The organism is Fulvivirga sediminis (assembly GCF_016757215.1).
Classification (GTDB): Bacteria; Bacteroidota; Bacteroidia; order Cytophagales; family Cyclobacteriaceae; genus Fulvivirga; species Fulvivirga sediminis.
The window spans coordinates 57,672-115,342 of sequence record NZ_JAESIY010000005.1; the positions used below are offsets into that span (position 1 = coordinate 57,672).

59 protein-coding genes (2 of these 59 cut by a window edge) are annotated in these 57,671 nt (G+C 36.6%); 34 read left to right on the forward strand and 25 right to left on the reverse strand.

Annotation, left to right across the window (positions count from 1 at the left end; genetic code table 11):
* On the reverse strand, positions 1-788 hold the 5' portion of the coding sequence (gene ahcY / locus JL102_RS09900; protein WP_202244240.1) for an adenosylhomocysteinase. It extends 514 nt beyond the left edge of the window; only the first 788 of its 1,302 coding nucleotides appear in the window; it begins with the start codon at positions 786-788; its stop codon lies off the left edge, out of view.
* Between the two features lie 153 nt (positions 789-941).
* Here ahcY and JL102_RS09905 point away from each other — a divergent pair, with 153 nt between their 5' ends.
* The 5 genes from JL102_RS09905 to rnhA all read left to right on the forward strand — a co-directional run bounded on the left by JL102_RS09905 (position 942) and on the right by rnhA (position 5,890).
* On the forward strand, positions 942-2,360 hold the full coding sequence (locus tag JL102_RS09905; RefSeq protein WP_202244241.1) for a nicotinate phosphoribosyltransferase: 1,419 nt from the start codon (positions 942-944) through the stop codon (positions 2,358-2,360).
* Positions 2,357-2,977: a bifunctional nicotinamidase/pyrazinamidase gene (pncA, locus tag JL102_RS09910; protein ID WP_202244242.1), complete on the forward strand. Its 621-nt coding sequence runs from the start codon at positions 2,357-2,359 to the stop codon at positions 2,975-2,977. The genes JL102_RS09905 and pncA overlap by 4 nt, the downstream gene beginning before the upstream one ends.
* 156 nt (positions 2,978-3,133) lie before the next feature.
* Positions 3,134-4,795 carry a M1 family metallopeptidase gene (locus JL102_RS09915; RefSeq protein WP_237390547.1) on the forward strand — a complete coding sequence of 554 codons (1,662 nt, stop codon included), beginning with the start codon at positions 3,134-3,136 and terminating at the stop codon, positions 4,793-4,795.
* Positions 4,796-4,865: 70 nt separating this feature from the next.
* Positions 4,866-5,429 carry a MarC family protein gene (locus tag JL102_RS09920; RefSeq protein WP_202244244.1) on the forward strand — a complete coding sequence of 188 codons (564 nt, stop codon included), beginning with the start codon at positions 4,866-4,868 and terminating at the stop codon, positions 5,427-5,429.
* A complete protein-coding gene (gene rnhA / locus JL102_RS09925; RefSeq protein WP_202244245.1) occupies positions 5,429-5,890 on the forward strand; it encodes a ribonuclease HI in 462 nt (153 codons plus the stop codon). The genes JL102_RS09920 and rnhA overlap by 1 nt, the downstream gene beginning before the upstream one ends.
* Positions 5,891-5,907: 17 nt before the next feature.
* Here rnhA and JL102_RS09930 read toward each other — a convergent pair whose 3' ends face one another.
* From JL102_RS09930 to JL102_RS09950, 5 genes are all read right to left on the reverse strand, one after another.
* Entirely contained in the window at positions 5,908-6,411 is a 504-nt protein-coding gene (locus tag JL102_RS09930; RefSeq protein ID WP_202244246.1) for a periplasmic heavy metal sensor, read from the reverse strand.
* On the reverse strand, positions 6,380-6,703 hold the full coding sequence (locus tag JL102_RS09935) for a hypothetical protein (protein ID WP_202244247.1): 324 nt from the start codon (positions 6,701-6,703) through the stop codon (positions 6,380-6,382). The genes JL102_RS09930 and JL102_RS09935 overlap by 32 nt, the downstream gene beginning before the upstream one ends.
* A gap of 2 nt (positions 6,704-6,705) precedes the next feature.
* On the reverse strand, positions 6,706-7,365 hold the full coding sequence (locus JL102_RS09940) for an RNA polymerase sigma factor (protein ID WP_237390548.1): 660 nt from the start codon (positions 7,363-7,365) through the stop codon (positions 6,706-6,708).
* A complete protein-coding gene (locus JL102_RS09945) occupies positions 7,313-7,801 on the reverse strand; it encodes a Spy/CpxP family protein refolding chaperone (protein WP_202244248.1) in 489 nt (162 codons plus the stop codon). The genes JL102_RS09940 and JL102_RS09945 overlap by 53 nt, the downstream gene beginning before the upstream one ends.
* A 78-nt stretch (positions 7,802-7,879) precedes the next feature.
* Complete coding sequence (locus JL102_RS09950) at positions 7,880-8,356, reverse strand: DUF456 domain-containing protein (RefSeq protein WP_202244249.1); 477 nt, start codon at positions 8,354-8,356, stop codon at positions 7,880-7,882.
* A 34-nt stretch (positions 8,357-8,390) separates the two neighbouring features.
* Here JL102_RS09950 and JL102_RS09955 point away from each other — a divergent pair, with 34 nt between their 5' ends.
* Entirely contained in the window at positions 8,391-8,906 is a 516-nt protein-coding gene (locus JL102_RS09955) for a hypothetical protein (RefSeq protein WP_202244250.1), read from the forward strand.
* Here JL102_RS09955 and JL102_RS09960 read toward each other — a convergent pair.
* A complete protein-coding gene (locus tag JL102_RS09960) occupies positions 8,884-10,233 on the reverse strand; it encodes a saccharopine dehydrogenase family protein (RefSeq protein ID WP_202244251.1) in 1,350 nt (449 codons plus the stop codon). The two genes, JL102_RS09955 and JL102_RS09960, sit on opposite strands and share 23 nt — an antisense overlap.
* Positions 10,234-10,352: 119 nt before the next feature.
* On the opposite strand from JL102_RS09960, the gene cdd reads away from it, so the two are divergent.
* The 12 genes from cdd to JL102_RS10020 all read left to right on the forward strand — a co-directional run bounded on the left by cdd (position 10,353) and on the right by JL102_RS10020 (position 25,668).
* On the forward strand, positions 10,353-10,835 hold the full coding sequence (gene cdd, locus JL102_RS09965; protein ID WP_202244252.1) for a cytidine deaminase: 483 nt from the start codon (positions 10,353-10,355) through the stop codon (positions 10,833-10,835).
* Positions 10,836-10,969: 134 nt separating this feature from the next.
* Positions 10,970-13,342, forward strand: coding sequence for a PAS domain-containing protein (locus JL102_RS09970; RefSeq protein ID WP_202244253.1), 2,373 nt, complete (start codon positions 10,970-10,972; stop codon positions 13,340-13,342).
* An 85-nt stretch (positions 13,343-13,427) separates the two neighbouring features.
* Positions 13,428-14,246 (forward strand): CheR family methyltransferase, encoded by an 819-nt coding sequence (locus JL102_RS09975; RefSeq protein WP_202244254.1) that lies wholly within the window; start codon positions 13,428-13,430, stop codon positions 14,244-14,246.
* 17 nt (positions 14,247-14,263) lie between these two features.
* Entirely contained in the window at positions 14,264-14,857 is a 594-nt protein-coding gene (locus JL102_RS09980; RefSeq protein WP_202244255.1) for a chemotaxis protein CheB, read from the forward strand.
* Entirely contained in the window at positions 14,858-15,730 is an 873-nt protein-coding gene (locus JL102_RS09985) for a GAF domain-containing protein (RefSeq protein ID WP_202244256.1), read from the forward strand.
* A gap of 11 nt (positions 15,731-15,741) precedes the next feature.
* On the forward strand, positions 15,742-19,371 hold the full coding sequence (locus tag JL102_RS09990) for a SpoIIE family protein phosphatase (protein WP_202244257.1): 3,630 nt from the start codon (positions 15,742-15,744) through the stop codon (positions 19,369-19,371).
* A 102-nt stretch (positions 19,372-19,473) separates the two neighbouring features.
* A complete protein-coding gene (locus JL102_RS09995; protein WP_202244258.1) occupies positions 19,474-20,004 on the forward strand; it encodes a SiaB family protein kinase in 531 nt (176 codons plus the stop codon).
* A gap of 36 nt (positions 20,005-20,040) precedes the next feature.
* Positions 20,041-20,403, forward strand: coding sequence for a DUF1987 domain-containing protein (locus JL102_RS10000; protein WP_202244259.1), 363 nt, complete (start codon positions 20,041-20,043; stop codon positions 20,401-20,403).
* Between the two features lie 49 nt (positions 20,404-20,452).
* Positions 20,453-23,533, forward strand: coding sequence for an ATP-binding cassette domain-containing protein (locus JL102_RS10005; protein ID WP_202244260.1), 3,081 nt, complete (start codon positions 20,453-20,455; stop codon positions 23,531-23,533).
* Between the two features lie 75 nt (positions 23,534-23,608).
* Entirely contained in the window at positions 23,609-24,508 is a 900-nt protein-coding gene (locus JL102_RS10010) for a hypothetical protein (protein ID WP_202244261.1), read from the forward strand.
* Positions 24,509-24,527: 19 nt separating this feature from the next.
* On the forward strand, positions 24,528-24,959 hold the full coding sequence (locus tag JL102_RS10015; RefSeq protein ID WP_202244262.1) for a hypothetical protein: 432 nt from the start codon (positions 24,528-24,530) through the stop codon (positions 24,957-24,959).
* Between the two features lie 64 nt (positions 24,960-25,023).
* The gene (locus tag JL102_RS10020; protein WP_202244263.1) at positions 25,024-25,668 is read left to right on the forward strand and encodes an alpha/beta hydrolase; all 645 of its coding nucleotides are present in this window, start codon (positions 25,024-25,026) and stop codon (positions 25,666-25,668) included.
* Here the strand turns inward: JL102_RS10020 and JL102_RS10025 are convergent.
* The 4 genes from JL102_RS10025 to JL102_RS10040 form a co-directional block, all read right to left on the reverse strand.
* Entirely contained in the window at positions 25,660-26,418 is a 759-nt protein-coding gene (locus JL102_RS10025) for an SDR family NAD(P)-dependent oxidoreductase (protein WP_202244264.1), read from the reverse strand. The two genes, JL102_RS10020 and JL102_RS10025, sit on opposite strands and share 9 nt — an antisense overlap.
* Positions 26,418-27,158, reverse strand: coding sequence for a type IX secretion/gliding motility protein PorT/SprT (gene porT, locus JL102_RS10030; protein WP_202244265.1), 741 nt, complete (start codon positions 27,156-27,158; stop codon positions 26,418-26,420). The genes JL102_RS10025 and porT overlap by 1 nt, the downstream gene beginning before the upstream one ends.
* Positions 27,107-27,832 (reverse strand): bifunctional demethylmenaquinone methyltransferase/2-methoxy-6-polyprenyl-1,4-benzoquinol methylase UbiE, encoded by a 726-nt coding sequence (ubiE, locus tag JL102_RS10035; protein WP_202244266.1) that lies wholly within the window; start codon positions 27,830-27,832, stop codon positions 27,107-27,109. Before ubiE ends, porT begins: the two co-directional genes overlap by 52 nt.
* Positions 27,833-27,945: 113 nt before the next feature.
* Entirely contained in the window at positions 27,946-30,156 is a 2,211-nt protein-coding gene (locus tag JL102_RS10040) for an OmpA family protein (protein ID WP_202244267.1), read from the reverse strand.
* A 189-nt stretch (positions 30,157-30,345) separates the two neighbouring features.
* Here JL102_RS10040 and yihA point away from each other — a divergent pair, with 189 nt between their 5' ends.
* From yihA to JL102_RS10055, 3 genes are read left to right on the forward strand one after another with little or no spacing between them, the layout of a single operon-like run.
* Entirely contained in the window at positions 30,346-30,945 is a 600-nt protein-coding gene (gene yihA, locus JL102_RS10045) for a ribosome biogenesis GTP-binding protein YihA/YsxC (protein WP_202244268.1), read from the forward strand.
* A gap of 54 nt (positions 30,946-30,999) precedes the next feature.
* Positions 31,000-31,434 (forward strand): DUF5606 family protein, encoded by a 435-nt coding sequence (locus JL102_RS10050; protein WP_202244269.1) that lies wholly within the window; start codon positions 31,000-31,002, stop codon positions 31,432-31,434.
* Between the two features lie 9 nt (positions 31,435-31,443).
* Entirely contained in the window at positions 31,444-31,755 is a 312-nt protein-coding gene (locus tag JL102_RS10055; protein ID WP_202244270.1) for a hypothetical protein, read from the forward strand.
* On the opposite strand, the gene fbp is transcribed toward JL102_RS10055, so the two are convergent.
* Entirely contained in the window at positions 31,752-32,741 is a 990-nt protein-coding gene (fbp, locus tag JL102_RS10060) for a class 1 fructose-bisphosphatase (protein WP_202244271.1), read from the reverse strand. The genes JL102_RS10055 and fbp overlap by 4 nt on opposite strands.
* Before the next feature lie 92 nt (positions 32,742-32,833).
* Between fbp and JL102_RS10065 the strand changes: the two genes are divergently transcribed.
* A complete protein-coding gene (locus JL102_RS10065) occupies positions 32,834-34,084 on the forward strand; it encodes an aspartate kinase (protein WP_202244272.1) in 1,251 nt (416 codons plus the stop codon).
* Here JL102_RS10065 and JL102_RS10070 read toward each other — a convergent pair.
* Positions 34,070-34,570, reverse strand: coding sequence for a low molecular weight protein-tyrosine-phosphatase (locus JL102_RS10070; protein ID WP_202244273.1), 501 nt, complete (start codon positions 34,568-34,570; stop codon positions 34,070-34,072). The genes JL102_RS10065 and JL102_RS10070 overlap by 15 nt on opposite strands.
* A 235-nt stretch (positions 34,571-34,805) precedes the next feature.
* Here JL102_RS10070 and JL102_RS10075 point away from each other — a divergent pair, with 235 nt between their 5' ends.
* Positions 34,806-35,579: an enoyl-CoA hydratase-related protein gene (locus JL102_RS10075; protein ID WP_202244274.1), complete on the forward strand. Its 774-nt coding sequence runs from the start codon at positions 34,806-34,808 to the stop codon at positions 35,577-35,579.
* A 55-nt stretch (positions 35,580-35,634) separates the two neighbouring features.
* Here JL102_RS10075 and JL102_RS10080 read toward each other — a convergent pair whose 3' ends face one another.
* Positions 35,635-36,669 (reverse strand): DUF6588 family protein, encoded by a 1,035-nt coding sequence (locus tag JL102_RS10080; RefSeq protein WP_202244275.1) that lies wholly within the window; start codon positions 36,667-36,669, stop codon positions 35,635-35,637.
* A gap of 191 nt (positions 36,670-36,860) precedes the next feature.
* Here JL102_RS10080 and JL102_RS10085 point away from each other — a divergent pair, with 191 nt between their 5' ends.
* The 4 genes from JL102_RS10085 to rsgA all read left to right on the forward strand — a co-directional run bounded on the left by JL102_RS10085 (position 36,861) and on the right by rsgA (position 40,186).
* On the forward strand, positions 36,861-37,304 hold the full coding sequence (locus tag JL102_RS10085) for a Fur family transcriptional regulator (protein WP_237390549.1): 444 nt from the start codon (positions 36,861-36,863) through the stop codon (positions 37,302-37,304).
* Between the two features lie 34 nt (positions 37,305-37,338).
* The gene (locus JL102_RS10090; protein ID WP_202244276.1) at positions 37,339-37,968 is read left to right on the forward strand and encodes a peroxiredoxin; all 630 of its coding nucleotides are present in this window, start codon (positions 37,339-37,341) and stop codon (positions 37,966-37,968) included.
* Between the two features lie 65 nt (positions 37,969-38,033).
* Positions 38,034-39,272: a 3-deoxy-D-manno-octulosonic acid transferase gene (locus JL102_RS10095; protein WP_202244277.1), complete on the forward strand. Its 1,239-nt coding sequence runs from the start codon at positions 38,034-38,036 to the stop codon at positions 39,270-39,272.
* The gene (gene rsgA, locus JL102_RS10100) at positions 39,269-40,186 is read left to right on the forward strand and encodes a ribosome small subunit-dependent GTPase A (RefSeq protein WP_202244278.1); all 918 of its coding nucleotides are present in this window, start codon (positions 39,269-39,271) and stop codon (positions 40,184-40,186) included. The genes JL102_RS10095 and rsgA overlap by 4 nt, the downstream gene beginning before the upstream one ends.
* A gap of 4 nt (positions 40,187-40,190) precedes the next feature.
* On the opposite strand, the gene JL102_RS10105 is transcribed toward rsgA, so the two are convergent.
* Complete coding sequence (locus JL102_RS10105; RefSeq protein WP_202244279.1) at positions 40,191-41,045, reverse strand: glycosyltransferase; 855 nt, start codon at positions 41,043-41,045, stop codon at positions 40,191-40,193.
* A 13-nt stretch (positions 41,046-41,058) separates the two neighbouring features.
* On the opposite strand from JL102_RS10105, the gene JL102_RS10110 reads away from it, so the two are divergent.
* From JL102_RS10110 to JL102_RS10120, 3 genes are all read left to right on the forward strand, one after another.
* A complete protein-coding gene (locus tag JL102_RS10110) occupies positions 41,059-41,982 on the forward strand; it encodes a hypothetical protein (RefSeq protein WP_202244280.1) in 924 nt (307 codons plus the stop codon).
* A gap of 4 nt (positions 41,983-41,986) precedes the next feature.
* Positions 41,987-43,255, forward strand: a complete 1,269-nt coding sequence (locus JL102_RS10115) for an oligosaccharide flippase family protein (protein ID WP_202244281.1) — start codon at positions 41,987-41,989, stop codon at positions 43,253-43,255.
* Positions 43,256-43,349: 94 nt separating this feature from the next.
* Positions 43,350-44,540 (forward strand): glycosyltransferase family 4 protein, encoded by a 1,191-nt coding sequence (locus JL102_RS10120; protein ID WP_202244282.1) that lies wholly within the window; start codon positions 43,350-43,352, stop codon positions 44,538-44,540.
* Here JL102_RS10120 and JL102_RS10125 read toward each other — a convergent pair.
* The 4 genes from JL102_RS10125 to JL102_RS10140 are packed head-to-tail and all read right to left on the reverse strand — an operon-like array spanning position 44,524 to position 46,873.
* A complete protein-coding gene (locus JL102_RS10125) occupies positions 44,524-45,456 on the reverse strand; it encodes a hypothetical protein (protein WP_202244283.1) in 933 nt (310 codons plus the stop codon). The two genes, JL102_RS10120 and JL102_RS10125, sit on opposite strands and share 17 nt — an antisense overlap.
* A complete protein-coding gene (locus JL102_RS10130; RefSeq protein ID WP_202244284.1) occupies positions 45,453-45,839 on the reverse strand; it encodes a sugar 3,4-ketoisomerase in 387 nt (128 codons plus the stop codon). The genes JL102_RS10125 and JL102_RS10130 overlap by 4 nt, the downstream gene beginning before the upstream one ends.
* A 5-nt stretch (positions 45,840-45,844) precedes the next feature.
* A complete protein-coding gene (locus JL102_RS10135; RefSeq protein ID WP_202244285.1) occupies positions 45,845-46,324 on the reverse strand; it encodes an Mpo1 family 2-hydroxy fatty acid dioxygenase in 480 nt (159 codons plus the stop codon).
* Positions 46,325-46,363: 39 nt separating this feature from the next.
* Positions 46,364-46,873 carry a DUF4442 domain-containing protein gene (locus JL102_RS10140; RefSeq protein ID WP_202244286.1) on the reverse strand — a complete coding sequence of 170 codons (510 nt, stop codon included), beginning with the start codon at positions 46,871-46,873 and terminating at the stop codon, positions 46,364-46,366.
* A gap of 21 nt (positions 46,874-46,894) precedes the next feature.
* On the opposite strand from JL102_RS10140, the gene JL102_RS10145 reads away from it, so the two are divergent.
* Genes JL102_RS10145 through JL102_RS10155 form a run of 3 tightly spaced genes read left to right on the forward strand, consistent with a single transcriptional unit; the run spans position 46,895 to position 50,173 of the window.
* Complete coding sequence (locus JL102_RS10145) at positions 46,895-48,088, forward strand: NAD(P)/FAD-dependent oxidoreductase (protein WP_237390550.1); 1,194 nt, start codon at positions 46,895-46,897, stop codon at positions 48,086-48,088.
* 41 nt (positions 48,089-48,129) lie between these two features.
* Complete coding sequence (gene nhaC / locus JL102_RS10150; RefSeq protein ID WP_202244287.1) at positions 48,130-49,587, forward strand: Na+/H+ antiporter NhaC; 1,458 nt, start codon at positions 48,130-48,132, stop codon at positions 49,585-49,587.
* The gene (locus JL102_RS10155; protein ID WP_202244288.1) at positions 49,535-50,173 is read left to right on the forward strand and encodes a 3'-5' exonuclease; all 639 of its coding nucleotides are present in this window, start codon (positions 49,535-49,537) and stop codon (positions 50,171-50,173) included. Before nhaC ends, JL102_RS10155 begins: the two co-directional genes overlap by 53 nt.
* A 20-nt stretch (positions 50,174-50,193) precedes the next feature.
* On the opposite strand, the gene JL102_RS10160 is transcribed toward JL102_RS10155, so the two are convergent.
* Both JL102_RS10160 and JL102_RS10165 read right to left on the reverse strand, forming a co-directional pair.
* Positions 50,194-51,363: an alpha/beta hydrolase fold domain-containing protein gene (locus tag JL102_RS10160; protein ID WP_202244289.1), complete on the reverse strand. Its 1,170-nt coding sequence runs from the start codon at positions 51,361-51,363 to the stop codon at positions 50,194-50,196.
* A gap of 86 nt (positions 51,364-51,449) precedes the next feature.
* Complete coding sequence (locus tag JL102_RS10165) at positions 51,450-52,070, reverse strand: IMPACT family protein (protein ID WP_202244290.1); 621 nt, start codon at positions 52,068-52,070, stop codon at positions 51,450-51,452.
* 141 nt (positions 52,071-52,211) lie between these two features.
* Between JL102_RS10165 and JL102_RS10170 the strand changes: the two genes are divergently transcribed.
* A complete protein-coding gene (locus JL102_RS10170; RefSeq protein ID WP_202244291.1) occupies positions 52,212-52,898 on the forward strand; it encodes a head GIN domain-containing protein in 687 nt (228 codons plus the stop codon).
* Between the two features lie 46 nt (positions 52,899-52,944).
* Here JL102_RS10170 and JL102_RS10175 read toward each other — a convergent pair whose 3' ends face one another.
* The 4 genes from JL102_RS10175 to prfB all read right to left on the reverse strand — a co-directional run.
* Positions 52,945-53,358 (reverse strand): response regulator, encoded by a 414-nt coding sequence (locus JL102_RS10175; protein WP_202244292.1) that lies wholly within the window; start codon positions 53,356-53,358, stop codon positions 52,945-52,947.
* A gap of 8 nt (positions 53,359-53,366) precedes the next feature.
* The gene (locus JL102_RS10180) at positions 53,367-56,066 is read right to left on the reverse strand and encodes a PAS domain-containing protein (RefSeq protein ID WP_202244293.1); all 2,700 of its coding nucleotides are present in this window, start codon (positions 56,064-56,066) and stop codon (positions 53,367-53,369) included.
* A 95-nt stretch (positions 56,067-56,161) separates the two neighbouring features.
* Complete coding sequence (locus JL102_RS10185) at positions 56,162-57,331, reverse strand: MFS transporter (RefSeq protein WP_202244294.1); 1,170 nt, start codon at positions 57,329-57,331, stop codon at positions 56,162-56,164.
* A gap of 9 nt (positions 57,332-57,340) precedes the next feature.
* Positions 57,341-57,671, reverse strand: a protein-coding gene (gene prfB, locus JL102_RS10190; protein WP_202244295.1) for a peptide chain release factor 2 (it continues 768 nt past the right edge of the window). Within the gene, positions 57,341-57,671 belong to an annotated coding region that runs on past the window's edge; the region does not span the whole gene.

Sequence of the window (57,671 nt, forward strand, 5' to 3'; positions counted from 1 at the left end):
TTCTTCACTTCGAAACCATCCATAGCAGCTTGCAGTGCACAGATAGGATCAATTTCGGTTACTATCACTCTAGCACCAGCTCCTCTAAGCGAAGCAGCAGACCCTTTACCAACATCTCCATAACCACCTACTACAGCCACTTTACCAGCCATCATCACATCGGTAGCTCTTCTTATAGCATCTACTAAAGATTCCTTACATCCGTACTTATTATCAAATTTTGACTTAGTTACAGAGTCATTTACGTTAATAGCAGGAATTACAAGTGTTCCTTTTCTTTCTCTTTCAATTAATCTATGAACTCCTGTAGTAGTCTCTTCAGACAGACCTTTTATTCCATCCACATACTGAGGATACCTGTCAAAAACCATGTTAGTAAGGTCTCCACCATCATCAAGGATCATATTTAATGGCTGCCCATCAGGAAATACTAAAGTCTGCTCTATACACCAATCAAATTCTTCTTCATTCATACCCTTCCATGCATATACAGGTATACCGGCAGCAGCTATAGCAGCAGCAGCATGATCTTGAGTAGAGAATATATTACAAGAAGACCAGGTTACGTCAGCTCCTAATTCTACTAGGGTTTCAATCAAAACAGCTGTTTGAATTGTCATGTGCAAGCAGCCTGCTATTCTAGCTCCTTTTAAGGGCTTTTCCTTACCATATTCTTCCCTTAATGCCATTAAACCAGGCATTTCAGCTTCGGCAAGTTCTATTTCTTTTCTTCCCCATGCTGCTAGGGAAATATCTTTTACTTTATATTTTAATTTTTCCTCAATCATGCTATTTGGATATTAAATATTTTTTTACGTTTAAGTATATACAAATATACAATAAAGGTTTAATAAGGGCAATGCCACATACTACCTCGGTATTTCCTAATATTGTAATATTAACAGGCCCATTATCAGGCCATTTACTATATTCGCAGTGTTATGATACTAACCAACCTAACAGCCACCTACACTGATTTATATCAGATCAGCATGGGGCAAGTTTACTTTTTAAAAGGGGCAGTTAACGATAAAGTCGTATTTGATTATTTCTTTAGAAGAATTCCATATAAAGGCGGGTATGCCGTATATGCAGGCCTTCAGGATGTACTGGAGATATTGCAAAACTTAAGCTTTTCTGCTGATGACCTTGAATACTTAAAAAGTCAGGGCTTTAACAAGGAGTATGTGGACGCTTTAAAGGATTTCAAATTCAGAGGCTGTATTTATAGTGCTCCTGAAGGTGATCTTATATTTCCTAATCGCCCAATTTTGAGGGTAGAAGCCACAATGCTAGAGGCTCAATTGATAGAGACAGTTCTGCTAAACATAATCAACTTTCAGTCTTTAATAGCCACCAAAGCGGCAAGAGTAAAGCAAGTTGCAAAAGATAAAATCTTAAGTGATTTCGGGCTAAGAAGATCTCACGCTTTGGGAGGCCTTTCGGCTTCCAGAGCTACCATTATTGGAGGTTTTAACTCTACAAGTAACGTACTAGCAGGTAAAGACTATAATATCCCCGTATCAGGCACCATGGCTCATTCATTTATCCAAAGTTATGAAGATGAGCTTACTGCTTTTAGAGATTTTGCCGAAGCCAGACCCAATGCCTGCATATTATTAGTAGATACCTATGACACTCTAAAAAGTGGAGTGCCTAATGCCATTACAGTAGGAAAAGAAATGGAGGCAAAAGGTAATAAACTTTCTGCTATACGTTTAGACAGTGGAGACTTGGCTTACCTAGCTAAAAAAGCCCGTAAGATGCTTGATGATGCAGGTTTATCATATGTGAAAATAGCAGCTTCTAACCAGCTGGATGAATATGTGATCAAAAGCTTAATGGACCAAAAAGCTCCTATAGACATCTTTGGCGTGGGTACTAACCTGGTAACAGGCCAGCCAGATGCCGCTTTTGACGGAGTTTACAAATTATGCCTTAGCAATGATCAGCCAAGAATAAAGCTATCAGAAAATTTATCTAAAACTACACTGCCTGATAGAAAACAGGTATGGAGACTGTATGATGAAGATGGCTTTTTATTTGGAGCAGATGCCATTGCCCTGCATGATGAAGTTGATATTGATATTATGCACCATGCTTATGAACCTCATAAGCAATTGGACATTAGAAATATCACTAAAAAGCCAATATTAAAAAAGGTTTTTGAAAACGGAGAAATTCTTACCGGTTCACCGTCACTAAGTGATATCAGCAAGTTTTCTCAGGAGCAGCTCAGCCTACTCCCAGATGAGTATAAAAGATTTGAATATCCGCATAACTATAAAATAGGAATTAGCAGTAAGCTAAAAGCATTGAGGAACGATTTACGTGAGAAATACAAAGTTAAAAAAGGATGAGAGCATTAATAATAGTAGACGTACAGAATGATTTCACACCAGGAGGTTCTTTAGAAGTACAGTCTGGAGATAAGATTATACCAACAATAAATAAATTACAAGAACAGTTTGACCTAGTTATAGCCACTCAGGATTGGCACCCGGCTTCTCATAAAAGCTTTGCTTCCAATCATGAAAATGCAAAACCGTTTGATAAAATTAAGCTCAACAAACTAGATCAGACTTTATGGCCAGATCACTGTGTTCAAGGTTCAAAAGGAGCTGAATTCCATCCAGATCTAAATACTGACAAAATAGAGGCCATTTTCCGAAAGGGCATGGATCCGGAAATTGATAGCTACAGTGGCTTTTTTGATAATGGGAGAAGAAAAAGCACAGGTCTAACAGGCTACCTTCAGGAACGTGAGGTTACAGAAACTTTTTTCTGTGGTTTAGCAGGAGACATTTGCGTTTTTTATACCGCTAAAGATGCCATAGAAGAAGGCTTTAAGAGCTTTCTCATACAGGATGCCTGCCAGCCACTTAATCATGGCGATTATTCTGATGCGTTGGAAGAATTTGAAAAGCGAAAAGGCATAGTAATTAATAGTAACCGACTTATACCACAATTTGGTTAACAAAACATATCAGGAGGTCCAAACGGACCTCTTTTTTTTGCCCCTTTAACAACAATGTTCCGAATCCGTTTATAGAATGATTTCACCCAAAAAATAAAACAGCTTATAAGTAATATGGAACTTCCCTATATTCGTGTTTGAATGAATACTATAAATATGAAATACCTAATATATATCATACCTCTAGTCTTAAGCTTATCTACAGTTCAAGCTCAGATAATTAAGCAGGGAGATGCTCCAGTTTTCAATCATCAAGACTCACTTAGAGGATCTATAACACCCGCACGTGCCTGGTGGGATCTTCTTCATTATAAATTAGACATTACCGTAACTCCTAATGATAGCTCTATACGCGGCACCAATACCATTACCTACGAGGTGTTAGAAGCTGCAGAAATTATGCAAATAGATTTGCAACCACCCATGAGTATTACAAAAGCTACTCAAAAAGGGAAAGAACTCTCTTTCACCAGAGATGGCAATGCTTATTTCATCACATTAGATAAAAACCAGAAAAAAGGTAAGACTGAAGAAATAACACTTACTTATGGAGGCCAGCCCAGAGTTGCCAAAAACCCACCATGGGATGGTGGACTTACTTGGTCTGAAGATGAAAACGGCACTCCTTTTATCGCTACCTCCTGCCAAGGTGAGGGCGCCAGTATGTGGTGGCCTTGCAAAGACCACATGTACGATGAACCAGATAATGGAATGGATATCATTGTAACAGTACCAGAAAACCTCTTTGAGGTATCGAATGGAAGGCTTATTAAAATAGATGAGAATAAAGCAGATAAAACCAGAACATTTCACTGGCAAGTTAAAAACCCCATCAATAATTATGGTGTAAACGTAAACATAGGAAACTATGTACATTTTGGTGAAGTTTTCAATGGAGAGAAAGGCAAGCTAGACTGTGACTATTACGTATTAGAACATCACTTGGAAGAAGCAAAAGAGCAATTTAAAGACGCAACCAGAATGCTGGAAGCTTTTGAATATTGGTTCGGTCCCTACCCTTTTTATGAAGACAGCTATAAACTGGTAGAAGTTCCCTATTTAGGTATGGAACATCAGAGTTCTGTAACTTATGGCAATGATTTTCATAATGGCTACAGAGGCCGAGACTTAAGTTTAAGCGGCTGGGGAATGAAATTTGATTTCATCATCATACATGAATCTGGTCATGAGTGGTATGCAAACAACATTACCTATAAAGATATTGCCGATATGTGGATACATGAGTCATTCACAGCTTATTCAGAAAACCTGTTCCTTAATTATTATTATGGAGAAAAAGCTTCTGAAGAATACGTATTAGGTACGCGTTCGTCTATATTAAACGACAGGCCTATGATTGGTTACTATGATGTAAACTATAGTGGATCAGGAGACATGTATTACAAAGGAGCGAACATGCTCCACACCCTTAGACAGATAGTAAATGATGATCTAAAATGGAGAAATACACTCAGAGGCATGAATGAAACCTTCTATCATCAGACAGTAACTACTAAACAGATAGAAGACTTCTTAAGCAAAAAACTGGGCAGAAATCTACAGCCATTCTTCGATCAATACCTTCGTACGGTAGACATCCCTATTTTAGAGTATCGCCTCATAGGCTCTAAGCTTATGTACAGATGGAGCAACACCGTTTCTGACTTTGACATGCCTGTGAAGGTTTACATTAATGGTAAGGAAAATTGGATAGAGCCTGTTACTAGTTGGAGTAGCTTAGAAGAGGTCCCTGAAGGTGCTACAGTAAAAATAGACAAGAATTTCTATATAGCCACCCTCGACATAATGGGTAAGTAGATCATACTACTTTTAAAAAAAAAGGAAATTTAAGAGTGTGGTGCAGAATTAATTCTTATAATTTTGCACCATGTTTAATTTCAAAGACATTTTTTCGGTAACACTAATTCTATTTTCAGTAATAGATATTTTAGGTTCAATTCCAATTGTTATCAACCTCAGAAAGAAAGAAGGAGCCATCCATTCTGGTAGAGCGACTATAATTTCAGGGGTTTTAATGATTGCTTTTTTGTTTCTGGGGCAGTCCATACTTAAATTATTCGGACTGGATATTGGTTCATTTGCCGTAGCAGGGGCTATAGTTATGTGTGTAATTGCTATGGAAATGATACTAGGGGTAACACTATTTAAAGAAGACGGCGGTGGCAGTGGGTCAATAGTACCTTTAGCATTTCCTCTTATTGCGGGTGCGGGAACACTCACTACCATACTTTCATTAAGAGCTGTATACGAGACGCCCAATCTTTTAATTGGAATAGTGATAAACCTTACATTTGTTTATATCGTTTTACGATCAACATCATGGCTGGAAAAGAAATTAGGTCAATCTGGTTTTAATATTCTACGCCGGGTTTTTGGCATTATTTTATTAGCCATAGCAGTTAAAATTTTCAAAGAACATATCCTTATTTAATGATTACAATCTACACAGATGGCTCTTCTCGAGGTAACCCTGGCCCTGGCGGCTATGGCACCGTACTAATGGCAAAAGTAAACGGTGAAAACTATCGAAAAGAGCTCTCTGAGGGCTTTAGAAAAACCACTAATAACAGGATGGAACTCCTTGCTGTAATTAAAGGCCTAGAAGCCATAAGAAAAGATGGAGCTCCGGTAACCATATATTCGGACTCTAAATACGTAGTAGATGCCGTAGAAAAAGGATGGATATGGGGCTGGCAAAAGAAAGGGTTTAAAAACAAAGCAAATCCTGATTTGTGGCAAAAGTTTATACCACTATACAATAAGTTTAAAGTTACTTTCAGGTGGGTTAAAGGTCATGCAGGGATACCCGAAAATGAGCGATGTGATGAACTTGCAGTTCAGGCGGCAGAAAGTTCTGACCTCAAGGTTGACCATGGCTATGAAAACCAGTAGTTAATTCAAGCTTAGTTTCACATACCTTTAGCTTTTCTTCCTTGGCGGTGATTTCTACTTCCTATACGATTGATTATTTTATCAAATTTAGGCTTCTGCTCATCAGTGCATATTTCTCTTAATGTTTTGATGTGCCAGAAGTTTAACCTTTCTAAATTATTGTTCTTCTCATTTATTGATTGTAGCACCGCTTCTATATGTAATGAATCTACACCTTGACCTAACATGGTCACCATTTTACGCTTGTCTGCTTGTATCTCTTTAACTAATGGCAAAGTCGTTTTAAAATGATCTTTGCGCTCTTTTTCAAAAGCCAGCGATTGAGACTCTGTCAAGTTCAGCTTTCTATCAAAAAAACTCTCCACTCTTTTACTCTGATTATTCCATCTTTTATTGGTCTTTTTATCAGACCTACTAAACCACAAAAAAGATAATAGCACTACGTTCATTATCGCCAAAACTATCACCAAGCCCGTTAACAATCTATTTTTATTCATCTTCTTCCAGTTGTTCTTCTTCATAAATATTAAAAGTATTTACACTATATTCCTCAGTAAGAAATTCAATATCATCAGTACCATAATCATCATTACTCCGCAAATCCTCTTTTATCATCACCAGTACATTTAATACTAACAGAACTACCATCGCAGTCAAAGCCCATGTCCATGCTACTCTATCTACTTTTTCTACTCTAGTTTGTAGGCGAGTTTTTACTTTAGTATAAAAAAATGGAGAAAGCCTTGCCCTTTCCACTCCATCAAGACTATGAAGTATTTTTTCTACTTCGTTATCTAAATCATTCCGTTGCATTGTCAAATATTTTTGTAATAAATTCCTAAAGATTTCTGGAGGTTCTTTTTCGCCCTAAAAAGCAATGACTCTACAGAAGATACACTTAGCTCCATTACCTGACTTACCTCCTGATAACTCAGCCCTTCTAACTTATGTAGATTAAAAGCCACTTTCTGTTTATCGGGTAATTTATCTATATGGGCCATCAATATCTGAGAGCGTTCTTTATTTTCGAGGGCCACACCTGGATGTACGAAATCAGCATGTTTTACACCTACCTGATCTTCAATTCCAAAAATAGAGGTTATCCAGCCAAACCGTTTCTTCCGCTTGGTTTTCCTTAACAATTCCAATGATTTATTTACACCTATTCTATAAATCCAAGTACTCAGAGCAGAGTCTTCGTGAAAAGAGGATATAGAATTATAAATCTCTACAAATACCTCTTGAGCTATGTCTTCAGCATCTGCTTCATTCTTCAAAAAGCCTAGACAAAGATTATAAACCCTATCCTTATAATTTTCTACAACCTCCCTAAAAGCCCTCTCATCATATAATTTAAGGAGACGAATAAGCTCCGCCTCCCTATCACTATCTTCGGTATATCTTTCCGCGACATTCAATAGCTTACCTTCTGCCTCTATGCCTCTTAGACCCCATCCCCATAGACCGTCTATCAAAGAATATTCTTTGTTCTTCAGTTAACTGGCTTCTTACTTCCTGATGATGCGCCACTCGGGCCTTTTTAAGCTCCACCTCTATAGCTCCCATATTCTCAATAAGCTTATTTACTTTTTTCATGTTAGGGCTCTCTACGGTGGTTAAAGTTCTCAACTGCGCCTTTTTTTCGTTTAGCTCATTTTTTAAAGGTAATGTTTCCTTATAAAATGAAAGTCTCATTTCTTTCATCTTACCTTTTTGATCCTCCGTAAGCTTAGGGATCATATGGATCGTATCTCCAGGACCATGCCCTCTAAGGCTACGTTTATGCGACCATTCTTTTTTGCCTTTATTGAAACCATCTCCGCGGCCTGGACCTTGCTGAGCAGAAACCATTACACTACTACTTATAATTAAGAAAGCTACTATTGAGATTTTAAATTTTGAGTTTTTCATCTTCGTAAGATTTAAGTATAACATTTACTCTTTAGATGACATCACTCAAAAAAAACTTGCGCCTTAGATAAAAAAAAATCAAATAATTCTATCAACGTAATCGTAAATCATTATTAAACAGATAATTACCTTCATAAAAGTACCTGCTAAAAATCCTAAAAAAGATCCCCATGCCGCTCTCATAGAAGCTTTAGAAGTTTGTCCCGCTATTAATTCTCCAATAAAAGCCCCAAGCATAGGCCCTATAATTACACCAATTACTGGCAGTAGGAAAATACCTACTATTAAGCCCACCACAGAACCCCAGGTACCGTATTTAGTTCCTCCAAACCTCTTAGTGCCATAGATAGGAATATAGTAGTCTAACACTGTTATAAGTATTGTAACAAAAAGCCAGATCCATATAAACTGAGCAGAAAAACTATATGATTCTGTAAACTGCATAATTAACAAGCCTATAAATGCCAGGGGAGGACCTGGAAGAATAGGCAAAAAAGAGCCCACCACACCCGCTAATAACAAAGCTGCCGATACTATTAGTATCAATAAATCCATTAACTTTAATTTAATTGTTGAATCGCTTTCTAAAATGATATTAAAAGAACAAATACTGAAGGAAAACTCAAAAAGTAATACCATTGAAATTGCTAACTATATTGGAGCCGATCCGAAAAAATTTCAAGATCTTATGTCTTTGTTTTTAGGCAATGACTACAGGGTTACACAAAGGGCCTCGGCAGTAGTTGGTTTATGCGCGTCTAATCACCCCCAGTTGATCACTCCATATCTAAAAAAGATAATACTAAACTTAAAAAGAGACGTTAATACAGCGGTTAAACGCAACACGGTTAGATTACTTCAAAATATTGACATTCCTGCCAGCTTACTCGGAGAAGCGGCTGATATTTGCTTCAAGTTTCTAGAATCAAAACAAGAAACAATAGCGGTAAAAGCTTTTTCCATGACCATATTGGCCAATATCTGCAAAAAAGAACCCGACTTAAAAAGAGAACTACAAATATTAATTGAAGATCAACTATCTACCGGTTCAGCCGGTTTTAAAAACAGGGGACAGAAAGTGCTCAAACAGATTGCGTGTTATTAACCTCCTTCTCTGTCATTTCAAACCCAAAGGAAGATAGCTCCTTCAATATAGGCGCATAAATCTCTTTTTTGATAGGTATTTGTACCCCGGTGCCATGCACCTTCCCCTGTAAGATAAGTTTAGTAGCAATGCCCAGTGGCAAACCAACCGTTTTAGACATCGCTGTATAAATATCGTCATCTCCTATGGCTACTAAAGTACTATGAATTTCCTTTTCCTCACCGTTTTCCTCATACTGAAACTTATGCCACATCACTATCATATCCTTATCTTCCTTTTTCAAAGTCCATTTCTTTTTAAGAATATGTTCCAATATCTGTGCAGGGGTGCCCTGAGTAAGACCTACAGGTGTGTGATCAAAAATGCCAGCCCAACGCAAACGATGCATTTCTGGGCCATCGATATCCAGATTTAAATAATAGGCAAGCTTCAATTCAACAGAATCATTCGGATTATATGATAAAAAAGAATTGATAAATGACCTGTGTGTCATATCCTTCACTCCTTCCATCTCATAGCTATCATCAGTAGCGCCAAGTTGCACAAACACATTCCATGTTCTACAAAATCCCGGCCTGCGAAAAGTCCCCCTGTAGATAGTCTTTATTCCTCGCAATCCATAGATATCTAAATAATTTAAAGAATCTCGGTTTGCATACCCTTCAAAATATCCATACCCTGGAATATGCACCTGTTCAGTTCTCCTGAAAACTTTCTGATATGGAATATATTTATAGGTTCCTTCCTGTATAAACTTCACCACTCCCTGCCCGGCTAAAATCACATTTCTAGGATTCCAGGTAAACTTATACTCCCAAGGGTTCTTCTCATCGGTACCCGGGGCCAGCAAGCCTCCAGTAAAAGATTCAAAGCCTGTAAGTACACCACCTCTATGCCTTATTTCATCTATCACCTTCATGGCAGACATATGATCAATACCGGGATCCAAACCACATTCATTTAAAATGATTATTCCTCTTTCTTTTGCCTCGGCATCATAGGCTTGCATTTCTTTCGAAACATAAGAAGCAGTAACCATATTTTTATCCCATTTCAAACAGCTCTTTGCCACCACCACATGATATTTAGCAGGCAGCATAGATACCACTATATCAGCTGCCTTTACTTCTTCATTTAGCTGGTCTTCATTGCCAATATCAAAAGCAAATGCGTATCCATTTTCAGAATTCTTACATCTATCTTGCGCTAATTCCAAAGCATAATCCCCTACACGTACCTTCCACCCTTCTTCAGTCGAATTTTCTAACAGATAATTAATAAGAGAAGAGGATGACCTTCCCGCGCCTAACACCAGTATTTTCTTCATAAATAGTTTCATTTTAGAGGTATACCAAAATAAGACTTTTATATATGCCAAGAGAATTATTGGTATTAAATTTTTCTACTTAGATTGACATAGTATATTGCAATTTAACTATCAGAAATATGGAACAAGAAATTATAGAAGATAAAGGGCATTCCACATACAGTTATGCTGACCTTAACGAGCAGTATAAAAAATTAATAAAAAAAGCTCAAGAAGCTTGCGACACCTCTTATTCACCCTACTCCAAATTTAAAGTGGGGGCCGCCATTTTACTAGATAACGGAGAAATACTGACTGGTTCTAATCAAGAAAACTCATGTTATCCAGCAGGGCTTTGCGCAGAAAGAGTGGTTCTTTTCTTTGCCGGAGCAAACTATTCAAACCATATCATTAAACAAATAGCTATAACAGCTAAAAGGTGGAACGATGATCAATTTCTCCCTATCTCACCATGCGGCGGATGCAGGCAGGTATTATTAGAAACAGAAGTAAAACAAGAATCTCCAATAAAAGTAATACTTCAATCTCCTGAAAATCAGTGGATTGTAACAAATTCCTCAGAAGTCCTTTTACCTTTTGGCTTTAACAAACATTCATTGTAAAAGTTTTTTATTTCCTTTAATTAAACGGAATAGTATATTAGAAGACTACTTAAGTATTTTTTTACATGAATTTTGACTCTAAAAATATATCAATAAGCAAGCAGGTTATATTTCTCTGCATAGCATTTTTTTTATTGGCAGTCTTTAATTTCTTCTTGGTTGATCACTATCAAAAGAATCTTTTAGAAGACACTGAGCAAATCAACTCATTGAGAAAGCTCCAAACTTTAACTACTAGATTAAAACGAGAAAGTCAGGCGTATGTAGACGGAGATCTTTTGATAAAGCCAAAAATTGAATCTACATATAATGGCATTAGTAATACAATCGCAGAGCTAAATATAGCTTCATTAGAAGAAGAGATAATAGATGATGATGCTTTTGTAAGTGACTCGGTAGACTATGAGCTAATGAGTTTACAAGGATTAAAATTTGAGCTACATAAAAAGTGGGATCACATACAACCCCATATAGAAAATCTCTTATTTGAACCCCTTTCCAGAGACACAGTTGTAGAAGAAATAAAGCAAATACCTTTAAACGATTCTTTAAATACGTATACAACAGAAACTTCTAAAAAAATTCTAAGTATCTCTAACTCCAGACTTCAGAAATCTAATAACTATATCAAAAAAACCAGTGACAAGATTATATCCCTGACTGATACAATTATCTATAAAGAAAAAGAAGCTAAAAAGGAAGATCATTCAGACCTGACATTTGTACTATTTGTGTTCCTTTTACTCTTCTCTGCTGCTATTATTTTCATATACTTATATGTGAGAAAACAAGTACTAGAACCACTGAATGAACTCCGTCAGGCTACTGAAAAAGTTAGCTCAGGCGAACTGGCAGAAACTGATTTAGCTGCTAATAAAAATGAAGTAGGAGAAATAGCTTCCCATATCAATAAAATTATCGGCAACCTTAAAACAGCTACCAACTTTGTCAAAAACATTGAAGAAGGTAAACTAGATAGTACATTTGAGAACATTAACGAAGAAGAACTGAACGAAGAAAGCCTCGAAAAAGCACTTCTGACCATGCGTGAGCAAATGAAAAAGGTGGAAGTAGCTGATAAAGAAAGGAAGTGGACTTCAGAAGGATTAGCCAAATTTGTTGATATACTAAGAACAACTGATGATAGCGTTTCTAAATTAGGCGACATTATCATCTCTAACTTAGTTAAGTACACCAATTCAAATCAAGGTGGACTTTACATCATCAATGATGATAATACTAATAACATAAAATTAGAATTAGTTTCTCTCTTTGCGTTTGATACCAAAAAGTATGACCATAAATCATACCGTATAGGAGAAGGCCTTGTAGGTCAAACTTATCAAGAAAGGGAAACTATCTATTTATTAGAAATTCCACATGATTATATCAGTATAACATCAGGATTAGGTGGGGCTAATCCCAGAGCCATTCTGTTAGTGCCTCTAAAAATTAACGAAGAAATTTATGGTGTGATTGAACTTGCTTCTTTTCAGGAATACGAACAATACGAAATTGATTTTGTCGAAAAACTAGGAGAAAGCATAGCTTCTACCATATCCACAGTTAAAAACAACCAGCGCACTAAAATTCTACTTGAAGATTCTCAGGCTCTTACCGAGCAAATGAGATCTCAAGAAGAAGAGATGAGACAGAATATGGAAGAGCTGCAGGCTACCCAAGAGCAGCTTACTCGTCAAATGAACGAAAACAATCAAATGCAGGAAGATCTGTTAAAGGAAAAAGCCTTACTCGATGCTCTTCTCAACAACTTGCCTGATTACATCTACTTTAAAGACACTGAAAGTAGATTTATAAGAATTAGTAAGTCTATGGAGAAATTGTTCCCCTACCCTCTTGATGAAATGATTGGGAAATCAGACTTTGATTTCCAGCAAAAAGAAGCTGCCCAAAAATTCTATGATGAAGAGCAGGAAATCATGAACAAAGGCATTGGCTATACTAACGAAATGGTTCACGAAGTAATGACTAATGGTACTGATCAATGGGTAATCACTACTAAGCTCCCATTCTATGACAAAGACGGTAACTGCATGGGTACATTTGGCACTTCTAAAGACATTACAGACATAAGAGATCAAATAGAATCATCGGTTTCACAGAAGGCTCCAGATATTACGGAAATAGAAGAGGCCCTGAATCAGCAAATGGAGGAATTAAAAATTACTCAGGAGCAGTTAGATTCAAAGCTAATAATGTCTGAAACGTCCTTAAAAGCATTTGATGCTATTTCAAATATCATAATTATAAATAGTGAAGAAAAAATATCGTATGCGAATGAAAATGCGCTAAAAAGTTTGGATTTAAAAAAAATCGAATTAATTAACCAAGGGATAGATACCTTATTAGACAAAAGTGTATTAACCAACATTGAAAGGGATCAGATCCTAACTAAAAGCTTAACTTTTAAGCCCAATCGTTCGACGAAACTTGTGAATATATATGCTGATATAAGCAAAAATTACATTCACCTCATTTGGATTTAACAGGCTCTAAATCATTTATTTATAGGGTCATATTTTATTTTTTGGTATATTCTTTCTGGACAAAGAATAGTTGGCAAAACAGATAATGAAGGAAATTGATATTGCAGATTTAAAGAAGATTACGGAGTTAGTGAAAACTAAGTACAATTATGATTTCACTAACTACGCTATGTCCTCATTCAAAAGAAGAATCTTAAGAATCCTTGAGCTTCAAAATACCACAGTGGATGTGCTAATAAAGAAGCTTAATGAGTCTGATTTTTTAGATGACTTTCTTAATGAGATCACCGTCAATGTAACAGAAATGTTTAGAGATCCTCCTTTCTGGAGAGTTCTTCGCGACGACATTTTACCAGCCATTATGCTGAATCATCAAAAAATCAGAATATGGCATGCCGGATGCTCATCAGGTGAAGAAGTATTCTCCATGACTATTATGTTAAGAGAAATGGGCATTTTGGATAAGGTTTCTATTATAGCTACTGACCTTGACACCACTATATTAGAAAGAGCTAAAGCTGGTGAGTACAACCTGAAAAACATGGAGCTTAACGAAAAGAACTACATTAGGTACCAAGGTAACAGCACACTCAAAGACTATTATAGTGAAGTAGGAGGAAAAGCTATAATGGATAAAAGCTTGGTAGAAAATGTATCATTTCGAAAGCATGACCTCGTAAACGGTGAAGTGTTCAATAAATTTGATCTCATCCTTTGCAGAAATGTGATGATATATTTTAATCAGACCTTACAAAACGATGTGCTTAGAAAATTTCATGAAAGCCTCTTTAAGTATGGGTATCTGGCCATAGGTTCTAAGGAGTCTCTCATTTGGTGTGATATAGCCAATAAGTTCATTGTAGTAAACAATGAAGAGAAAATATATAAGAAAATTAAAGATTAAGAGTATTTGGTCTTGGGATGAGTCGCTTTGATTTAAATAATAAATATAAAGCCGTAGTAATTGGAGGATCAGCAGGCAGCTTTCAGGGAATAGTTAAAATACTATCTCACTTACCTGAGGATTTCCCTTTACCTATTATTATGTGCTTACACAGGCTGAAACACGTCAGAAATGGCTTCGTTGAGGCATTGTCCATTAAAAGCATTATGGAAGTTACTGAACCTTTCGATAAAGAAAATATTAAGCGTGGCAAAGTATACCTTGCGCCGGCAAATTATCATTTATCAGTAGAGCTCGGAAACTACTTTAGTCTTTCTACAGAAGAAATGATTAATAATTCCAGACCAGCCATAGATATTACTCTAGGTACTGCTGCTTATGTTTATAGAGATAAATTAATAGGTATCCTTCTTTCTGGAGCTAATAGAGATGGAGCCGTTGGGATGAAATATATTAAAGACAAAGGGGGACTAACAATAGTTCAGGAACCATCTGAATGCATGATTGATACTATGCCTACAGCTGCTCTTAATATCACCCCAATTGACCATATATTAAAAACTGATGATATAGTAAATTTTTTTTCAGAGTTAAATAAACATTACAAATAAATGAAGATAAAATTCAGGAAATTGAACATTGCTCTGATTACTTTATATGTAGCTGGTATTATAGTTACCACATATGTTCTTTTTCATTTACAAGATGACCTCATCACTGATGGAGCCATTGATGTATCAAAACTATCAACGTCCCAACCTATTTTTTTCAAATCATATATAGTAGCAGGTATAACGCTGCTCATTGGCTTAGGAAGTTTAGTTTTGGCCCTTTCAAGTTCCAATCAAGAGGTGATTTACGTAGATAGAAAGAAAGACAGTAAATCAGACAATCTTGATGATAATGGCAATTACAGTGATGATGATAGTCATACATTGGATCTAAACGCTATAAAAACCATCCTTTTACAAGAAACAGAGGAAGCAAAACTTGCTAAAGAACTCCTTGTAGAAGTATGTAAGCAAATGGACGCCGGCTTAGGTGCTGTATATAAGGTTATAGAAACCGACGGAAGTAGGAAATTATCATTAAAAGCTTCGTATGCACTACCTATGGCAGAATCCAAATCGTTAGATTTTGAATTTGGCGAAGGATTAGTAGGACAAGTGGCTAACGAAAAAAAGACAATTTTAATAGACGATATACCTGAAGGATATATCAAAATCATGTCTGGGTTAGGATCAGCGTCTCCCACTCATCTTTTGATAACCCCTATCATTCATAAAGATCAATTATACGGTGTTGCCGAAATAGCCTCCTTTACTAGTCTGGGAAAAACTGAGGAAAGAATGGTGCATGAAACTTTCAAACAATTCACTCAGGCATTAGATGTGATAGAAAGTGAATCTAAGAAAACTTACCAGTTAAAAACTTCAGCCTCAAAATCAGGCTCAAATAAAGGAACAAAAGGAAATAAGGAATAAAACATATATCTATGCTTAATAGATTAACTATAAGTAAAAAAATAACAGCCCTTGTAACCACAGTGGTCATTTTCACTGTGATAGCAATAAGCTTGCTCTCATATAAGTTGGCAAAAAACACTATCCGTAATGGTTATATAGAAAATTTAACCGTTATAGCTGATAGTAAGTCAGATAAACTAGAAACGTATTTCAATCATCATATTTCAAACTTAAAACTTCTTCAAAATTCCCAAACATTACAAGAAGGAGTAAAAGTAGTTGAGGCATCATCTATGGGTATGGGAATGGATATGGGTGGAGCATTTGATTTCTCATCCCCTTCTAGCACCTCTGATGAAACAGATGATTTCACTGATGAAAGTGCAGAAGAGTTCTCAGAACAACCTTCTGAAGATGATTTTTCAAGTTTGCCTATGGCAGGTGGATTCGATGATATGGACAGCATGCCTACGGAAGCTCCTCTAGAAGATATGGGCATGGTATCAGAAATGTCGGCACCTGCTTCTAACTTTTCTGATGAGGATATCAATACCTTCATCAGTAATGTAAAAAGCATTAATAATTATGAGGATATTTATATTGCTAATTCCAGTGGAAAAGTTTTATACTCTACAGATCAAAGTAAAAGTAATATTTCTGACCCAAGTTTATTAACTGAAACTCTAAGTGGAATAAACTTTAGTAATATTCACAAAGATACAGACCTAGGTATTGACTATGTATATGCCAGTGCCCCTGTAACTCTTACTTCGGGTAACAGAGCCCTTTTATTTTTAAAGGTAAATATGGCTTCTGTTTATTCAGAATTAAATGATTCTACAGGTTTAGGAAAAACAGGAGAAGTTATTTTGGCCAGAATAGATACTGTATCTAAAATAATTAACTTCTTAAATCATCCTAGGAATGTAAGCGATAGTTCATTTAAAACTCACAAAGAAGGTGAACTTAAATTCATTGCCTTAAAAAATGCTACCCGAGGTCAAAATGGAGCAGGGTATAGTATGGATTACCGGGGGAAAGAAACGGTTGCAGCATGGAGATTTATTCCGAATGTTAAATGGGGATTAGTTGCTAAAATTGATAATGAAGAGATTTTTCAGGAAATAGATTCATTTTTATATACACTCTTAGGGTCAGGTTTGGTTATAGTGGTAATATCTACTCTAATTTCTTTGCTATTCTCTAATTTCTTAACTCGTCCTCTTGATGCATTAAAGAAAACATTAGAGCTAGTAGGTAACGGTATTCTACCTGAAAAAGTAGAGAAAAAATCAAATGATGAACTAGGTACAATGGCCTTAAGTCTTAATTATTTGGTTCAAACCTTAAAACGAACTGCTCATTTTGCCCAACAAATTGGAGAAGGAAATTTTGACGCCAATTTTAAACCAATTAGTGAAGAAGACGACCTTGGTATATCTCTAGTTAACATGCGAGATAATCTTATTGAAGCTGAAAAAAGAGATAAACAAAGAAACTGGATCGTAACTGGTGTTGCAGAAATAGGTGAAATCTTAAGAGCTCATGATAACCTTGAGACTCTCGGTGACGAAACAATCAAGTACATCATCAATAAAATCGGTGCCGTGCAAGGTGCATTCTATGTTATAAACGATGATGAGGAAATTCCTGCGCTGGAAATGGCCTCTAGCTTCGCTTATAATCGAAAAAAACATCTAAAGGGTAAATTCAGATTTGCCGAAGGTCTTATTGGACAAGCGGCAGCAGAAAAAGATACCATCTTAAGAACCGAAATACCAGCTGATTATGTAACTATTACCTCTGGTATTTTAGGAGATAAACGACCTACTTGTATACTTATAGTTCCCCTTATTACTGATGAAAAGGTATATGGAGTTCTTGAATTTGCAGGTTTTGGTAAGTTCGATCAAGGTAAAGTAAGGTTTGTTGAGGAATTAAGCTTGATACTTGCAAGAACAGTTTTCAACATTAAAGTAAATGAAAGAACTAGAAAGCTGTTGCAGGAATCTCAAACTATGAGTGCTGAGTTGCAAGAGAAGCAGGAAATTTTAAGGCAAAATGCCGAAGAAATGCAGGCTACTCAAGAAGAGCTTCAAAATTCTAACAACAAACTTGAAGAGCAAATTGAAGAAGTAAACCGTACTCAGAAAAGAATGCAGTTACTTCTAGAAAATGCATCTGAGGTTATTACAATTTATGAAGAAGATGAAACTATAAGATATATAAGTCCATCAGTAGAGCCTATTTTAGGGTTCTCTCAAAAAGAAATGATGGGTATATCTGACATCAACAAGGTTCACCCTGATGGCGTGGAGGCCTTTAAAAACATGTTCAAGGTATTGAAAGAAAATCCTGAAGAACAAGTTACTATACAGTACGAGTACAAAACAAAAGAAGGCAACTACATTTGGCTAGAATCCACAGGTACTAACTTTATGTCTAACCCTGCTATCCATGGCCTTATTGTTAACTCTACGGACATTACTGAAAGAAGAAGAGCTGAGCAAGAGCAAAGAATGAGAAGTAAAATGCAGGCTCTTTCTGAAAACTCAGTAGACCTGATCGCTAGGTTAGAATCTGACAGCATTTCCTATATTAACCCTGTGATTGAAGATTATACAGGCAGGAAACCCGTTGATTACTTAAATCATAAGGTAAGTGAGACAGATCTTCATCAGCAGGTATTAGAAAGCTGGCTCAAGATAGTAGAAGAAGTTAACACTTCTAACTCTAAAATCACTACAGAGATGGATTTCCCTTCTGAAATGGGAGACAGAGTTATGCAAGTAAATGCGATCCCTGAATATGATGAGTCTGAGGTGTTGGAATCTGTGCTTGTCGTATCACATGACATCACTGATAGAAAAATCATTGAACTTGAAATACAGAATAAAAACAAGAAGATTGCTGATAGTATTAACTATGCTAAACGTATTCAAAATGCAATCCTTCCTAACAATGTCGTAATTAATAAGGTATTACCTGACTCATTCATTTTGTATAAACCAAAAGATGTAGTTAGTGGTGACTTCCCTTGGTATGTTCAAGTTGGTGAAGACATTTATATGGCTGCAGTTGATTGTACAGGTCATGGTGTTCCAGGAGCGTTGTTATCATTAATCGGATACTTCTTACTTAATGATATTGTAAGGAGTAGAAAAATATCTGATCCAGGTTTAATCCTAGACCAGCTAGATGAAGGAGTAACCACCACTTTAAGGCAAGATCAAGATGATTCTAAAACTAAAGATGGTATGGACATCGCACTGTGTAAGATAAATGTTAAAAAACAAACAGTGGAGTATTCAGGAGCTCACAGACCTTTATATGTAATTAAGGATGGAGAAATGCAGGAAATAAAAGGAAATAAATTTGCTATTGGTGGAGGTATCTATAAGAACCAGACCAACTTCACCAATCACAAAATCAGCCTATCAAAAGGCGATTCTTTCTTCTTCTGCTCTGATGGTTTCCCAGATCAGTTTGGTGGTCCAGACAATCGCAAATTTGGTCCTAAACGAACTAGGGAATTAATTAGTGAGATACACGATAAACCTATGCAAGAAGCCTATAAAATTATTGACAAAGAATGGGAAGATTGGAAAAGCGACGAAAAGCAAACCGATGATGTTCTATTAATAGGTATAAAATTCTAGAGATTAAGGATTAATTGTAGTATTTTGGAGGGTAAATTACCTCCGCTAGAGATGAAATAAAAGAAAAATAATCGGCAATAAGATTTAAACACAAAACAACTTATGAAGTATATTTTCGATTTACACCAAACCATGCTAGACCACAATCTAATTTTGGTTTATGAAGGTGAATTCACTCAGGAAATAACCAAATCTGTGCTAGCGATGGCGGAGAGAAATATGGATTCGTCTGGGGAAGAGTCTAGTACCAAGAGAAAAGTATTTAATGTTATGGTTGAGTGTCTTCAGAATATAGTGAAGCACGCAGATGAAGTAGACCATAATCATGCGGCAGTTTTCATGATAGGAAAACACGAAAACGAATATATTATAATTTCGGGCAACCCCATCAGACAAGAAAACGTAGCTTCACTTAAAGAAAAGCTGGAGCACATCAATGGTCTTGATAAAGATGGCCTGAAAACTTTATACAAAGACATTATTAAAAGTACAGAGATTTCTGACAAAGGTGGAGCGGGTCTAGGTTTCGTAGACATGGCTCGTAAGTCAGGTCAAAAACTAGGTTTTGATTTTGTCGAAATGGAAGATGGAAATTCATTCTTCTGTTTAAAATCGTGCATAGAAAGATCATAATAATTGACAACTACTATTTTTTAAAATACATAAACAATGGATATACTTAATTTAGAAGGCACAGAAGATACCCCTAAAATAATATTAGATAAAGGAAATGGCATTTATGAAATCTCAGGACGTTCACTTCCTGAAGATTCAGCCGAATTTTATCAACCTGTTTTGGATTGGATAAGCGAATATTCTGGATCTCCTAATCCGTCAACTGAATTCATGTTTAAACTTGAATATTTCAACACTGCTTCTTCAAAGCTTATATTAGACGTATTGTCTGCTCTTGAAGATATTGATGGTGTTACTATTATTTGGTATTTTCATGAAGATGATGAAGATATGGAAGAAGCTGGTGAAGAATTCTCTGAACTTGTTGAAATTCCTTTCGAATTCAAAACTTATTAATATTTTATTTTTTAAACTTTTTCAAATTCTCCCATAGGAGGACCAATATATGAGTGAGGAAATACTTAAAGCTCTTACCCAACTATTCGCAATTATCACTAAACAGGATGGAGGTGTAACCGAAAAGGAAAGGCTTTTTGTTATCAGCTTTTTTAAACAGGAATTAGATCAGGACTCTGTAAAAGAGTACTTGGAATTGTACGATAAATACTCAGGGTACTCTGAAAGTCCTGAAGAAGATGATTCTGTAAAAAAGAAGAAGCTAACATCTGTAAGAGACTCAGTAAAAACACTGGGGCTATGTAAGAAGATAAATAAAACCCTTACTCAAAAACAAAAGGTTGTAGTACTCATTAAAATCCTTGAACTCGTTGGGGCTGATAAAAACTTCACTCCCCAACGAATGGAGATTATTGATACTATAAGTACCGTCTTTAACATTGGAAAAGACGAGTATAGATTCATAGAAGCCTTTGTACTTCAAGAAGAAATTGAGAGTGTCAATTTTAATGATATTCTTATTGCTAATAAGGAAGAAGATGATCCTGAAAAAGATTATAAGCATATAAAAACCGAAATACATGGAAACCTTATCTTCCTCAAAGTGAAGAGTGTTGACATGTATTTCTCCAAATACATAGGTAAAGACGACCTTGTTTTGAATGGTTTCACCATGCAACGTAATAGGGTTTATCTATATTCTCACGGAAGTACAATCAAAACTCCTCAAGGGGCTGCATTATACTATAGCGATTTAATTGCTCTTTTTAATGAGGAGTTCAACACTACTAAACTTTCATTTAACGCACAGATTAAAGAGTTTAGATTCCCTAATGGAGGCTTAGGCCTAAGAGATGTTCAGATAGCTGAAGGCCCGGGAAAATTAATTGGCATCATGGGTGCCAGTGGTGCAGGAAAAACAACTTTACTCAATGTATTAGCAGGCATAGAAAAACCTTCTATCGGAAGCATCGAAATCAATGGTTATGACATTTTTGAGAACAAAGATGATATCCATGGAGTAATAGGATATGTTTCACAGGATGATCTTCTAATTGAAGAGCTCACTGTTTATCAAAACCTTTACTATAATGCCAAATTATGCTTTGCAAACTTCTCTGAAGAGCAACTTCAGAAAAGAGTAATGGATGTTCTGGAAAGCCTTGGTCTTGACCAGAGAAAGGATTTAAAAGTTGGTAGTGTTTTAGACAAGACCATTAGTGGAGGTCAAAGAAAACGACTGAATATAGCCCTTGAGCTAATCAGGGAGCCGGCTATACTCTTCGTTGATGAACCTACCTCGGGGCTTTCATCGAGAGATTCCGAAAATGTAATTGACCTTTTAAAAGAACTATCATTAAAAGGTAAATTAATATTTGTTGTAATACATCAACCTTCATCAGACATCTATAAAATGTTTGATAAGATGTACATCATGGATACTGGTGGCTATCCAGTATTTTATGGTAACCCTGTAGAAGCTGTAAGCTATTTTAAAAAAGCGACTAACCAGGTCGATAGCCAAAGAGGCCAATGTGAAGTTTGCGGTAATGTAAACCCTGAACAGATATTCAACATCATTGAAGCCAAGGTCGTTGATGAATACGGCCAGCTAACGAATAAGCGAAAGGTAAATCCTAAACAGTGGAATGATAGCTACAAAGAGAACTTTAATATCCAAAAAGTTGAGGAAGTAAAAGAAGAACCGCCTCATTCTTTAGATATACCAAACAAGCTTAAGCAAGCTTTAATCTTCGCTAAAAGAGACTTACTAAGCAAATTAAGTAATAAACAATATTTACTTATAAACCTATTAGAAGCTCCATTATTGGCTATAATACTTGCTTTTATTATTAGATATAAAAGCTCACCAAAAGGTGATGAGTATATTTTTAGATTTAATGAAAATATACCAGCATTTATGCTTATGAGTATAGTAGTGGCCCTGTTTATGGGACTCACCGTAAGTGCTGAAGAAATCATAAGAGATCGTAAAATACTAAAACGAGAGTCTTTTCTGAACCTCAGTTGGAATAGTTACCTTATATCCAAGCTAACAATTCTATTTGCCTTCTCTGCTATTCAAACGATATCATACGTAATTGTAGGCCACTTAATACTTGAGATCAAGGCTATGACCATACCTTTTTGGTTTGTTCTATTTACTTGTTCCTGTATGGCTAACGTTATAGGCCTTAATATTTCAAGTGCATTTAATTCAGCGGTAACGGTATATGTAATGATTCCATTGTTACTTATTCCTCAAATGATTTTAAGTGGTTTGTTATTCAACTTTGACAAGTTAAACAACCTAATTAGCAGCAAAGGAAAGGTTCCTATTGTAGCCGATCTCATGGCATCGCGCTGGGCATATGAAGCTATGGCAGTGTATCAATTTAAAAACAATCCTTATGAGGCTCCCTATTACGAATTTGAAAAATTCGAATCACAAGCAGATTTTAAAGCAGCCTATCTTGTTGAAAAGCTAAAAGAGTATCAGTCATTTGTGCATGACAACTACACATCTGACAATGACTCTGTTAAAAACATTGTGGAAAAAGATTTCCATATCTTAAGAGAGGAAATCAAGGCTGATCCTTATAAAAAAGGACTTGATAAAATAAACCTTGAAAAGGATCTATCTCTAGAAGGATATAATGATCAAGTAAATGCAAATCTTCAAGCATACCTTTCTAGCTACAAAACTTACTATCAGGATATTTTTAATAGAATAGTAGCTCAAAGGGAAAAGTTAATGTTTTCTCTAGAGCAGCAAGAAGACTATGACCTAAATAAATATAAAGACAAGTATTTTAATGAAAGTTTAGCTGACTTAGTTACTAATATTAATGCTAAGGAGAGAATCATGGAGCATAACGGTAGAATATTACAGCTTATAAACCCTGTATACAATGAACCGGATATTTCTTCTAATCCTCTAAACTATAGGACCCATTTCTTTGCCCCTACAAAAAACTTTTTCGGTATGGAAATAGATACGTTTTACTTTAATATCTTAGTAATTTGGTTAATGACCTTAATTCTTTATATTATGCTTTATTTTGAAGTTTTCCGTAAGGGTCTTGAAGGTTTTAGTAAAATCGACTTTTCTTTTAAAAAGAAAGATTGAATTTTGCTTAATCCTAATATTTATTTGTAATAGAAATATGAATTTTTAATTTTGTTATCACTTAATTTTTTATCTATGAGGATATTACCACTAGGGCTTATTCTGATTTTTATTGTTGCTTGTAATTCGAGCAAGAAGCCCGATGAAGCAGCTTTTTTAGAAGGGCTTGATTCCGCAGAGGTAGAGGGACCCGCAATATCTGAAGAAGTTATTAGTAGCATTATTCAGCAAATACCTTCTCCTCTTGAAATTTCAGTACTACTAAAAGAATCCGGCACTAAATATGACCGTACTCTTTTAAATTCACCTGATAATATTTCAAAATATAACAGCAACTATCAGAGATCTCTGAACTTAGGAATATATGGCACTGACTTAGGTTACACTAACATATATGAGCAGAACCAAGATGGCATCGAGTACATGTCCTCTATTAAAGAGTTAGCTGAAAGTTTAAGTATCGGTCAATTTTTTGACATTGAGACTATTGGCAGGTTAGCTACCAACAGCAAAAACCTGGACTCTTTGTTACTTATAACAACTCAAAACTTCAATAGCATCAACAAATACCTTCAGGAACAAAACAGGGCTAACTTAAGCGTTTTGTCTCTTACAGGTGGGTGGCTGGAAGCCATGCATATTACTTGCCAGGTATATACAAAGACGCCCGATAATAATGATCTTAAAGAAACAATCGGTGAGCAAAAAATCATTTTAGACAATGTTGTTCAACTTTTATCATTTTATGAGCACAAAGATCCAAATATGGCATCACTTTTGGGTGAGATGAAGAAGTTGCAAAAGGTTTATGAATCTGTAGAGATAGTAAAGACTTATAAAGAATCAACGTTCGAGATTGTAGATGGTGTAATGGTTATTAAAGATAACAGCACCAGTGAAATCAAAATAACTGACGAAAACGTAGAGAGCATCAGCAATCTGGTTTCAGCAATAAGAAAAAAAATAATCAGTTAAGAGGAAAACATTTTATAATATGAAAAAGGCTATTTATTCAATTTTTGTTGTGGGTTTGTTCTTTCTATTTTCAGGAAAGGTAAATGGACAATGCAACCCAGAACAATATACTGATGCCTGTATACCAAAATTAGCCTCAGGCTTTAACTTTTTGAAAAGTTATAAAATTGATGGTCAAGGCGGGGCTAAAACAAAAGTGGAATACTCTTATGTATTTACAAAGGGCACTCAATATATGATTAATGTTTGCGCCACAGGTTCTGGCACTGATGGCATTGTGGTTTCTTTATTTGACAGTAACAGAAATCAAGTGGCAACCAGCAAAATCAATGGACAATACATTTCAGCTATCGCCTATCCTTGTAACACCACGGGCATATATTATATCCAGTACACATTTGACAATAGTACACAGTTCTGCGGGGGCAGTGCTTTAGGATTTAAACGATAATATAGAATTAAGAAGTTAGATAGCAGGTCACTTTTAAAAAGTGACCTGCTTTTTTATTCCCAAAATGAAACAACAGAGTATCAAATTCGGATTCCAAGCTCGGTACTTCCAACTTGGAGAACTAAATGAACACACACAAAACATCGTGTTTGTATTGCACGGTTATGGGCAACAAGCGAAATATTTTATCCGTAAGTTTGAAGTACTCAAAAATGAAAACACTTGTGTTATTGCTCCTGAGGGATTGTCTAGATTTTATTTAAAAGGATTTTCAGGCAGAGTAGGTGCTACCTGGATGACCAAGGAAGAAAGGCTAACTGACATTGCCAATTACGTGAATTACCTAAACTCTATCTATAGCAATGTACTTGCCTGTTGTAGCTCTTCAAATCAGATGAACGTTACTTTACTAGGCTTTTCGCAAGGTGCAGCTACAGTAAGTAGGTGGGCTGTCAATGGCTTTATCTCTTTTAATCGATTGATTCTTTGGGCTGGTATCTTTCCTCCTGACATGGACTTTGAAAAAGCCGCAAACATCGTTGAGAGCAAAGAAATACACTATGTATATGGAACTCAAGACCCATTCATTACTCCAGAGCGTCTTTCAGAAATGAACCTGTTATCTTCTAAGATGCAAGTGTCCCCTATTATCACCACTTTTAGTGGCGTGCATGATATCGATCAGACTGTTTTACGAGAGCTATTCTGATTTATTAACAATAGTAGCACTAGCTTGTGCTGTAGGGAAAATTGTTAAGTCACAAATTTTAACATGCGCAGGCCTACTCACTACAAAATATATAGTTTCAGCTATATCCTTTGCCATCAATGGATCAAAGCCCTTGTAGACCTTCTCAGCCCTCTCCTTATCCCCTTTAAATCTTACTTGTGAGAACTCTGTCTCTACAAGTCCAGGGTTTATAGCCGTCACTTTAATATTGTGTTGATTAAGATCAATCAGCATACCCTTATTTATAGCATCTACGGCGTGTTTGGAGGCGCAGTATACATTACCATTAGGATACACCTCTTTACCTGCTATAGAGCCTATGTTGACGATATGCCCTTTCTTACTTTTTACCATTTCAGGAATCACTTCGTTAGAAACATACAGAAGTCCTTTGACATTAATATCCATCATTGCATCCCAGTCTTCTATGTCTCCTTCATTTAGTGGAGATAAGCCATGTGCATTACCTGCATTATTAATAAGAACATCAATAGTTCTCCATTCGGAGTCCAATGATTCAAATGCCGCTTTCACATCTTTTTTATCGCTAACGTCAAAAGATAACATTTGCACGTTTACCTTACCAGACAACTCCGAAGCCAGTTCTTCTAATCGCTCCTTTCTTCTACCGCAGATAATTACGTCATAATTATTGTCGGCTAAAATTCTCGCGGTAGCTAGTCCTATTCCTGAGGTAGCTCCTGTTATGAGTGCTTTCTTATTAGGCATTATTGAAATAGTAAATATAAAGTAATCGTATTGGTGTTAATTCTGTCGATTCCAGCACTGTATTGATTCTCAGCAGAACCCAAAATATTAGTTATTCCTCTAGAAAAACGTATTTCAGGAGAGAATTTAAAAAGCGGATAGTATATATCAATTCCAAAGCCCACATCCATTGACAGGTTAAATTCCTTAACACTAAGATTATCATCACCCACAAATTCAACATCATTTTTACCTGCGGCTTCATAGCCAGGCTTTACTCCTCCCACCAGGTACATACGGGTATTTCCTCTTCTCTCTGATTTATATTTGAGAAGCACTGGCAATTCTACTACGGTAGTCTCTACAGTTTCCAATACCGGAGGAGCATCCAGCCGCTGATAATCAAGAGAGTGCTCATAAAAAGCAACTGTAGGCAGCACCCTCACATCTAGAAAGTCTGCCAAATGCATATTAACAATAAAGCCCAAAGAAAAACCAGCTGACCACTTTGGACTTATAGAATAAAGAGAGTCTAATGATCTATCAATAAATTGATTTGAATGTTTTATCTGATATGCGGAAGTATGTATCCCAATTAAAAATCCATAACTCAAAAACTTATCGTCATAATTAGGATTGTTGATTCCAACCTGTCTTTGAGCATGAGATATATTGGCTCCCGCAATTATTAAAAATATTACCAGAAAGGCTATTTTTCCCCGATGTATATTGAGCTTACGCCAAGAGTTAAAGGCTTGCATTTAGTGTTTTTAAACCCGACTTTATTGAAAATTTTAAGAAAATTATCTCCGTCAGGAAAAGCTTGTACTGATTCCGGTAAATAAGTATATGCTGATCCATCCTTCGAGACCATTCTCCCGATTCTAGGCAAAATTGCCTTAAAATAAAAATTATAAATATTTCTAAACGGAAACTTAGAAGGTCTGGAAAATTCAAGGATCACTACTCTACCGCCAGGCTTTAACACCCTATACATATCACTCAATCCTCTCTCCAAATTTTCAAAGTTTCTTACTCCAAAAGAAACGATCACGGCATCAAACTTATTGTCATCAAACAAAAGCTTTTCAGAATCGCCTAATCGCAATTCAATTTTATGGTCCAGCTTTCGCTCTTTAAGCTTTTTTCTACCTACATCCAACATACCTTCTGATATGTCTACTCCTATTACCTGATCAGGATTAAGCTTTAGAGATTCTATGGCAAAATCAGCCGTTCCAGTGGCAATATCAAGAATTACCTTGGGTTGATATGGCTTCAGCATTTTAATGGCTTTCTTTCTCCATAGAATATCAATACCCAAGCTTAGAAAGTGATTTAAAAAATCATATTTCTTACTTATGTTATTGAACATATCCGCAACCTGCTCCTTCTTACCACTTGATTGCTCCTTATAAGGAAGTACTGATGACATTAAATTAATATTAAAGTTTAACCTCTGTATTTAATCGATATGCAAATATCTCACTAAATACCTTATAATAAAAAAGGGAGCTGACATAGCTCCCTTCTCTTTGTATTTTTTTATTATTTTCCCCCAATTACACTGAACTCAACTCTTCGGTTCAATTCTCTTCCTTCTTTTTCATCATCGTTGCTGGCTAAAGGTCTCTCTTCTCCATAACCCACAGATGAAATTCTTCGGGAATCGATTCCTTTTTTCACTAAGTAATCTTTCACGGCGTTAGCTCGCTTTTGAGAAAGGAATTTATTGTAATCTTTAGAACCAATATTATCTGTATGGCCGGAAATCTCAATATGCATTCCTGGGTTTTGAGACATCATACTTACCAGCTTATTAAGTTCATTATAAGACTCCTGCTTAAAAGTGGCCTGATCAAAATTAAAGTAAATGTTCCTTAATACCGATCTGGTTCCCATTCTCAACTTACGCATCACCACTGTCTTGCTCATAGCTTGCGGCTCCTCTGTAGCAGCCTTTACCCCTACCCTCAAGGTCTGGAAAACATAACCTTCATCTTCTACAGACAAACTATAAACAACTGGTCTAGCATTGATTATTTTAAATTCAAATACTCCTGTGCTTAACCTGCTTCTTCCTGCTACTTGATTATCCTCCACACTGTTCATCGAAACTTTCGCGTCTAAAGGATTATTATCCTCGTCTACAACATTTACAGTAATAGTTACTGGCTGCAAATCAGGTTTCTTTTTAACTACAGGTTGCGGCTCCGGTGTTGGCTCAGGATCCGCTTTCGCCTGATTCTCTAACTCAACCTGCGGCTCTGGCTCTGGTTCAGTCTCTGGGTTTTCTTCTGAGACTAAGTTATTTTCCTCTGGCTCCATTTTCTCTAGCTGAGCAACAATCTCGGGCTCCTTATTCTTAAGAGGCTTGTCTTCTTGAACCAAATCTCTTCTAGTAGTTAAGTTTCTTAGGTTTTCATTTCCAGGAGGAACAGCCACCATATAGATATCGGTATATCCTTGACCATCCTCGCGAACAGAAGCATAATATCCTCTCATACCGTCCTTTGTACTTACAAAGTAAATGTCGTCATCAGGTGTATTAATAGGATAACCTAAATTTTCAGGTTCACTCCAATTACCAGATGCACTATCATATACTGATCGGAAAATATCGTATCCTCCCATCCCTTTTCTTCCTTGACTACTAAAATATAGTGTCTTACCATCATAGTCTATAAAAGGACCATCATCATCGTACGAAGTGTTGATTACCTCCCCAAGATTTTTAGACCTCGTCCATTCCCCTACCTTATTTTTAGTACTGTAATAAATATCAATACCTCCATATCCACCAGGCCTATCACTAGCAAAAAACAATGTTTGCCCATCAGGAGAAATAGAAACTGCGTTTTCTTTGAAACCTTCTGAGTTAATGCTTTCACTTAATGGTTCTGGAGTACTCCATGTATCGTCCTCATTTCTTTCAGAAATATAAATATCTCCATTGTTATCATCTTTATAAATAAATAGCTGATTACCATCTGCAGAAAGTGCCAGGTTAGAACCATGGTATTCGGTATTGATTACTTCTCCAATGTTTTGAGCATAAGTCCACTTACCATTTTCCTTATGTGAAATAAATATATCTTCATATGGTTTGTTATCAGGGGCCACGTTAGGGTTTAAGTTACCATCTCTTCTACGGGAAGTAAACACCATTGTGGTTTCATCTTCATTTAACACAGGAGCATAATCTTCAAATTCTGAATTAACCGCGTTACCAATGTTAACAATAGAGAAATGTGATGGGTTGGCTACAAATTCAATAGCATTTTCACATTCATATATTCTTCTTTCTACCTCTGACAATGCTGTTTTATCTCGGCCACGGTAACCATCTCTAGATATTAATTTGTTTCTATACCTTCCGTAATAATCAAGGGCTTTTTCAAATTCCATTCCATATTGATAACTCCTACCAATGTGGTACATGATATCAAACTTGTATTCAGCATCCAATTTTAAAACCTGTAGTAAGTAGGGTACTGCCTTTTCTTTTCCAACGGTTCTTAGAAAAGCATCACCAGCCATATAATTTGCCTTAATATTGGTAGGATCAACCTCAGCAGCCAAAACATACATATCTCTTGCCTGATCCAAAGCCTGGGTTTGAGCCATAATTTCTTCGGCCGTTATCACATAATCTTCTGCAAGCTTTTTGCTTTCAGGGTCAACATCCTGAGAGAATCCAACACGGGTTAAACTAGAAAAGAGTATAGAAAAAAATAAAAATTTAAGCCCTTTATGCATTTTGTAATGATATTTGCTCCCCAATTTAAAAAAAATTAGTTTAAAAAAAATCAGCCTAAGCCACCTGGAAGTAACATTAACTCAATTAACGGTTAAAAATAAACCATAATTGTCATTAAAGTATTACTTTAAGTTAAAAAATATAAGTAAGCTTAAAAAAAACCTAATATAAATAATTGTTCTCATAAAATGAAAATCAAAAAAGCGAGTTTTATAACCAGTAGTAGCGATTACACGCAATGCCCTCCTACAGGGTTACCGGAATTCGCATTTATAGGCAGGTCTAACGTAGGCAAGTCCTCACTAATTAATATGCTTACTAATCATGGTAAGCTAGCGAAGGTTTCCGGGAGACCAGGAAAAACACAGTTAATTAACCATTTTCTCATTAACGATGAGTGGTACTTGGTAGATTTACCTGGCTACGGATGGGCCAAAGTAGCTAAATCAGAAAAAGAAAAATGGGGAGCTATGATACATGACTATCTAAAGCTTAGAGAAAACTTAGGTTGTATCTTTGTTTTAATAGATTCACGTTTAGACCCTCAACCCATTGATGTTGAATTCATTAACTGGTTAGGGGAGGAACAAATCCCTTTTGCTCTTATCTTTACAAAATCTGATAAGCAATCTAAAAACAAAACACAATCGGCCATAGCCAAGTATAAACGCTATTTACGTCAGTTTTGGGAAGAATTGCCTCCTACTTTTGTAACTTCATCTATGAAGGGTGAGGGTAAAGAAGAATTATTAATGTATTTACAACAATTGATTTCTACTGTTAAATAGAAAAAATATTGATTAATTTTGCACTCCAAATAAAAACACAACATTAAGAAGTATATGGACTATAGTGATATCGCATCAGTTTCTGGAAAAGGAGGACTTTTTAAAATTGTAAAACCTACTCGTACAGGAGTTATTTTGGAGTCTTTGGACGACAAAAAACAAAAATTAGTAGCTAGCGCTACCCAAAGAATTTCTGTACTTAGTGACATATCTATTTATACCACTGACCAAGAAGGCTCAACTCCTTTAGCTGAAGTGTTTAAGAAAATATATCAAGAATTTAATGATGATCTTGGTGTAACAAGCACTTCTTCTCCTGATGAACTTAAAGCTTTCCTTAAGCACATAATACCAGATTATGATCCTCAAAGAGTATATGTATCTGATATTAAAAAAGTGATAAACTGGTACGGAGCTCTCATTGAAAATGCACCTGAAATACTTAGTGCTGAAGACAAGGAAGAAAAAGAAGATACAAAAAAAGACTAACTCAGTTGAATGACGAATAAAGAGCTAGACTATACATTACAGCTAGTAAATAAAGATCTCTCTTTAGAAAAAAATACTTTGCCGGAATCTGTTAACAACTTTGATGAAATCAGAGAAAAACTGATTCCGGTAATTAAGTATTTACTCAATAAGGATTTTAATAGACTACTGACTTCTCTTTACAGAATAGACGTAGATGAGCATAAAGTAAAAGAAGTTATATCCTTAGAAACCCCTGATCAACTAGCCTCATCGCTTACTGACCTTATCTTACAACGAGAATTGCAAAAGGCAGTAACCCGTATTAAATATCAAAGTTAATTATAGAAAGAAATGGCTTTTTCTACCATCTTTTTACTGCCAATGAACAGTGGTACTCTTTGATGAAACTCTTCGGGTTGTATTTCCAAAATCCTTCTTCTACCATCTGACGCCTCTCCTCCTGCCTGCTCCACAATAAACGCTAAAGCATTACACTCATACAGCAACCTTAACTTACCTGCTGGCGAAGCTTCCGTGGAAGGATAAATATATATGCCTCCCTTTAATAAATTTCGATGAAAATCAGCCACCAATGATCCTATATACCTGGCTGACATGGAATTGCTTTTACAATACTCAACATAGTCTTTAACAGGTTTTTCAAAACCATTATAACCACCTTCATTGATAGAGTATATCTTGCCATCTTCAGGAATGATCATATCAGGATGAGATAGGAAATATTCTCCAAGAGAGGCTTCATAAGTGAAGCCATTCACACCATGCCCGGTAGTATAAACTAACATGGTAGAAGAACCATATAATAAATAGCCAGCCGCCACCTGCTCCTGCCCCTTTTGCAGCACATCTTCCTTGGTAATTGGAGTTCCTACGGGAGTAAAACGCCTATAAACAGAAAAAATAGTTCCTACAGATACATTAACATCTATATTTGAGGATCCATCCAAGGGATCAATTGCAATCACATACTTACCTTCATTTTGTAAATCTGTAATTTCTTCGTCCTCCTCAGACACAATGGCGCAGGCCTCACCCCCCTTAGTAAGGGCACGAATAAACCTAATGTTAGCAAGAACATCTAGCTTTTGCTGATCTTCACCTTGAATATTTTGAGAACCTATAGGCCCTATAATATTAATGAGACCAGCTTTATTTATCTCCCTATTTACTACTTTTCCGGCTAGCGCAATATCCCTCAGCAACTGAGACAATTCACCTGTAGCATATTGAAACTCATCCTGCTTTTTCTTGATAAATCTATCCAGGGTAGTACCGATGGGTAAGGCAATCCTAGAGTCCTCCATAAATGAGCAAAGTCTTTAGTTTTTAAAATATTAGATGCAACTTGGTGCTTTAAAATAAACACTAAAAAATTACCGTCCAATTTTTAGTCCTTATGAAAGTATTTAAGTTTGGTGGTGCCTCTATAAAAAATGCACAGGCTATTAGGAATATGTGCGAGATAGTTTCCAACCACAAAGAGGCCAAGCTACTAGTGGTAGTATCAGCTATGGGAAAAAGTACTAATAATCTAGAACTACTCCTTGAAGAAAGAACAAATGAAACTGCCTCTGATAAGAATTTAGCCAACCTTCTTGAGTTTCATGTGTCAATATGCGAAGATCTATTCCCAACGGATCATGATATTTTTAATTATCTTAAGAATCAGATATCAGAGTTAAAGGTTGCACTGCAATCTCCAGCTGACTATAATGAAATATACGACCAGGTAGTTTCAAAAGGTGAGTTGATATCATCAAATATAATTACAGCTTACCTTAATCATTGCGGCACCTCATCTCTTTGGGTTGACGCCAGAGAATATGTAAGAACAGACAATAACTTTAGAGAAGGTCATGTAGATTGGAAGCTTACGGAAGAGCTGATCAGACATGATATAGAAAGCCTTGCTCTCAGCAATGTACTGGTAACGCAAGGATTTATCGGCAGAGCTCAAAACGGGCTCACTACTACCTTGGGCCGAGAAGGCTCCGATTTCTCAGCAGCTATCTTTGCTTCATGCCTGTCTGCTGAATCCGTTACGGTATGGAAAGATGTACCTGGAATTCTGAATGGAGACCCTAAACTGGTAAAAGATGCCATTCTTTTTGATGAACTTCCTTATCAGGAAGCAGCAGAAATGACCTATTATGGAGCAACTGTAATTCACCCAAAAACAATAAAACCTCTAGCTAATAAAGGGATTCCTTTACATGTAAAAAGCTTTGATCATCCCAGTGAACCAGGCACTTTAATTCATGACTGCAAGTTAAAAGAAAACCAGCCTCCTACTATTATCATCAAAAATGATCAGTGCCTTATTTCTTTTAAAGTAATAGATTTCACTTTCGTGAATGAAGATAATCTGAGTCTTATTTTCAAAACACTATCTGACAATAACATTAAAATTAATATCATGCAGAATTCTGCCATATCGTTCTCAATAGTAATTGATAACGATACGAGTAAAATTCAAAAACTGGTATTATCATTGAAAGATCACTTTGACATAAGATACAACAATGGCTTACAGCTGATCACACTGAAAAACTATCAACAAGAAACCCTTGATTCATATAGAAATAATGAAAAAATCCTTTTAGAACAGATCTCCAGAAAAAACTACAGGGCACTAATCAACCCTTGAGGTTGAGGCAGTAATATCATGCTTATCGATAAGGAATTCAAGAAAACTCTCAACTGATCTGTCTACTATTTCAAAAACGTGTTGAAAGCCAGCCTCTCCTCCAAAATATGGATCAGGCACGTCTTCACCGTTAAAATCAGCATCAAAATCGCGCATTAGATAGAATTTATCTACATAGTGCTGGTTCTGGTCATGCCTTTCAATTACCTCATGGTTAGCCTTATCCATAGTAACGATATAGTCAAAGGTCTTAAAATCCACTTTAGAAAACTGCCTGGCCTCATGATCAAGAATGATTCCATTCTCCTTGGCATTAGCCACCGTTCGTGGATCGGGCTGCTCACCAATATGATATTGACTTGTGCCACAAGAGTCTACATTAAAGAGATCAGCTATGCCTCTTTTTTTAATTTTATCAGAAAATATACCTTCAGCCAGTGGTGAACGGCAAATATTTCCCAGACACACAAATAATACATTTATCATATTACAAGAGATTGTTAAGTGAGCATTAGTTAATACAAATAAAGGCCATAATACCCATTTTGTCACATTAAAGATTATTAATCAACAAAAGATTTGGCAAACGGTTACTTATCTCTTCTTTGTAATATTAAACGGTACATAGCACTTTTTTTACTCACCTGTTTAGTATGGTTAGTTGAAGCCGCCTTTGAAAAAAGGCGGCTTTTCATTTTATTGAGGATAAAATCCTTATGTAATGAAATATATACAACTTACTGAACAATACCGTCCCTATGTATCTCTGATACAAATCAACCGACCTAAAGAGCTAAATGCCTTAAATACGGAGCTAATGCAAGAGCTGAGCCAAACGCTTAACTCGCTTGATGCAAATACCCATGTAAGGGCCATTATTATAACTGGTAATGAAAAAGCTTTTGCAGCCGGTGCTGACATCAAACAAATGGCTGATAAAAGTACCATAGATATGTTAGCGATAGACCAATTTAAAACTTGGGATATCATAAAAAAAACAAAAAAGCCTCTTATTGCTGCGGTGTCAGGTTTTGCTCTAGGTGGTGGCTGCGAACTGGCCATGACCTGTGACATGATTGTCGCTTCTGAAACTGCCAAGTTTGGGCAACCGGAAATAAAAATAGGAATAATGCCCGGTGCAGGTGGCACCCAAAGACTTACCAAAGCCATAGGAAAAGCCAGAGCTATGGAAATGGTACTCACCGGAAGTTTCATCTCTGGTGATGAAGCATTAAAATATGGTTTAATAAATAAGGTAGTACCGGTAGAAATATATTTGCAGGAGGCTGTTAACCTGGCTGAAAGCATAGCTTCTATGTCTCCAATAGCAGCTCAGCTCGCCAAAGAAGCCGTTAATAGAGCCTTTGAAACCCACTTAGACGAAGGGCTACATTTCGAAAGGAAAAACTTTTATTTGACATTTTCTTCCGAAGATCAGAAAGAGGGTATGCAAGCTTTTATAGAAAAGAGAAAACCAGATTATAAAGGCCAATAAAGAAGGGCTGTCTTCAAAAAAGACAGCCCTTTATCATATTTTGACTCAAAAAAAATTATCTCACAGCAAAACCAAAACCCACACTAAGCACATCATATTGCTGCACGGTGTAGTCGGCATGAAGGGTAACTATTGCTAATTTAAGTCTGAAACCAGCATTCAACTTCACGCCTCCTTCTTTAAACGATAAGTCTATAGGATTACTGACTGACTCAGAATTTCCAAAATCATCTCTCACCACATAATCTCCCTTGAGTTTAATTTTAGACCTAACTCTATTAAAACCCACTCCTCCATAAACAGTAAGGACAGAGATTTTTTTAGAGATAGTGGCCTGTCCTGTCAAGGTGTTTACATCTAACTGTCCTAGTCCATTATTGGTATAAACTCCACCTCCGGTCGTATTCACCTCTTCATCAAAAGGAATATCAAAACTCACACTTGTATACCCTACAAATGCAGACAGATCAAAAGGCAGATTTTTAATACCTGGTATATGCTGTTTAATATCATGCATTACTCCAAAACCAATGAGTTTAAAGCTCCCATCTTCTACATCTACTTCAGGGGTCCATCTAATTTTTATATCAGTATTTTTAATAATACCTATACCCAGCTGAGCCATAGGTACCGGCACTACACTCATAGGCATATCGTTTTTAATATCTATTACACTAGCAGGTCCATCAAATTCACCTGAAAACGTTCTCCCTTCATGAGTATAACTATACGCATATCTTGGCTCTTCATCTCTACCAAACATAGTAGGGGCTGCATCAGGAGACAATAAGGTAAGAGAGGAATTTTGACCAACTCGGGAAGGGTTATAGCTTAAATCTTTGTCTGGAACGAAAGCCCCGTTCACTGTAACTGTCAGGTCAAAACCTAAAGTTTTATGAGCTTTAGCTGTATTGAGCCAGCCGCTTCCTAAGCCTGTACCAAAGCCTTTCATAAATGGCTGCACGTACCCCTCCGCCAATGCATTAGCATTTTCAGTTCCGGCTTGTATCAAATTACTTAAATCGTCTTGTGCCGATGCCAAAAGAGGCATAAATACACTTAAAAGAATTATAATGTATACTTTTCTCATTGTATAAAGATGCTATTTATTTTGCTTAAAAAAATCAAAATTCGCAGATAATGCGCTGTATATCTTGATATTAATAGCACGGAAGTGGTAACCGAAAATAATCTCCGCCACTTTGCTATTTGGAAAGCTTTTGCCTAGCTTTGTAACATATTTTCCTAAATAGGAATAATTCTTATTTAAGAACAGTTGTTTTGAATAAATACGCAGACATACAAGCAAAAATCAGTGACTCAGGTTTGAAAGTAACTCACCAGAGAACGGTGATACTTGAAGCCGTACATAATATGAACAGCCACCCGAGTGTGGAGCAAATTTATGATTATGTCAAGGAGTCATGCCCAAGCATTTCATTGGGTACAGTATATAAAACTGCCGAAACATTTGTAGAAAAAGGTCTGATAGCCAAGGTATCTACACATGAGGGGCATATGCGTTATGACCCTAAGCTCGATAACCATGGCCACATTTATTGTACGAACACAGCTGAAATTGTTGATTATTATGACGAAGAACTCAATGAAGTAATCATTAACTTCTTTAAAAAGAAAAAAGTCAGCAATCTTAAAATTAAGAATATCACCCTCCAGATTAATGGAGATAAGATAGATCCTGATAAGGAAATAAGTATTAAATAAATTTTGAAATAACATAAAATTAAACGTCAACATTATGTCATTAGTAGGAAAAAAAGCTCCTGTATTTGATGCTCCAGCAGTTATTAACGGTGAAGAAATTGTAGAATCATTCTCACTAGCTGATTACATTGGTAAAAAAGAAGTAATGTTCTTCTTCTACCCAAAAGATTTCACATTCGTATGCCCTACTGAAATTCTTGCTTTCCAAAGCAAATTAGAAGAGTTTGAAAAAAGAGGTGTGCAAGTAGTAGGATGCTCTTGTGATACTGAAGAAACTCACTTAGCATGGTTACTTACTCCTAAAAACAACGGAGGTATAGAAGGAGTAACTTACCCTCTAGTAGCTGATTCTTCTAAAACTGTAGCTAACAACTTTGGCGTACTAGCTGGAGATTGGAGCTATACAGAAGAAGGTGATTTAATATTTGATGGTGCCCCTGTAGCATTTAGAGGTACTTTCTTCATTGACAAAGAAGGAGTGGTAAGACACGAAACTATCAATGATCTACCATTAGGAAGAAACATTGACGAAATGATTAGAGTAGTAGATGCATGGCACCATGTACAAGAGCACGGTGAAGTATGCCCTGCTAACTGGGAAGAAGGAAAAGACGCAATGCAAGCTACCAGAGAAGGTGTATCTAACTACCTTTCTGCAAACTAATCGTAGTTTTCAATAAAAAAACAAAAAGCTCACTGCATTGCGGTGGGCTTTTTTAATTTTGCGTCATGGGCAAGATAAGCTATCGATTATTTATATTTTTTTACAGAGTATTTATCTCTTTTGCAGCACTTTTTAATAAAAAAGCCAAGTTATTCTCCCAAGGCAGAAAAAACCTTTTCCAAGAACTGTCTGACGACTTTAAAGCGCACTCTGGAGAACTTGCTTGGTTTCACTGTGCTTCTTTAGGAGAATTTGAACAAGGAAGACCTGTAATAGAAGCTTTCAAACAAGAGTTCCCCCACTTCAAAATTCTTCTTACCTTCTTTTCTCCTTCTGGTTATGAGGTAAGAAAGGATTACGCCCTGGCCGATTATGTATATTACCTCCCCTTAGACACACCCAAAAATGCCCGCAATCTGATCAATATCACAAAGCCCTCCATCGCTATATTTGTGAAATATGAATATTGGTACTTTTACCTAAAAGCTCTTAAAAAAAATAACATTCCTATTTTATCCGTCTCGTCTATCTTCAGAAAAGATCAGATTTACTTCAAAAAGCATGGCAGTTTCTACAGGCACATACTAAAACAAGTCTCTCATTTTTTTGTACAAGACTATCCATCAAAAGAACTTTTAAACAAAATTTCCTTCTCTAACGTCACCGTCTCAGGAGACACCCGCTTCGACAGGGTAGTAAGTATTGTAAACAACAAAAAAGAGATACCGAATATCAAAGAATTTAAGGACAAGGATCAACTTATGGTAATAGGCAGCTGCTGGCCAGAAGACTTTGAAGTACTAGTTTCATTTATTAATGAATTTCCTATAAAGTTTATAATAGCTCCCCACGAAATAGAAGAAAAATTTATGCAGCGAATAGAGAAGGACGCTATTAAAAAGGTGATACGCTTTTCAAAGCTAACCCAAGCCACCGCAAAGGAACACGACATTTTAATCATCGACAATGTAGGGATGCTTTCCAAGCTATATGCTTATGCTGATTACGCCTATATAGGTGGCGCATTTGGCGCAGGCTTACATAATATTTTAGAGGCCGCCACTTTTGGTCTTCCGATTTTCTTTGGAAATAAAAATTACACTAAATTCAAAGAAGCTGTAGATTTGATCAACCTAGGTGGGGCTGTAGCTATAGCAGATAACAACCAGCTTAGATTTCAGTTTCATCAATTTATGGACGAAAGAACGTATAACATTGGAAGTCAGGTCAATAGAGACTATGTAATTGATCACAAAGGAGCTACAGATAAAATCATTAATCACTGCAAAGAAATATTATCATGACAGGTGAAGTTTTAAAATCTACTGGCTCATGGTATGATGTACTAGCTGAAGATCATAAAATTTATCAAGCTCGAACCAGAGGCAAACTCAGACTTAAAGGATTTAAAACCACCAACCCTATAGCTGTAGGCGACAAGGTAAGTATAAGTCTTGAAAATGACACCGAGGCTGTAATTACTGAGATATTACCACGAGAAAATTATATCATCAGAAAGTCTGTAAAGCAAAAAAGCCACGGACATATCCTAGCTGCCAATCTAGATCAGGCTATACTGATAGTTACACTTACCTACCCTCGAACTTCACTAGGATTTATAGATCGGTTTTTAGTATCCGCTGAATCTTTCAGAATCCCTCAAGTCATTTTGTTCAACAAAATTGACATCCTAGATAAGGAAGGTATGGACATGATTGAGGAGATCATTGAAATATATGAGAAAATAGGAGTAACATGCCTGAAAGTGTCAGCACTAAAAGAAGAAGGTATTAATAGTGTGCTTGAACTGCTTGAGGGCAAAAAAAGCCTTTTATCGGGTCATAGTGGTGTAGGGAAATCTACTCTGCTCAACAAAATAGCTCCTGGAATAGAGCAAAAAACCGGAGCGATATCAGACTTTGCCCAAAAGGGGGTACATACCACTACTTTTGCAGAGATGTTTGAAATATCTTCTTCCACCTTCGTTATTGATACTCCAGGAATAAAAGAGTTAGGGATTATTGACATTGAAACCGAAGAGCTTTCTGACTATTTCCCTGAAATGAGAGCATTACAATCAGAATGCAAATTTCACAATTGCACCCACTTGCACGAACCCAAATGCGCCGTACAGAATGCCGTGGACAATGGTGAAATTGCAGAAAGTCGATACATCAGCTACGTAAGTATTATTGAAGGAGATGACAACCGGCGTTAAACTCTCACTTTAATAGTTTTATGTACTTGTAAACTAATTTAAAATCCAAATATCGTAGAGCCATTCTCATTTCGTAATACAAACGACCTTTAAAGGCCTTTTCTTCAGACTTGCCCCTTAGCAAAGCTTTTGCCTTTTTCATTACCTTAAAAGTAGTTTGCAAATGAGGACTTCTGACTTTAAACTGCATAGCTCTTTTTGAGCCTTCAACTAGTCTTCTTTTCACTAGAACCTCATCAGTAAATACATATTTAAAAACTCGTGATGACCTGATCCACAAATCAAAATCTTCATAAGAAAGGTCTTCATCATAGCCATTTAAATATTCAACCAGCGCCCTGGTGTACATCATGGTAGGTGGACATATAAAGTAACGAGACACCAATTCTTTAAAAACATCTCCCGAAGGAATTGATATCAAAGATTTACCCTCGCTGCCTATGGGATAATGATGCTTTATAAAAGTACCACCCTCATCTATGACCTCCGCGTTAGTAAAATTAAGGCCATACTCCTCCCCTAACCTTTTTAAAGCAGCTACCCCCTGCTCCACTCGTTTAGGAAGAAGCACATCATCAGCAGCTAAGTCTATAACAAAATCTCCTGAGCTAAGTGCATAAGCCCGATTAAATGCCTTACAATTGCCAATGTTTTGTTTCAGCGACATAAACCTGACATCAGGATAAGCTTTCAACAAATCAGCGATAATCTCACCACTATTATCAGTACTGGCATCATCCACTACAATTATTTCTATATTTTTATATGTTTGCTGAAAAACAGACAAGAGCGCTTCTTTCACAAAGCGCTCATGATTATAACATAGACATATAATAGATACCAGGGGCTGATCTGACATATAAAGAAATCAATTGCTAAAACACCTTAAACATACACAAATAGATCAAAAAAAATGGGATAAATGCCTTTTAGGGTCTGCCGATGCTGTGGTGTATTGCCAATCTTGGTTTCTAAACATTATACATCCGGGATGGGAGGCTTTGGTTATTGAAAAGCAGGAATCATACACGTTTATCATGCCGCTGCTTCACGACAAAAAGTATGGCCTTTCAATTCACCCAAAGCCGGTTTTAGCCCAGCGCCTAGGTATGTTTGGATTGGTAAACAGCGAGCTAACTAAAGAGATTAAGAAACAAATTGAAAAACTCTTTGCCTCATTTATTTACCCTTTAAGTCAGCATTACTCTAATGACTTTTGCCAAGAAGAAAAAATCAACCATATATTGCCGCTATCAGCAGACTACACCAACTTACAGCTACAATATCGCCGTGATAGAAAGACCCGACTAAAACAGGCTAAAAATGCGCATATAGAGATTGTTGAAGCACACAATGCTAACGAAATGATCTCCCTACTTAAAGAAGAAGTTTCTCCAAAGATCAGTGGTGGCGTATCATCTTCGTCATTTAGCAAAATTCATGATATTATAACAGAGAGCCTTAACAATAAATCAGGGTTTTTAGTGAAGGCGATTCATGACAATCAACTAATTTCAATTGCCTTTTTTATCACATACAAAAACAGAATAACTTACCTATTTAGCGCTAACACTAAACTTGGCCGTAGCCTACAGGCCAACACTTTAATTTTAGATACGATAATAAAACAATATGCCGGAAGCCATTACATATTAGACTTTGAAGGCTCACACATATCCGGTATAGCCGATTTCTTCAAGGGCTTTGGTGCAGAAGAAGAAAAATATTTTCATATTAAATATGAATCTCCATCTATAAAAGTCCTCAAAAAAATAAAATCTATCATCAGAAGATAAAGCCTTGAAAAAAATACACATCATATCAATATTTCAAGGATATTTTAAAGAAGTCAGTATACTTACCTTCGGAAATATTATTTCTTTACTGATTACTCTGGTGGGCTATCCTATCATCACCAGGCTTTACTCTGATACTATTTTTGGAGAATTTGCTGTATTCCAAAGCTTTTTGATAATACTGATCTCAATGGGCACCTTACAATATGACAAAGCCATAGTATTAATAAAAAAAATAAGCAACTTACATATTTTCATACAAGCACTTTTCATCCTTCTTGTGAGTTTTGCTGCATCATTAAGCCTTGTCATTTACACTGAAATCCCGAAAAATCTTCATATCCCTCTCAATAAAAGCCTCTTTTGGTGGCTTTTAATTGCAGTAATACTAGGAGCCAGTAATCAAATAGGGCAATGGTACTATTTGAGAACCAACCAGCTCAAACTTTTATCTGTAGTGAAAGTAGTAGACCGACTTTTTTTTCAGGGAGCAGCTATTCTATTTGCCTATTTTCAATGGGGATACAATCATTTGGTGTTAGCAGCCATTACGGGGCAAGCTACTATTTTCACCATAGCTATAACCAAATTAAGATTTATTTTCTCTAAAATCCATTTCACTGAAGCAGCTATTTTATTAAGAAAATACAAATCCTTCCCCTACTACTCTTTCCCGAGTGGTTTAGTTGAACGTATATCAAGCCAAGCTCCCATACTGTTATTACCTATTTTAACTTCGGAAGCCTTAACAGGACAATTTTCCTTGGCATACAGAATACTCAGCCTGCCAGAAGCTATCATCGGCGCAGGTATTGGTCAGATTTTCTACAAAAAAATCGGGAACCTTATACATCACCAACAAGCCCTTACGCCCGAGCTACTCCGCTGCTGGAAACTCTTGCTAACCATTGGTGCTCCCGTCTTTCTCACCCTACTACTTTGGGGTGACGATATCTTTAGCCTTGTATTTAGCGAAAGCTGGCAACAATCAGGTGAGATAGTGCAAATGCTAAGCATAATGCTCTTATTCATGTTTGTAAGCACCCCTACTAGTAGCACCTTTGCTGCTATGAACAAGCAATATTATGGTCTTATATTTTCATTAATTTCTCTCACCAGTAGATTTCTTTCCTTATATCTAGGCATTCGACACGGTGGTTTTTATTTCGGCCTGACATCATTAGTATGCGCTGAAATTCTAAGCATAATATTGTATAATACCATCCTTCTTAAAGAAGTTAAAAAATGGGACTCAAAAATCGGCAACTTATGATTTCATCAGTCAACTTCGAATTTAAGCTACTACTTAAACCTTCGTTGCTTATAATGCCTATATTTTCAAATCAAGAACACATATTTTCTAATTCATGAATGTATTTGTAATTCCCTCGTGGTACCCTTCCGAGGGCAATTGGCTTAATGGCATTTTCATAAAAGAACAGACCTTATGGATAGCAGAAGACTATCCCGCCATCAATTTTGGAATAAGCTTATGGGGACAAAATGACGACAAGTTACTCCTACATACAAAAATGCCGTTTAGTGCCATCCAGAAATTAATTCATACTCCTCGCCCATTTACAAATAGCCTTAAAGCAAATGTATGTGAATATTTTCACCCTGCGTATTCATTTCATTATCGGATAAAAGAAGGCAATATAAAAGCCAAAATAAGTTCTTGTTTCCAGAATTTAAAGAAATTCGAAACTACTTACGGCAAAGTGGATCTGATTCATGCTCACGTAAATTACCCGGCCGGTTACATCGCATATGAACTTTCCAAACGGTTAGATATTCCCTATCTCATCACTGAGCACATGTCTCCCTTTCCTCAAAAATACCATCTCAACAAAGAAAAAGAGCTGAGAAACGAGATTGCTGAAGCCATGTTGAATGCCTCTTCATTAATAGCTGTAAGCTCTTATTTGAAAGAAAGAATAAAAGACACATTACCTACTTGCAACCCTATAGTTATTCCAAATTTCATTTGCACACCAAAAAATATTGATGTTAAAAAGAACGAAAACCTAACCTTCTGTTATGCTAATTCAATTGCTCAAAACAAAGGCATTAAAGAACTCCTAGAAGCCTGGAGCTTACTAGAAAATCAGAATTGTCTCCTTAAAATAGCAGGAACCGGTCCGTACTTCAAAGAAGCACAGCAATTCGCTTCTTCATTAACATTTAAAAATTCCATAGAATGGTTAGGTCAGCTTTCGAAAGAAGAAGTTATGCTGCTTATGCAAAAATCTCATTGTCATATTTTAACCAGTTATTCTGAATCATTCGGAGTAGCTTATATAGAAGCTATGGCCGCCGGCATACCAAGTATTGCAGCGCCTTTTGGAGGGCCAAAAGATATTATTAAGAGTAATACAGGAGTCTTCACAAAAGATATTAGAGCTACTGACATTGCAGAAAAAATACAATGGTTTATTGAGAACCGGAGCAGGTTCAATACCGATTCCATTATTTCTGAATTCAAGGAAAAATATTCGGTGGTAGCCGTAGCCCCATCTATTTTAAAACTATACGAGGATGCTATAAACTCAAGGTGAAAATGTTGCGCTTGCCATCTTCCGCACCGCAGTTTCTTTTGAAAGCATAAAGTCCTTCATTCAGCACTCCACTAACTGAAGAAATCCCTAAATCGAGAAAGCGAATTTGCAACTTTTGACAGTAATTATACACACCTTGCAGCACCATGACTATTGGGCTATATGTTCTGTATTTAAAATCATCACCATGGTAAAAGTTATAAAGCACCTGATCACTAACTTTTATACTCACCGCCACAGCTATTAAAGTCTTATCATCAAAGACACCAAACAATAGATATTGATCAGGAAAATTCTTATACATCTTGAGCAAGTCTTCATAGCTCATAGTCATAGGATAGCCTTTTAAGGCTCTATTCTGCTTGATGATATCATAGGCAGACGACAAAAAACTAACCTCTAACTGGCGAAAAGTAAATCCTTTGTTATGACATTTCCTTAACCTCTTCTTTTCATTTTTCTTTAACAAGGCAAAATAATCAGCATGCGTCACTTTAATGTGCTGATTAAGTTCTGACAATGAGAGTTCTATGCCATTTTGAATCAGAACATTTTCCAAATTCAATTCATCAGGATAATAAAAATCAGGAGCATTTTTAATCATAAAACGCTGAACGCCATTCTTCGATCCCCAATCTTGCAGGTAAGTTATTAGAATAGCTATGTTTTCAGAATTTATTTCAGGTCCATCAAAAGAAGCTATCCCTGAGTATCGAGCATTATATGCTTCCGCTCCACTTATATAAAAATGTATAAAGATCACCTCCTGGTTATCTTTCACTAATGAAAACCTGAATAAATTATGGGTATTATAAATAGAAAGATAAGTCTCTGAATTATAGATTAAAGCGGCCTTTGATGTATTTAAAAAAGGGTATTGTTCTACACTAAAGTGCTTATCTATACGGGAACTCATAGGCTACAGAACTTATCCCAATCAGTTTCCAATTTATCCTCTGCATAACTGCAAGAGGTGAGAGCCATCATTATACTCCCTTGCATACAGGTCATATCTATCCAAAACTGTTGAGGAAAGTAAAGAACCTTTCCGGGATCATTAAGCGTAAAATTCCATTCTTCCCCCTGCCTATTCCTCAGCTTCACCTGAGCCTCACCTTGCAAGCACACCAATATCCTATCCGAGTTTAAATGTACGTGTCCTCCTCGCTGAGCGTCTTCTTTCAAGTTATAAATCCAATAAGATCGTTTTACTTGAAAAGGCAATTGACCTTCATCAATTACTGATAATTCACCCCCTTTACCAGCAGATGTTTTTAAATGAATAATATGTGGCTCCAAAAAACTTAATAATCTATTCCTAACCGTTTAAAAATAAAGTGCATAAGCCAGGCTGGCCCAATCATAAGAAACTGTATGTCTTTAAAAAAAGATGGCTTCTTACCTTCCACTTTATGGCCATAAAACTGGCCTATCCATGCAATAATAAATATAATTAACGCCAAGGCCCATACTGGCAAAAAGTTTAATTGTGATAAAGCATAAGATGCGAGTAAACAAACCGCTGAAAAAGCCAGCATACCTAAAGCCAATGGTACTGAAAGAGTTAGATAATAGATAAAGACTATGAGTAAAACTAACGAAGCCCAATTAACCCATGGGCTCTGACTGTTTACCAGACTTTGTAAGGCATCTGAAGGTATAGACCACACTATAGCCACTATACTAAAAAAGATCAAAGGTACACAGACCCAGTGTACTCGCTTATTTGTTGGGTTTTGATGACTTTCACCATACTCCCTCAGTAGTTGATTTATTTTTCGCATGAGGTTTTCTTAATAATTTACAAAATAAACCTCACTTCATTACTTGATTTTAGTTTTCACCTTATCCCAAGACTTCACTTGCCAGTGCACCCTACCTGTAGATATATGGTTATTTTCTAAATCAAAAACCTTAACCTCACACACCACCACTGTAGACTCCGAAGATTGCAGTGGTTCATAAACATTCTTCTCCAACCACTTTTCTCCTATTTGAAAACTGGCCTGAACCTTCATCTTTCCCTGATAATGATAATCCATTTCCAAGGTCTTCAAAATAATTCTATACTTACTTGGATCCAACCTGGAAACCATGAGAAACCCTGTAGTAAACTCAGACAGCGTAGCCAATGCACAAGCATGTATACCTTTTATATGGTTGAAATTTCTCTTCTTAAACGGCAGCTCCGTCTTTATACTGTTTTCATCAATATGCACTACTTTAAACCCATGAGGTTTATTAAAAGGTATCATTCTGCTCAGCCCCTGATTCAAAAGCCATAGGTAAAATGCAGAATCACCTGCCTTTTGCACAATCTTCTTAATATTCATAGCGTCATCTTTAGGATTTAAATGGAAAATATAATTAATATAAATTTCATCTCCATATCTTTGGAAGGACTTAAAAAAGAACTTGTTATGTTTAGTGTCTGGGAAAGACAATCTTTTATTAACTATGATTACATTATCATTGGAAGTGGTATTGTAGGCTTATCCACAGCCATCTCAATAAAAGAAAAAGAACCCAACGCTACCATCGCTATCTTCGAAAGAGGGCTTCTACCTACAGGAGCTAGTACTAAAAACGCTGGATTTGCTTGTTTTGGCAGCCTCACTGAGCTCTTACAAGACATCAAAACTCTTGGTAAAGACAGAACTTATAACCTGGCTGAAGAAAGATACAAAGGACTACTTAAACTAAGAGCCAGACTAGGAGATGAAGCAATAGACTATCAAAATCATGGAGGCTATGAGCTCATCCGCGAGGAAGAGTTGGGCTTCCTTAAGGATATTGATGATGTTAATAGCTTACTTGAACCCATTTTCTCCAGCCAACCTTTTCACATCGATAATAAATTAATAAGCAAGTTTGGGTTTAATGCTTCAACGGTAAAATCCATCATCTACTCTCCCTTTGAAGGGCAAATTGACACTGGAAAAATGATGAAGGCTTTAATAACAAAAGCTAAACAAAAAGGTATCATCATACATACCGGTGCAGAGGTGAAGACTTATTCAGAAACGGAAAACGGAGTAGAAGTGGTAGTAAAAGACAATCTTTACGAGGAAATACACTTCAAAGCACAGAAGTTAGCTATTTGCACCAACGCCTTTACAAAAAAACTACTACCTGAAGCGGAAGTCTCACCGGGCAGAGGGCTAGTACTAATCACGAAACCTATTAACAATCTATCTATCAAAGGCGTTTTCCATATGGATCAGGGTTTTTATTATTTCAGAAACTATGAAGACAGAATTATTCTTGGTGGTGCTAGAAATCTGGACATAGAAATTGAAACCACCATTGAACAAGGTTTTAATAACAAAATAGCAGAGAACCTGACCCATACACTAAAAGAAATCATATTACCTGATTACCAATATGAAATAGACTATTTCTGGTCTGGCATAATGGCTTTTGGAGAGCATAAAGAACCGCTACTTACCCAAGTTTCAGATAGGGTAATTGCGGGCTATAGACTAGGCGGAATGGGTGTAGCTATAGGTACTCAGCTAGGCGAGAAACTGGCTAATATGATGGTTTAACAAAATCTTTTTTTATATTCGATATTTCTAACCCCTAACACATGAACCAAGAGCACAAGGAGCCTTCACTTTTACTTTCTTTTGTACCTATAATTTTTCTGATCATATTACTTGCAGCTAACGTGGCCATCTTTGAAGGAGATGCTTCATTTGGCCCGAACCAAATGGCATTAATATTTGCTGCTGCATTAGGTGGAATACTATCAATAAAACTTAATTATAGCTGGGATGAAGTACTGGACGGGATAGTAAAAAGCATAAGCTCTTCTATGAGTGCCATATTGATCTTGTTAATGATAGGAGCCCTGGCGGGAAGCTGGCTCATAAGCGGAGTAGTGCCCGCTATGATTTATTATGGGTTAGATATATTGAACCCAACCATCTTCCTATTTGCCTCATGTATAGTTAGTGCCGTAGTATCTATAGCCACCGGCAGCTCATGGTCTACTACTGCTACTATAGGTATCGCTTTAATGGGGATAGGTCAGGCTTTAGGCTTAAGTCCTGGAATTATTGCAGGATCTGTAATATCAGGTGCTTATTTCGGGGATAAAATGTCTCCCTTGTCAGACACCACCAACTTAGCTCCAGCTATGGCAGGAACTGATTTATTTACACACATTAAATACATGCTCTTTACTACAGGGCCCACTATAGTCATCACGCTGATCATATTTTTAATCTTAGGATTTACCATAGATACAGACACAGCCATAAACTCAGTAAGCGAAGTGCAGGCAGCCATTGCTTCACAATTTAATATTAACCTTTCATTGTTTATTGTTCCGGCTACCGTTATCTTTTTAATAATAAAAAAAGTACCTGCCCTACCTGCTTTATTAATTGGAACCTTACTAGCCTGTGTTTTTGCATTAATTTTTCAGCCACAAGCTATACAGGCTGTTGCTGAAGTAGATGTTTATAATATTGAGTCAAGCTATAAAGCGCTTATGAAGGCTATGTTTACGGAGATACAAATTACCACAGGTAATGAAATGGTGGACTCACTATTATCATCTAGCGGTATGGAAGGGATACTGCCTACCGTATGGCTCATTATCTGTGCTATGATCTTTGGAGGTGTAATGGAAGGCAACAATATGCTAAAAGTAATAGCTGCTTCCATTATTAAACTAGCTCACTCAACAGGCTCTTTAGTAGCCTCCACTGCAGGTACGTGTATCACTTTCAACCTTACTGCTTCAGACCAATACATAGCCATAGTAGTTCCTGGAAGAATGTTTGCCAGTGAATTTAAAGAAAGAGGTCTTGCCCCTGAAAACTTAAGCCGAACGCTGGAAGATTCAGGCACAGTAACCTCAGTACTCGTTCCATGGAACACATGCGGGGCTTACCAGTCCACCACCCTTGGGGTCGCTACCATCAGCTACCTACCTTATTGTTTTTTTAATCTTTTAAGCCCATTTATGACAATATTGTTTGCTTATGCCAATATCAAAATCAGAAGGATCGACAAGTCAGAGAAAGAAGAAAATTAAGTCTACTTACGCTGAGACCATTAGCGCCGAGGAGATCAACAAGCTCGACTTACAGCGTTATGAGGGGAAAGTGCATATTATTACCACTACGGAAGGTATAAACAAAGCATTTAATAAAATTAACAAGAAGAATGCCGTTGGCTTTGACACTGAAACTAAGCCCGCCTTTAAAAAAGGGGAGTTTAATGATGTGTCGCTTATACAAATAGCTACTGAAAAGGAAGTATTCCTTATTAGGGTAAATATTACAGGGCTTACGCCAGAGATCATTCATTTTCTTGAAAATGAAAACATTAAAAAAATAGGCATAGCTCTAAGGGATGACATTAAAGACCTGCAGAAACTTAAAGATTTTAATCCAGGCGGCTTTTTAGAGCTTAACAAGGTGGTGAAACACATAGGCATAGAAAGTAATGGCTTACGCAAATTAGTAGCCATTATCCTAGGTTTTCGAGTTTCTAAAAGCGCACAAATATCTAACTGGGAAGGTGACACCTTAACGGAGAAACAAATCTATTATGCGGCTACCGATGCTTGGGTCTGTCTTGAAATGTATAATGAATTACTTAAAAAAGGATACTTATAATCTACTAAAACTTAACAGTGCTATTTTTTCATCAATCGGAAGGAATAGCGCTTTTCATTTTTATGATATAAAAAGATCATATACAAACCTTCACTCCACCCTGCGATATTTATTTGAGCACCTGTTTTCACAGCCTGCCTCACAACTACTTTCCCCATTAAGTCTACCACTTCCACTTCATCCAGAAAGTCTCCTTTTACAGTAAAAAAACTACTGGCAGGGTTCGGAAATACGCTATAATGAAGAGAAGCCTCATCCTCTACTCCTGTAAATATAGGGTTCGGATAAGTAGGCGTTTCATAATCATTGCAATCATTATTAAGTGCCTTTTTAAAGTACTCAGCTACTCCCCGCTTTAATTCAGGATCTAAAAAATTATCATGCCCTCCACCCGGATGTTCCGTGTACTCTACTTTTATTCCGAATTTAACTAATTGATCTCGCAAAATCTCACTCTGATGCATGGGTACAGCACAATCAGCATCTCCATGATAAATAGCAAAAGGAGGTTCATCTCCATTTATATAGGCAAGAGGGTTAGCAAAATCTACCCGTTCCGGGCACTCACTAATTGTACACCCCAATAACTTTGACTCAGATGAGTTATGAATATCATGAACCAAAGGCTCATTGCAGCTTTCAGGAAAAAAGCCATCCATTTCAAGAAAATAAGTAGGACCAAAAAAATCAACCACCGCCTGTACCACGCTACTGGCATCATTACTTCCCAGGTGAGCTCCCTCTAGCTCATCATTATTAAACGAAGTGCCTAACAAAGCAGCTAGATGACCCCCTGCTGACACCCCCATAACTCCTAGGTTACAAGTATCAATATGATAATCCTCAGCATGTGTTTTTAAAAATCTAACCGCTGTTTTCACATCATGTATCTGAGCAGGAAAGAGCGTATCTTGTGAATGCCGATAGTTTACACCTACTATGGTAATACCCGCATCTAGCAACTCCTTACAGTAACCCGGGGTAAGTTCTTTTGACCCTGAAGACCACCCACCCCCATGAATAAACATAACCGTTCGATTGGACTCTTGCGCACCTTCCGGTATGTATACATCTAAAAGATGAGCCTCCAGATTATCATTGACATACGCTACATTAGCAAATGTAGGCTCTTGCGAATATGCCACCCGCATGAGGAGCATAAAGAGTAAAACAGTAAAGATATTTCTCATTAATGTGGTTATAAGCTATAGAAAGTAGCGTAGCAATTCATCAGAGTTAAAACTCCTTTTCTATAACCACATTTCTGTCTCTTTGTTTAAAGAAGATTTAATTGAATATTATTCCCCAGATCATTCAGTAACTGCACTTTTTCTTTTAGTGAATTTAGCAGATTAATTTTCACTTCGGCCTCCATAGTGCAGTTCATAGTAAACTCCTGATTCACTATTTCTAAGGATAAATCAGACACTAACTTCATTACTTCATTAGTTTCTTCATAGCTATACGTTATTTTTATAGGCTTGGTCACTTCTACCTTCAAGATATTAGCATTAGCCAAAGCCTCCTCAGCAGACACTTTATAGGCATTTATTAGCCCACTAACCCCTAATTTTGTGCCTCCAAAATAGCGAACCACTACTACCAGAACATCAGTAAGGTTTTTGGAGTTAATTTGTCCAAGTATAGGATCTCCAGCCGAATGATTGGGCTCTCCATCATCATTAGCCCTAAAATCCTTTCTCTCAGCACCCAGCATATAGGCATAGCAATGGTGCCTGGCATCATGATACTGCTTTTTTAACTGACCTAAGCATTCCTTAACCTCCTCTTCATTTTTCACATGATAGGCATATGCCAGAAACTTACTTCCTTTTTCTTTATACAATCCTTCAGAGGAGCCTTCTATTGTGAAAAAATTTTCTACCGGTTGTGCCATAACAGCTTGTTCTTTTAGGTTTTAAACCTATGCTCACAAAGAAATGAATTTTTAGAAGTAATTACTTAGAGATTCCCCTAAGTTTTACAAAATTGAAGCAACCTTTCAAAGTTTAACCAGTCTTTACAAAAACTAAATATCATGAAAACAATCTACACCTTACTTCTGCTAATAGCAGCTTCTTCATTTTCTTTTGGCCAAAAAACTGAAAATAGGTCTGTTTCAGATTTCTCTGAAATAGTAATGAATACCTCTGGCTCTATCTACCTGAGTCAAGGCAACTCTTATCAGGTAACCGTAGAAGGTGATGAAGGTGAAATTGAAAACCTAATTACCGAGGTGAAAGGAAACAGATTGGTAATTAAAAGAAAAAAATCCTTTCCACTTCACAACGTCAACAGTAAAGTAAAAATCAATATAACTTTACCTAAACTTGAGACAATTGATGTTTCCAGCTCTGGCAAAATACATGGCCAAAATAAATTCACTACAGATAATTTGCAGATAGGAATTAGTGGATCAGGAAAAGTAGAATTAGAAGCCGAATCTAAAGAATTAGACCTTTCAATATCGGGATCTGGTAAAATGACCATATCAGGTACTGCCAATAAAGTAAGTGCGCAAGTGAGCGGGTCTGGCCATATTACATCTACGGACTTAGAAACGAAAGAATGCCGAGTAAATATTTCAGGATCTGGGGGTTGCGAGGTGAACGTTACAGAGTCTTTGAATGCATCAGTAAGCGGCAGTGGCTCTATAAAATATAAGGGAAATCCTGGTAAAGTTAAGACTAACACATCAGGCAGCGGACGTGTAAGAAAAATCTAAGTACTTTCTTTAAATTCTAACAAGCCAGTTGGGTAATCATCTGGCTTTACTCATTATACTGCAACCAGAAGGTTCCGATATTTTGTATGACCTTTATAAAATCATTATAGTCTATAGGCTTTACAATAAAGGCGTTAGCCCCTAGTTCATAGGCCTTGGTAATATCTGACTGCGCTTGAGAAGAAGTAAAAATAACCACTGGTATACATTTAGTCACCTCACTAGATTTCACCTTCTCCAATATCTCTAACCCTGAAAGCATGGGAAGTTTCAGGTCTAGAAGTATTACTTTTGGAGCATCCTGCTTACCCCCTATTACTTCATCCACAAAATTTTCAGCCTCTCTCCCATCTCGCAATACGGTCACTTCATAGCTCGTATCTACTTTTTTTATTCCGTCAAGAATTAATTCGAGATCATCTCTATTATCCTCTACGATTACATAATTCAGTTTATTCATTACACTCATCAAAAATTGTTGTTTTCAGAAGGCATTGTAAAATATATAGACGTTCCTTTTCCTGGTTCTGATTCAGCCCAAATACGACCATCGTGTTTAAGCACTATCTGCTTAGCTATAGCCAACCCAACACCTACTCCAGAATACTTATCATCATTATGAAGCCTATGAAAAACCTCGAAAATTTTCTCACTATACTTTTGTTCAAAGCCAATGCCATTGTCTCTGATAAAATATACAGTTTCCCCCTTTTCATCCTGTAAACTATCCACCAAAATTGTTGGGGAATCAACTTCTAAACTATACTTTACCGCATTGCTACACAAGTTAGCTACTACCTGTTTTATCATTAATTTATCTACCCACACCTCAGGTAAATCCGCTATACTCACTGTAAATTTGTACTTTTGTAGATCTTCTTGCTCAGCTAAAGCATCTAGAAATAGATCTTTTAAACAGGTTTTAGTTTTACGGACCTCAGACCTACCTATTCTGGAAAAGGCGAGCAACTCATCTATTAATGTACCCATGCGCTTGGCATTGTACTTTATAACATCTAAAAACCGGGTGCCTTCATCATCTATTTCGGCATGAGCCCTAAGCTTTTCGCTGAAACCAATTATAGCCCGCAGCGGCGAGCGAAGGTCATGAGACACCGTATAGGTGAATGCTTCCAGATCAGCATTAACCTCCTGCAGTCGTTCCTTCTGCAATAGTAGTTGCTGCTCACTCTTCATTTGCTCCGTGAGATCAGATATAATTACCATTAAACTCATTACATCCCCAAAATCATCCATTTCTGGCAATACGGTAAACATACCATATTTTATATTAGCATCAGCTTCCAGCTCTATTCCCTCTCTTATAAGCCGTTTCTCATCTCTAGCCTTTATCACTAATTCTAAAAACTTTTCCAATCCCTTCTCTGGCCAGCCTACGCTCTCAATATTATGACCTGCAAACTCATAAACACTTTTCTCTGCAAAAGTAGTAATGGCCTTATTTATAAATTCCACTTCTAATTTAGGAGAAAGCCTTAATATCACATTAGGCGAATGATCCACTAAAGTACGTACCTCTATCTCGGAGCGCCTGAGCTTATCCATCAGCTTTTGTTGTTCCTGCTGAGATTGTAAAAGCTTATCATTTACAACGGTAAGTTTATCATTAATCTCCACCAACGCATTCTGATGCTTCCTAAGCTCTGTAATATCCCTACTTACCGCTAAAACGGAATCTACATTCCCTTTTTCATCTAGCTCCGGGGTAAGCACAACATAGGTATAGAGGTTATCTATCTTGGTAATAAAGCTAAGTGTATTTTTTGTAGCTCTAACTTTTTTTAAATTCTCAGAATAAAGCCTCTTTTTTTCTAACGGAATATCTAGAATATTAAAATATGTACCCTCATAATCTTCATAATCAAGGTGCCACCTTTTAGCAGCAAGCTTATTCACATACATAATTTTATCATCTCCATTAACACGAGCTATACCATCAGGTATATTTTCAACTAAAGTTCTGAGAAAATTATCGGTTGATTTTAACTTCTTTCTGGTCTTTAAGAGTTCCGATATATCACTTCCTTCAGCCATTACTGTGTTCACCTTACCTGTAAGATCAAATACTGGCTTCAAGGAAAAATCAGCTGTTATTCGTCCATTAACAGAGTCAATATCTATTTTACTCCGATAAAATGAACCTTCAAAAGCATGCATCACTTCGGTTTTAACCAAGTGTCTGTCATCTCTACTAATCCACCAAGGTGCCTCCCAGAAATACTCTCCCAGCACATCATCTAACTCAAGCCCCGTAGTATCTAATGAACTCTTATTAATCTCTTTAATTTTACCTGTAGTATCTAAAACGGCAATAAAATGAAAGGTATGATTAAAAATGGCTTCATACTTCTCTTTTGTAGTCTTTAGGTTAATTTCTACTTCCTTTAACTCTGTTATATCTCGTGATATATTTAGAATAGACCGTACAGTACCATCTTTATTTAGCTCTGGCAACATCAAGGTCTGATAATATATTAGCCTTCCATCTCTTTCTACTGTAGTAAACTCTACGTGCTCTTGTTTAGTAGAAATGGCAACATTAACTCCATTTATAAATGCATCAACATTATCACTAGGCTTATAAAAATCGACAATCTTCTTTCCTTGCATCTCCTCAATAGAATATCCTACTCTATTAAGAAATGCTTTATTAAAATACATATACCGGAGGTCTGTATCTAACCTGAAAATTAGAGCCGGGTTGTGATCTAGCAAGGCCTTTAATTCTGCATGAGACGCTTGCATTTGCAGCTCCATCTCTTTGCGCTCACTTACGTCAGAAAAGCTAAATACAATTCCATCATCTAATTTCCTGCATTCTAAATGAAACCATGTATCAGAACTCACTTCTGGGAAAAGATCTATTACTTCAAATTTTCCCTCTGTCTCTAATACTTCCACATACTTGGGAAAATAGGTACTCTTAATCCACGGAATAACATCTAAAAGATTCTTTCCTATTAACTCCTCTCCTAATTTTCTTTTTACTGGCACCAGATTTCTGGCTACTTCATTGATGAACTCAAATTTAAAATCTACAACATTACCATCCTCGTCTCTCACAGCTGACAAATACTCTATACCAATACTAACACTATCTATCACTTGTCTTATCAACTCCTTATTATCCAAGAATGAGTCTGTCATTTTTATATTAAATATTAAAATAGTTAACAATATTTTCAATTCATAATCAATTGACTTCTGAACCTGATCAACTCTTTAACCAGGCAAAAGCGAATTTATTTTCTTTTATTTACCAGTAGATGAAAAAATCCGACTATAGACAATAAAGCCGCACACAAAAAGACCAGTTTAAAATTATCAGGATTGTTATCATAAATCTCTCCTGACAATATTGAACCTAACATTATTCCCAGCTCTAAAGCAATAAATGCCGTAGCCATGCCTCTTCCTCGGGTTCTAAAATCGCAGCGATCTGCCACCCAAGCATATATGGTAGGTGAATTCATACCTGTACCAAGTCCAAATACAGCGGCCCCAGCCAGCAATGTGACCTCATCTGTAGCAAACCCGGTTATTACCATGCTCAATGCATAAAGTACACAGGCGGTTTTAAGTACTACTACTCTACCATATTTATCAGAAGCTTTTCCTGCGAATATTCTAATTAATAATGAAGATAATGTAAAAACAGTGAAATAGACTCCTTTGTTTTCAATTCCCAAATAACTTGTAAAATCAGGCACTACAGTAAGCACTGTTCCAAAAGAAAAAATGGTAAGCCCTAGCACTATAGCAGGTGCAATAGCTTTGGGGTGATATATTTCATTTGATCTTATGGTAAGGTGAGACCATTTAAACTTCTGCTTATTTTGCAGAGTCTCTTTCATGCCCGCTAAAATAAGTATGGAAAGTAAAGCCAAGGCTGATGACGTATAGAACATGACGTCTAGAGAAAAACAAATTTTAAGCTGACTGCCCATTGCAGGCCCTGCCGACATACCTAAAGTTCCAAACAAACTTGAAAGCCCCAAAGCTTCTCCTCTTCTGTTATCAGGCACAATATCAGCCACATAAGCCACGGTGCCTGTAGGCTTGAAACCTGTAGAAAAACCATGAAAAAAGCGAAGTATAAAAAAGCCTATGATAGTTGTAACTAGAGGATAAACAAGTCCCATAACACAACACACGAGGGCGCCAATAACCATTACAGGTACTCTACCAACAGTATCCGCCAGCTTACCGCTAAAGGGTCGGCTAATCATAGCTGTGAGGGTAAAAACAGCAATGATATAACCTTTATAATCCTCACCTCCCAGAGATGTGAGATAATCAGGGAGCTCAGGAATGATCATATTGAAGCTAGCAAAAAAAAGAAAAGAGCTGGAGCAAAGCAACCAAAACTGAAGTGTGTAAGTTTTAGATTGCTTTGCTTCTTTAATACTCATCAACTAATATTAGTTATTTCCTTTTTGCTCTTGATAACCTAGCAAAAAGGCCTTTATATAATCATCAAGATCACCGTCCAGTACGTTTTGAACATCAGTTCTTTCCACACCGGTACGCGCATCTTTTATAAGTTTATAAGGATGTAATACGTAATTTCTAATCTGAGATCCGAAATCAATTTTCATTTTAGAATTTTCTATCTGATCTCTTTGAGCATTACGTTTTTCCAGTTCCATTTGGTACAAGCGTGACTTTAGCATTTTCATAGCTCGCTCTCTGTTTGCCAGCTGCGACCTTTCTACCTGGCACACCACTACTATGCCCGTAGGCTTATGTGTG

Bases quoted from the DNA above. Each gene is read 5' to 3' on its own strand.
- JL102_RS09980 (WP_202244255.1), top strand. From the start codon at position 14,264: ATGAGTCGCTTTGATTTAAATAATAAATATAAAGCCGTAGTAATTGGA.
- JL102_RS10160 (WP_202244289.1), bottom strand. From the start codon at position 51,363: ATGAGAAATATCTTTACTGTTTTACTCTTTATGCTCCTCATGCGGGTG.
- JL102_RS09995 (WP_202244258.1), top strand. From the start codon at position 19,474: ATGAAGTATATTTTCGATTTACACCAAACCATGCTAGACCACAATCTA.
- JL102_RS10005 (WP_202244260.1), top strand. From the start codon at position 20,453: ATGAGTGAGGAAATACTTAAAGCTCTTACCCAACTATTCGCAATTATC.
- JL102_RS10040 (WP_202244267.1), bottom strand. From the start codon at position 30,156: ATGCATAAAGGGCTTAAATTTTTATTTTTTTCTATACTCTTTTCTAGT.
- JL102_RS10095 (WP_202244277.1), top strand. From the start codon at position 38,034: ATGGGCAAGATAAGCTATCGATTATTTATATTTTTTTACAGAGTATTT.
- JL102_RS10125 (WP_202244283.1), bottom strand. From the start codon at position 45,456: ATGAGTTCCCGTATAGATAAGCACTTTAGTGTAGAACAATACCCTTTT.
- JL102_RS10050 (WP_202244269.1), top strand. From the start codon at position 31,000: ATGGACTATAGTGATATCGCATCAGTTTCTGGAAAAGGAGGACTTTTT.
- JL102_RS10070 (WP_202244273.1), bottom strand. From the start codon at position 34,570: ATGATAAATGTATTATTTGTGTGTCTGGGAAATATTTGCCGTTCACCA.
- rnhA (WP_202244245.1), top strand. From the start codon at position 5,429: ATGATTACAATCTACACAGATGGCTCTTCTCGAGGTAACCCTGGCCCT.
- JL102_RS10075 (WP_202244274.1), top strand. From the start codon at position 34,806: ATGAAATATATACAACTTACTGAACAATACCGTCCCTATGTATCTCTG.
- JL102_RS10105 (WP_202244279.1), bottom strand. From the start codon at position 41,045: ATGTCAGATCAGCCCCTGGTATCTATTATATGTCTATGTTATAATCAT.
- JL102_RS10155 (WP_202244288.1), top strand. From the start codon at position 49,535: ATGCCAATATCAAAATCAGAAGGATCGACAAGTCAGAGAAAGAAGAAA.
- JL102_RS10180 (WP_202244293.1), bottom strand. From the start codon at position 56,066: ATGACAGACTCATTCTTGGATAATAAGGAGTTGATAAGACAAGTGATA.
- JL102_RS10000 (WP_202244259.1), top strand. From the start codon at position 20,041: ATGGATATACTTAATTTAGAAGGCACAGAAGATACCCCTAAAATAATA.
- JL102_RS09945 (WP_202244248.1), bottom strand. From the start codon at position 7,801: ATGAAAAACTCAAAATTTAAAATCTCAATAGTAGCTTTCTTAATTATA.
- JL102_RS10135 (WP_202244285.1), bottom strand. From the start codon at position 46,324: ATGCGAAAAATAAATCAACTACTGAGGGAGTATGGTGAAAGTCATCAA.
- JL102_RS09990 (WP_202244257.1), top strand. From the start codon at position 15,742: ATGCTTAATAGATTAACTATAAGTAAAAAAATAACAGCCCTTGTAACC.
- JL102_RS10175 (WP_202244292.1), bottom strand. From the start codon at position 53,358: ATGAATAAACTGAATTATGTAATCGTAGAGGATAATAGAGATGATCTC.
- JL102_RS10185 (WP_202244294.1), bottom strand. From the start codon at position 57,331: ATGAGTATTAAAGAAGCAAAGCAATCTAAAACTTACACACTTCAGTTT.
- rsgA (WP_202244278.1), top strand. From the start codon at position 39,269: ATGACAGGTGAAGTTTTAAAATCTACTGGCTCATGGTATGATGTACTA.
- JL102_RS10120 (WP_202244282.1), top strand. From the start codon at position 43,350: ATGAATGTATTTGTAATTCCCTCGTGGTACCCTTCCGAGGGCAATTGG.
- JL102_RS10065 (WP_202244272.1), top strand. From the start codon at position 32,834: ATGAAAGTATTTAAGTTTGGTGGTGCCTCTATAAAAAATGCACAGGCT.
- JL102_RS09915 (WP_237390547.1), top strand. From the start codon at position 3,134: ATGAAATACCTAATATATATCATACCTCTAGTCTTAAGCTTATCTACA.
- JL102_RS09975 (WP_202244254.1), top strand. From the start codon at position 13,428: ATGAAGGAAATTGATATTGCAGATTTAAAGAAGATTACGGAGTTAGTG.
- JL102_RS10170 (WP_202244291.1), top strand. From the start codon at position 52,212: ATGAAAACAATCTACACCTTACTTCTGCTAATAGCAGCTTCTTCATTT.
- pncA (WP_202244242.1), top strand. From the start codon at position 2,357: ATGAGAGCATTAATAATAGTAGACGTACAGAATGATTTCACACCAGGA.
- JL102_RS09985 (WP_202244256.1), top strand. From the start codon at position 14,858: ATGAAGATAAAATTCAGGAAATTGAACATTGCTCTGATTACTTTATAT.
- JL102_RS10020 (WP_202244263.1), top strand. From the start codon at position 25,024: ATGAAACAACAGAGTATCAAATTCGGATTCCAAGCTCGGTACTTCCAA.
- JL102_RS10090 (WP_202244276.1), top strand. From the start codon at position 37,339: ATGTCATTAGTAGGAAAAAAAGCTCCTGTATTTGATGCTCCAGCAGTT.
- JL102_RS10140 (WP_202244286.1), bottom strand. From the start codon at position 46,873: ATGAATATTAAGAAGATTGTGCAAAAGGCAGGTGATTCTGCATTTTAC.
- porT (WP_202244265.1), bottom strand. From the start codon at position 27,158: ATGCAAGCCTTTAACTCTTGGCGTAAGCTCAATATACATCGGGGAAAA.
- JL102_RS10015 (WP_202244262.1), top strand. From the start codon at position 24,528: ATGAAAAAGGCTATTTATTCAATTTTTGTTGTGGGTTTGTTCTTTCTA.
- fbp (WP_202244271.1), bottom strand. From the start codon at position 32,741: ATGGAGGACTCTAGGATTGCCTTACCCATCGGTACTACCCTGGATAGA.
- JL102_RS10010 (WP_202244261.1), top strand. From the start codon at position 23,609: ATGAGGATATTACCACTAGGGCTTATTCTGATTTTTATTGTTGCTTGT.
- JL102_RS09905 (WP_202244241.1), top strand. From the start codon at position 942: ATGATACTAACCAACCTAACAGCCACCTACACTGATTTATATCAGATC.
- ubiE (WP_202244266.1), bottom strand. From the start codon at position 27,832: ATGTCATCAGTACTTCCTTATAAGGAGCAATCAAGTGGTAAGAAGGAG.
- JL102_RS10055 (WP_202244270.1), top strand. From the start codon at position 31,444: ATGACGAATAAAGAGCTAGACTATACATTACAGCTAGTAAATAAAGAT.
- nhaC (WP_202244287.1), top strand. From the start codon at position 48,130: ATGAACCAAGAGCACAAGGAGCCTTCACTTTTACTTTCTTTTGTACCT.
- JL102_RS10165 (WP_202244290.1), bottom strand. From the start codon at position 52,070: ATGGCACAACCGGTAGAAAATTTTTTCACAATAGAAGGCTCCTCTGAA.
- JL102_RS09960 (WP_202244251.1), bottom strand. From the start codon at position 10,233: ATGAAGAAAATACTGGTGTTAGGCGCGGGAAGGTCATCCTCTTCTCTT.
- JL102_RS10080 (WP_202244275.1), bottom strand. From the start codon at position 36,669: ATGAGAAAAGTATACATTATAATTCTTTTAAGTGTATTTATGCCTCTT.
- yihA (WP_202244268.1), top strand. From the start codon at position 30,346: ATGAAAATCAAAAAAGCGAGTTTTATAACCAGTAGTAGCGATTACACG.
- JL102_RS10025 (WP_202244264.1), bottom strand. From the start codon at position 26,418: ATGCCTAATAAGAAAGCACTCATAACAGGAGCTACCTCAGGAATAGGA.
- JL102_RS09930 (WP_202244246.1), bottom strand. From the start codon at position 6,411: ATGAAGAAGAACAACTGGAAGAAGATGAATAAAAATAGATTGTTAACG.
- JL102_RS09935 (WP_202244247.1), bottom strand. From the start codon at position 6,703: ATGCAACGGAATGATTTAGATAACGAAGTAGAAAAAATACTTCATAGT.
- cdd (WP_202244252.1), top strand. From the start codon at position 10,353: ATGGAACAAGAAATTATAGAAGATAAAGGGCATTCCACATACAGTTAT.
- JL102_RS09920 (WP_202244244.1), top strand. From the start codon at position 4,866: ATGTTTAATTTCAAAGACATTTTTTCGGTAACACTAATTCTATTTTCA.
- JL102_RS09955 (WP_202244250.1), top strand. From the start codon at position 8,391: ATGATATTAAAAGAACAAATACTGAAGGAAAACTCAAAAAGTAATACC.
- JL102_RS09950 (WP_202244249.1), bottom strand. From the start codon at position 8,356: ATGGATTTATTGATACTAATAGTATCGGCAGCTTTGTTATTAGCGGGT.
- JL102_RS10145 (WP_237390550.1), top strand. From the start codon at position 46,895: ATGGAAAATATAATTAATATAAATTTCATCTCCATATCTTTGGAAGGA.